At 61.2% G+C, this 55,926-nt stretch carries 52 protein-coding genes, 1 tRNA gene and 3 pseudogenes (1 of these 56 only partly in view); 27 read left to right on the top strand and 29 right to left on the bottom strand.

The window, feature by feature from the left end:
- Both AC1DV9_RS22285 and AC1DV9_RS22280 read right to left on the bottom strand, forming a co-directional pair.
- Positions 1-945 carry the 5' portion of an efflux RND transporter periplasmic adaptor subunit gene (locus tag AC1DV9_RS22285; RefSeq protein ID WP_112518335.1) on the bottom strand. 243 nt of this gene lie to the left of the window's left edge, so 945 of the gene's 1,188 nt are visible here — the first part of the coding sequence; its start codon is at positions 943-945; the stop codon falls past the left edge of the window.
- Between the two features lie 48 nt (positions 946-993).
- Positions 994-1,806, bottom strand: a complete 813-nt coding sequence (locus AC1DV9_RS22280) for an alpha/beta hydrolase fold domain-containing protein (protein ID WP_112390372.1) — start codon at positions 1,804-1,806, stop codon at positions 994-996.
- Between the two features lie 165 nt (positions 1,807-1,971).
- On the opposite strand from AC1DV9_RS22280, the gene AC1DV9_RS22275 reads away from it, so the two are divergent.
- Entirely contained in the window at positions 1,972-2,883 is a 912-nt protein-coding gene (locus AC1DV9_RS22275; RefSeq protein ID WP_112390371.1) for a LysR family transcriptional regulator, read from the top strand.
- A gap of 234 nt (positions 2,884-3,117) precedes the next feature.
- Here AC1DV9_RS22275 and AC1DV9_RS22270 read toward each other — a convergent pair whose 3' ends face one another.
- Together AC1DV9_RS22270 and AC1DV9_RS22265 are read right to left on the bottom strand one after the other, a co-directional pair.
- Positions 3,118-4,020, bottom strand: coding sequence for an SDR family oxidoreductase (locus AC1DV9_RS22270; protein WP_477950079.1), 903 nt, complete (start codon positions 4,018-4,020; stop codon positions 3,118-3,120).
- A 61-nt stretch (positions 4,021-4,081) separates the two neighbouring features.
- Entirely contained in the window at positions 4,082-4,822 is a 741-nt protein-coding gene (locus tag AC1DV9_RS22265; RefSeq protein WP_477950078.1) for an SDR family oxidoreductase, read from the bottom strand.
- A gap of 118 nt (positions 4,823-4,940) precedes the next feature.
- On the opposite strand from AC1DV9_RS22265, the gene AC1DV9_RS22260 reads away from it, so the two are divergent.
- Complete coding sequence (locus AC1DV9_RS22260; RefSeq protein WP_477950077.1) at positions 4,941-5,858, top strand: LysR family transcriptional regulator; 918 nt, start codon at positions 4,941-4,943, stop codon at positions 5,856-5,858.
- 2 nt (positions 5,859-5,860) lie between these two features.
- Positions 5,861-6,442, top strand: coding sequence for a DNA-3-methyladenine glycosylase (locus AC1DV9_RS22255; protein WP_477950165.1), 582 nt, complete (start codon positions 5,861-5,863; stop codon positions 6,440-6,442).
- A 16-nt stretch (positions 6,443-6,458) separates the two neighbouring features.
- On the opposite strand, the gene AC1DV9_RS22250 is transcribed toward AC1DV9_RS22255, so the two are convergent.
- The 3 genes from AC1DV9_RS22250 to AC1DV9_RS22240 are packed head-to-tail and all read right to left on the bottom strand — an operon-like array spanning position 6,459 to position 9,690.
- Positions 6,459-8,003 (bottom strand): DHA2 family efflux MFS transporter permease subunit, encoded by a 1,545-nt coding sequence (locus AC1DV9_RS22250; RefSeq protein ID WP_112390366.1) that lies wholly within the window; start codon positions 8,001-8,003, stop codon positions 6,459-6,461.
- Between the two features lie 12 nt (positions 8,004-8,015).
- A complete protein-coding gene (locus AC1DV9_RS22245; RefSeq protein ID WP_477950076.1) occupies positions 8,016-9,233 on the bottom strand; it encodes an HlyD family secretion protein in 1,218 nt (405 codons plus the stop codon).
- Positions 9,226-9,690: a MarR family winged helix-turn-helix transcriptional regulator gene (locus tag AC1DV9_RS22240; RefSeq protein WP_112390364.1), complete on the bottom strand. Its 465-nt coding sequence runs from the start codon at positions 9,688-9,690 to the stop codon at positions 9,226-9,228. Before AC1DV9_RS22240 ends, AC1DV9_RS22245 begins: the two co-directional genes overlap by 8 nt.
- Before the next feature lie 226 nt (positions 9,691-9,916).
- Here AC1DV9_RS22240 and AC1DV9_RS22235 point away from each other — a divergent pair, with 226 nt between their 5' ends.
- The 3 genes from AC1DV9_RS22235 (at position 9,917) to AC1DV9_RS22225 (ending at position 16,069) form a co-directional block, all read left to right on the top strand.
- Positions 9,917-11,461, top strand: a complete 1,545-nt coding sequence (locus tag AC1DV9_RS22235; RefSeq protein WP_477950075.1) for a cation:proton antiporter — start codon at positions 9,917-9,919, stop codon at positions 11,459-11,461.
- A 244-nt stretch (positions 11,462-11,705) separates the two neighbouring features.
- A complete protein-coding gene (locus AC1DV9_RS22230) occupies positions 11,706-12,887 on the top strand; it encodes an efflux RND transporter periplasmic adaptor subunit (protein ID WP_477950074.1) in 1,182 nt (393 codons plus the stop codon).
- Positions 12,884-16,069 carry an efflux RND transporter permease subunit gene (locus tag AC1DV9_RS22225; protein ID WP_477950073.1) on the top strand — a complete coding sequence of 1,062 codons (3,186 nt, stop codon included), beginning with the start codon at positions 12,884-12,886 and terminating at the stop codon, positions 16,067-16,069. Before AC1DV9_RS22230 ends, AC1DV9_RS22225 begins: the two co-directional genes overlap by 4 nt.
- A gap of 4 nt (positions 16,070-16,073) precedes the next feature.
- Here the strand turns inward: AC1DV9_RS22225 and AC1DV9_RS22220 are convergent, their stop codons facing one another.
- The 4 genes from AC1DV9_RS22220 to AC1DV9_RS22205 all read right to left on the bottom strand — a co-directional run bounded on the left by AC1DV9_RS22220 (position 16,074) and on the right by AC1DV9_RS22205 (position 20,430).
- Positions 16,074-17,081 (bottom strand): acyltransferase family protein, encoded by a 1,008-nt coding sequence (locus AC1DV9_RS22220; RefSeq protein ID WP_477950072.1) that lies wholly within the window; start codon positions 17,079-17,081, stop codon positions 16,074-16,076.
- A 46-nt stretch (positions 17,082-17,127) separates the two neighbouring features.
- The gene (locus AC1DV9_RS22215) at positions 17,128-18,393 is read right to left on the bottom strand and encodes an O-antigen ligase family protein (RefSeq protein WP_112390359.1); all 1,266 of its coding nucleotides are present in this window, start codon (positions 18,391-18,393) and stop codon (positions 17,128-17,130) included.
- A gap of 14 nt (positions 18,394-18,407) precedes the next feature.
- The gene (locus AC1DV9_RS22210) at positions 18,408-19,673 is read right to left on the bottom strand and encodes a polysaccharide biosynthesis/export family protein (protein ID WP_112390358.1); all 1,266 of its coding nucleotides are present in this window, start codon (positions 19,671-19,673) and stop codon (positions 18,408-18,410) included.
- A gap of 76 nt (positions 19,674-19,749) precedes the next feature.
- Complete coding sequence (locus AC1DV9_RS22205) at positions 19,750-20,430, bottom strand: sugar transferase (RefSeq protein ID WP_112390357.1); 681 nt, start codon at positions 20,428-20,430, stop codon at positions 19,750-19,752.
- A gap of 784 nt (positions 20,431-21,214) precedes the next feature.
- On the opposite strand from AC1DV9_RS22205, the gene AC1DV9_RS22200 reads away from it, so the two are divergent.
- Complete coding sequence (locus AC1DV9_RS22200; protein WP_112390356.1) at positions 21,215-21,502, top strand: exopolysaccharide production repressor protein; 288 nt, start codon at positions 21,215-21,217, stop codon at positions 21,500-21,502.
- 113 nt (positions 21,503-21,615) lie between these two features.
- Complete coding sequence (locus tag AC1DV9_RS22195) at positions 21,616-22,614, top strand: glycosyltransferase family 2 protein (RefSeq protein ID WP_477950071.1); 999 nt, start codon at positions 21,616-21,618, stop codon at positions 22,612-22,614.
- 3 nt (positions 22,615-22,617) lie between these two features.
- Here AC1DV9_RS22195 and AC1DV9_RS22190 read toward each other — a convergent pair whose 3' ends face one another.
- Positions 22,618-23,577 carry a glycosyltransferase family 2 protein gene (locus tag AC1DV9_RS22190; protein ID WP_477950070.1) on the bottom strand — a complete coding sequence of 320 codons (960 nt, stop codon included), beginning with the start codon at positions 23,575-23,577 and terminating at the stop codon, positions 22,618-22,620.
- 572 nt (positions 23,578-24,149) lie between these two features.
- Between AC1DV9_RS22190 and AC1DV9_RS22185 the strand changes: the two genes are divergently transcribed.
- The 7 genes and pseudogenes from AC1DV9_RS22185 to AC1DV9_RS22155 all read left to right on the top strand — a co-directional run bounded on the left by AC1DV9_RS22185 (position 24,150) and on the right by AC1DV9_RS22155 (position 32,595).
- Entirely contained in the window at positions 24,150-25,229 is a 1,080-nt protein-coding gene (locus AC1DV9_RS22185) for an acyltransferase family protein (RefSeq protein ID WP_477950069.1), read from the top strand.
- 3 nt (positions 25,230-25,232) lie between these two features.
- A complete protein-coding gene (gene exoK / locus AC1DV9_RS22180) occupies positions 25,233-26,027 on the top strand; it encodes an endo-1,3-1,4-beta-glycanase ExoK (RefSeq protein WP_477950068.1) in 795 nt (264 codons plus the stop codon).
- An 81-nt stretch (positions 26,028-26,108) separates the two neighbouring features.
- Positions 26,109-27,263 (top strand): annotated as a pseudogene (locus tag AC1DV9_RS22175) (glycosyltransferase); the annotation flags it as partial.
- A 45-nt stretch (positions 27,264-27,308) separates the two neighbouring features.
- Positions 27,309-28,304: a glycosyltransferase family 2 protein gene (locus tag AC1DV9_RS22170; protein ID WP_477950164.1), complete on the top strand. Its 996-nt coding sequence runs from the start codon at positions 27,309-27,311 to the stop codon at positions 28,302-28,304.
- On the top strand, positions 28,304-29,230 hold the full coding sequence (locus AC1DV9_RS22165; protein ID WP_477950067.1) for a glycosyltransferase family 2 protein: 927 nt from the start codon (positions 28,304-28,306) through the stop codon (positions 29,228-29,230). The genes AC1DV9_RS22170 and AC1DV9_RS22165 overlap by 1 nt, the downstream gene beginning before the upstream one ends.
- Complete coding sequence (locus AC1DV9_RS22160; protein WP_477950066.1) at positions 29,227-30,231, top strand: glycosyltransferase family 2 protein; 1,005 nt, start codon at positions 29,227-29,229, stop codon at positions 30,229-30,231. The genes AC1DV9_RS22165 and AC1DV9_RS22160 overlap by 4 nt, the downstream gene beginning before the upstream one ends.
- Before the next feature lie 6 nt (positions 30,232-30,237).
- Complete coding sequence (locus tag AC1DV9_RS22155) at positions 30,238-32,595, top strand: polysaccharide biosynthesis tyrosine autokinase (protein WP_477950065.1); 2,358 nt, start codon at positions 30,238-30,240, stop codon at positions 32,593-32,595.
- On the opposite strand, the gene AC1DV9_RS22150 is transcribed toward AC1DV9_RS22155, so the two are convergent.
- Positions 32,596-33,333, bottom strand: a complete 738-nt coding sequence (locus AC1DV9_RS22150; protein ID WP_477950064.1) for a metallophosphoesterase family protein — start codon at positions 33,331-33,333, stop codon at positions 32,596-32,598.
- A gap of 228 nt (positions 33,334-33,561) precedes the next feature.
- Here AC1DV9_RS22150 and AC1DV9_RS22145 point away from each other — a divergent pair, with 228 nt between their 5' ends.
- Entirely contained in the window at positions 33,562-34,647 is a 1,086-nt protein-coding gene (locus AC1DV9_RS22145; protein WP_477950063.1) for an acyl-CoA dehydrogenase family protein, read from the top strand.
- Here the strand turns inward: AC1DV9_RS22145 and AC1DV9_RS22140 are convergent, their stop codons facing one another.
- Positions 34,648-35,118: an RrF2 family transcriptional regulator gene (locus AC1DV9_RS22140; protein ID WP_477950062.1), complete on the bottom strand. Its 471-nt coding sequence runs from the start codon at positions 35,116-35,118 to the stop codon at positions 34,648-34,650.
- Positions 35,119-35,552: 434 nt separating this feature from the next.
- Here AC1DV9_RS22140 and AC1DV9_RS22135 point away from each other — a divergent pair, with 434 nt between their 5' ends.
- Positions 35,553-36,701, top strand: coding sequence for a porin (locus AC1DV9_RS22135; RefSeq protein WP_112518359.1), 1,149 nt, complete (start codon positions 35,553-35,555; stop codon positions 36,699-36,701).
- Positions 36,702-36,806: 105 nt separating this feature from the next.
- Here AC1DV9_RS22135 and AC1DV9_RS22130 read toward each other — a convergent pair whose 3' ends face one another.
- Together AC1DV9_RS22130 and AC1DV9_RS22125 are read right to left on the bottom strand one after the other, a co-directional pair.
- Positions 36,807-37,262, bottom strand: a complete 456-nt coding sequence (locus tag AC1DV9_RS22130; protein ID WP_477950061.1) for an RrF2 family transcriptional regulator — start codon at positions 37,260-37,262, stop codon at positions 36,807-36,809.
- Positions 37,263-37,341: 79 nt separating this feature from the next.
- Positions 37,342-37,758 (bottom strand): hypothetical protein, encoded by a 417-nt coding sequence (locus AC1DV9_RS22125; RefSeq protein WP_477950060.1) that lies wholly within the window; start codon positions 37,756-37,758, stop codon positions 37,342-37,344.
- 43 nt (positions 37,759-37,801) lie between these two features.
- Here AC1DV9_RS22125 and AC1DV9_RS22120 point away from each other — a divergent pair, with 43 nt between their 5' ends.
- Positions 37,802-38,116: a hypothetical protein gene (locus tag AC1DV9_RS22120; protein ID WP_477950059.1), complete on the top strand. Its 315-nt coding sequence runs from the start codon at positions 37,802-37,804 to the stop codon at positions 38,114-38,116.
- 126 nt (positions 38,117-38,242) lie between these two features.
- Here AC1DV9_RS22120 and katG read toward each other — a convergent pair whose 3' ends face one another.
- The gene (gene katG / locus AC1DV9_RS22115) at positions 38,243-40,435 is read right to left on the bottom strand and encodes a catalase/peroxidase HPI (RefSeq protein WP_477950058.1); all 2,193 of its coding nucleotides are present in this window, start codon (positions 40,433-40,435) and stop codon (positions 38,243-38,245) included.
- Positions 40,436-40,589: 154 nt separating this feature from the next.
- Here katG and AC1DV9_RS22110 point away from each other — a divergent pair, with 154 nt between their 5' ends.
- Positions 40,590-41,507 carry a hydrogen peroxide-inducible genes activator gene (locus AC1DV9_RS22110; protein WP_477950057.1) on the top strand — a complete coding sequence of 306 codons (918 nt, stop codon included), beginning with the start codon at positions 40,590-40,592 and terminating at the stop codon, positions 41,505-41,507.
- Between the two features lie 140 nt (positions 41,508-41,647).
- Here the strand turns inward: AC1DV9_RS22110 and AC1DV9_RS22105 are convergent, their stop codons facing one another.
- The 7 genes from AC1DV9_RS22105 to AC1DV9_RS22075 form a co-directional block, all read right to left on the bottom strand.
- Positions 41,648-42,307 carry a peroxiredoxin gene (locus tag AC1DV9_RS22105; protein ID WP_310293862.1) on the bottom strand — a complete coding sequence of 220 codons (660 nt, stop codon included), beginning with the start codon at positions 42,305-42,307 and terminating at the stop codon, positions 41,648-41,650.
- A 77-nt stretch (positions 42,308-42,384) separates the two neighbouring features.
- Positions 42,385-42,981: an RBBP9/YdeN family alpha/beta hydrolase gene (locus AC1DV9_RS22100; protein WP_477950056.1), complete on the bottom strand. Its 597-nt coding sequence runs from the start codon at positions 42,979-42,981 to the stop codon at positions 42,385-42,387.
- A gap of 12 nt (positions 42,982-42,993) precedes the next feature.
- Positions 42,994-43,134, bottom strand: a complete 141-nt coding sequence (locus AC1DV9_RS22095; RefSeq protein ID WP_310293858.1) for a hypothetical protein — start codon at positions 43,132-43,134, stop codon at positions 42,994-42,996.
- 10 nt (positions 43,135-43,144) lie between these two features.
- Positions 43,145-43,300 carry a hypothetical protein gene (locus AC1DV9_RS22090; protein ID WP_162706082.1) on the bottom strand — a complete coding sequence of 52 codons (156 nt, stop codon included), beginning with the start codon at positions 43,298-43,300 and terminating at the stop codon, positions 43,145-43,147.
- Positions 43,301-43,324: 24 nt separating this feature from the next.
- Complete coding sequence (locus AC1DV9_RS22085; protein ID WP_162698748.1) at positions 43,325-43,498, bottom strand: hypothetical protein; 174 nt, start codon at positions 43,496-43,498, stop codon at positions 43,325-43,327.
- Between the two features lie 4 nt (positions 43,499-43,502).
- A complete protein-coding gene (gene msuE, locus AC1DV9_RS22080; protein WP_477950055.1) occupies positions 43,503-44,060 on the bottom strand; it encodes an FMN reductase in 558 nt (185 codons plus the stop codon).
- Positions 44,061-44,234: 174 nt separating this feature from the next.
- A complete protein-coding gene (locus AC1DV9_RS22075) occupies positions 44,235-45,641 on the bottom strand; it encodes an FAD/NAD(P)-binding protein (protein WP_477950054.1) in 1,407 nt (468 codons plus the stop codon).
- Positions 45,642-45,881: 240 nt separating this feature from the next.
- Between AC1DV9_RS22075 and AC1DV9_RS22070 the strand changes: the two genes are divergently transcribed.
- The 3 genes from AC1DV9_RS22070 (at position 45,882) to AC1DV9_RS22060 (ending at position 48,523) form a co-directional block, all read left to right on the top strand.
- Complete coding sequence (locus AC1DV9_RS22070; RefSeq protein WP_112390336.1) at positions 45,882-46,715, top strand: MetQ/NlpA family lipoprotein; 834 nt, start codon at positions 45,882-45,884, stop codon at positions 46,713-46,715.
- 91 nt (positions 46,716-46,806) lie between these two features.
- Positions 46,807-47,889: a methionine ABC transporter ATP-binding protein gene (locus tag AC1DV9_RS22065; RefSeq protein ID WP_477950053.1), complete on the top strand. Its 1,083-nt coding sequence runs from the start codon at positions 46,807-46,809 to the stop codon at positions 47,887-47,889.
- Complete coding sequence (locus AC1DV9_RS22060) at positions 47,870-48,523, top strand: methionine ABC transporter permease (RefSeq protein ID WP_477950052.1); 654 nt, start codon at positions 47,870-47,872, stop codon at positions 48,521-48,523. The genes AC1DV9_RS22065 and AC1DV9_RS22060 overlap by 20 nt, the downstream gene beginning before the upstream one ends.
- 182 nt (positions 48,524-48,705) lie before the next feature.
- Here the strand turns inward: AC1DV9_RS22060 and AC1DV9_RS22055 are convergent, their stop codons facing one another.
- Positions 48,706-49,974, bottom strand: coding sequence for a glycosyltransferase family 4 protein (locus AC1DV9_RS22055; RefSeq protein WP_477950051.1), 1,269 nt, complete (start codon positions 49,972-49,974; stop codon positions 48,706-48,708).
- Positions 49,974-51,323, bottom strand: coding sequence for an O-antigen ligase family protein (locus tag AC1DV9_RS22050; RefSeq protein ID WP_477950050.1), 1,350 nt, complete (start codon positions 51,321-51,323; stop codon positions 49,974-49,976). Before AC1DV9_RS22050 ends, AC1DV9_RS22055 begins: the two co-directional genes overlap by 1 nt.
- Before the next feature lie 718 nt (positions 51,324-52,041).
- On the opposite strand from AC1DV9_RS22050, the gene AC1DV9_RS22045 reads away from it, so the two are divergent.
- The 4 genes from AC1DV9_RS22045 (at position 52,042) to AC1DV9_RS22030 (ending at position 54,508) form a co-directional block, all read left to right on the top strand.
- Positions 52,042-52,392: an HNH endonuclease signature motif containing protein gene (locus tag AC1DV9_RS22045; protein ID WP_477950049.1), complete on the top strand. Its 351-nt coding sequence runs from the start codon at positions 52,042-52,044 to the stop codon at positions 52,390-52,392.
- A gap of 765 nt (positions 52,393-53,157) precedes the next feature.
- Positions 53,158-53,472, top strand: a complete 315-nt coding sequence (locus tag AC1DV9_RS22040) for an ArsR/SmtB family transcription factor (RefSeq protein WP_477950048.1) — start codon at positions 53,158-53,160, stop codon at positions 53,470-53,472.
- Complete coding sequence (locus tag AC1DV9_RS22035) at positions 53,469-53,840, top strand: SRPBCC family protein (RefSeq protein ID WP_477950047.1); 372 nt, start codon at positions 53,469-53,471, stop codon at positions 53,838-53,840. The genes AC1DV9_RS22040 and AC1DV9_RS22035 overlap by 4 nt, the downstream gene beginning before the upstream one ends.
- Before the next feature lie 44 nt (positions 53,841-53,884).
- On the top strand, positions 53,885-54,508 hold the full coding sequence (locus tag AC1DV9_RS22030; protein ID WP_477950046.1) for an ATP-dependent Clp protease proteolytic subunit: 624 nt from the start codon (positions 53,885-53,887) through the stop codon (positions 54,506-54,508).
- Between the two features lie 347 nt (positions 54,509-54,855).
- Here AC1DV9_RS22030 and AC1DV9_RS22025 read toward each other — a convergent pair whose 3' ends face one another.
- Together AC1DV9_RS22025 and AC1DV9_RS22020 are read right to left on the bottom strand one after the other, a co-directional pair.
- Positions 54,856-54,993, bottom strand: a complete 138-nt coding sequence (locus tag AC1DV9_RS22025) for a hypothetical protein (RefSeq protein ID WP_477950045.1) — start codon at positions 54,991-54,993, stop codon at positions 54,856-54,858.
- A gap of 21 nt (positions 54,994-55,014) precedes the next feature.
- Positions 55,015-55,218, bottom strand: a pseudogene (locus AC1DV9_RS22020) (OsmC family protein); the annotation flags it as partial.
- Between AC1DV9_RS22020 and AC1DV9_RS22015 the strand changes: the two are divergent.
- Positions 55,204-55,764: pseudogene (locus AC1DV9_RS22015) on the top strand (acyl-CoA dehydrogenase family protein); the annotation flags it as partial. The pseudogenes AC1DV9_RS22020 and AC1DV9_RS22015 sit on opposite strands and share 15 nt — an antisense overlap.
- A 77-nt stretch (positions 55,765-55,841) precedes the next feature.
- Here the strand turns inward: AC1DV9_RS22015 and AC1DV9_RS22010 are convergent.
- A tRNA-Met gene (locus tag AC1DV9_RS22010) sits at positions 55,842-55,918 on the bottom strand.
- Positions 55,919-55,926: the final 8 nt, after the last annotated feature.

Here is a 55,926-nt window from a genome sequence, read left to right as displayed (position 1 = left end):
CTCGGCCTTCGGCTGGCCCATGCGGACCCGCACGAACTGGCCGGGGATCAGCTTGCCGCCCGGATTGTCGAAGACGGCGCGAACGGCGATCGTGCCGCTTGCGGCATCGACGACGTTGTCAACGAGCTGCAGCTTGCCCTTGATCGGCGTGCCATCATCGGCGAGCGTGCCGACTTCGACCGGGATCTGCTCGACGGCAGGCAAAGCGCCATCCGTTGCCGGAAGCTCGGAGAGGGCCTTGGTGACCATCTCTTCGCTGGCATTGAAGCTGGCATAGATCGGATCGACGGAAACCAGCGTCGTCAGCTCGGGCGATGCCGAACCGGCGGCGACGAGATTGCCGACGGTGACTTCGAACTTGCCGATACGGCCGGAAACCGGAGCCCGCACCTGCGTATAGTCGAGGTCGAGCTGGGCCGACTGCAGGGCTGCCTGAGCCGAACGCAGGCCCGCCTGCGCTTCCGCCAGCGTGCTTTGACGCTGATCGAGATCGCTCTGCGAGATCGTGCGGTTATCGGAAAGCCGATGGCCGCGATCGAGCTCGGTCTGCGCCAGGCTGACCTTGGCATCGGCCGAGGCCACCTGGCCCTGCGCCTGCGCCACGGCTGCCTGGTAAGGTGCCGGATCGATGGTGAAGAGCAGATCGCCGGTCTTCACCAGCGCGCCTTCACGGAAATGCACGGACTGGATCGCACCCGCAACGCGGGGACGGACCTGAACACGATCGACTGCTTCGAGGCGGCCCGAGAAATTCTCCCAGGCGGTGACGTCACGGTTCTGGACCAGGGCGACGGTAACCGGCACAGCGGGAGCCTGTGCGGGTTCCGAAGCGGCGGTCGCGACCGTGCTCATCGGCAGTTCGAAAAAGATGGCAGCGGCTGAAACAGACGCAGCAAGGCCCAAGCCGGCGCCCACGAGGGCCCAGCGCTTCTTTCTGGACGTCATCGGTATCTCTCCTTGCGGCCTCAACGGCCGCTCATTCACAACAAGACTTCAATGCAATTGGGGTTGGACGCTTAACTCGCGGATGAAACTTCCGAACTCACGGCTGATAGTCGCCTGCCAGTCGGACACTCCTTCCGTTTTCCCACCGTAGATTGACGGCCAGCCCTTCCCGGCGGGGAGAACGTGCTGGCGAACCGAAACTTCCGCCTTCTTGAGACGCGCGGCATAGCCAAGCGTCTCGTCGCGAAGGGGATCGTCTTCTGCTGTCATGACCAGTGCCGGCGCGACACCCGAAATCCGCGAACAGAGGCTTGGTGCCGCATAGGGATGGCAGCCGCCGCCGCTGAGATAATGACTCCAGCCTTCGGTCCAGCGCTGCCGCATGCCTGCGACATCGGCCTTTCGGATCGACGACGTTCCCATGAAAGGATCGAGCAGCGGCGAAATCAGGATCTGGCCATTCAGCGCATTGGCGTAATGGTCGCGCGCCTTCAACGCCACACCGGCAGCGATATTGCCACCCGCCTCTTCACCGGCCACCAAGAGCAGCGAGTTGCGGTCGCCAAGACCGGAGGCCCGCTTGTTGGCCATGTAGGAGAAGAGCGAATAGCCAACTTCGAGTGGCTTCGGAAAGACCCCGCCGAGCGGTGCGTTGTAATCGGCAACGACCACGATGGCACCGGCGCTGGCAATGCTTTCGGCTACGGCACTGTCCTGAAGACCAGAGCCCTGAAAAGCGCCGCCATGAAAGAACAAGACGATCGGCGAACCCTTGCCGTATTCGGCGCCCTGATAGACGCGCGTAGAGACGGGGCCGATGGCCACCTTCTCGAACACCATGTCTTTCACCTGCACCGTCATCGGTCTTGTAATCCTGTTAGCCGCATAACACATGACGAAACGCCACGGCTTGCCAAACTTGTAAAAAACATATTGTTATTCAGGCCACGGAATAAGAACCGCCATTCTGATTACACTGTTCCGTATTTCGAATAATATCGCAGTGCAAACTGTGGAGATCCCATCATGGACCAGCTCTCGGCAATGCGCGCCTTCATCCGCGTAGTGGAGACGGGTAACTTTACACGGGCCGCCGACACTCTGTCGATGCCAAAGGCAACCGTGACCAATTTGATCCAGGGCCTCGAGGCCCATCTGCGCACCAAGCTTCTCAACCGTACGACGAGACGCGTCATGGTCACGACCGATGGCGCGCTCTACTATGAACGCGCCTCGCAGATCGTCTCGGAACTGGAAGAACTTGACGGCAGCCTTTCCAATTCGCAAAGCTTGCCGACCGGCCGCTTGCGCGTTGAAATGGCAGGCGCTTTCGCCGATTCCATCGTGGTCCCGGCACTCTGCGATTTCTATCAGAAATACCCCGATATCCGCATCGATCTCGGTGTGGGCGACCGCACCGTCGATTACCTTGCAGAGAATGTCGATTGCGCGCTGCGCGCCGGCACGCCTGCTGATCAGTCGTTGATCGCCAGGCGTGTATCCGAACTCGAAATCGTCACCTGCGCCGCCCCGCTCTATATCCAGAAATTCGGCGAGCCAGAGCGGCCGCAGGACCTCGAAAACGACCACTATACGATCAACTATTTTCGCGCCCAGACGGGCCGCGCGCTGCCCTTCGAATTTGACCGCGACGACGAACATCTTGAGATCACGCCACGCTATATGCTGGCCGTCAACGACGGCAGAACCTTCATAAGCGCGCTGACGACGGGATTGGGAATCGGGCAGACGCTACGTTTCATGGCCCGCGACGCGATCAAGAAAGGCGAGCTGATTGAGGTTTTGCCGCAATGGTCGCGCGAGCCGATCCCGCTTTACATCGTCTATCCGCCGAACCGTCACCTCAGCAACAAGGTGCGCGTCTTCGTCGACTGGATGGTGAAGCTGCTGGCCGATGCCAAGCTGAACGACCCCTGAAAATGAAAACGGCCCGGAAGGGAGGGATACCTTCGACGGGCCGTCAATCATCGACTTTGAATTTGGTGGTCCACCGCGTCACCAGGGGAAATGGCTCGGCGGACCCAGGAGGCGGGCTTCGGAACGGAGACTTTCCGTCGCCCCTTGCCCAATAGATATATGCCCTATTGCGGAGTTTGTAAGGCGTTTGATTCGCATAGCAGTGTTCGCAAAAATGCAACAATCAAGCGCCGATCAGCCGATCACCGAAGGCTTCAGCAGGTCTTCAAGACCGACCCGGTAGAAGAGTTCGGCCCTGACGCGGTCGGCAACGCCGTTGACGATCTCGGCCCCATCCTCAGACGGATCGATATGGACGCGGAACGGGCGCCCGCCGAACGGCTTGCCGACGACATCAACGATCGCGCGGGCAACCTCTTCCGGATCGGCATCGGCAGGCTCCAGCGATGCCAGCCCCTGCAGCGCCTTGTCCGAAACGCCCTTGTAGGGACCGTCGAGATATTCCGCTGCCCGTGCCGTATCCGCCGGCGATCCGGAATGGGCGAAATGATTGGTGCCCTTTGTAAAGGCGCCGGGAACGATGATCGAAGTCTCGATGCCCCAGCGTGTCAGCTCGCTGGCATAGGAAACCGCAAGTGAATCCATCGCGGCCTTGGCGGCGAAATAAGGCGCCAAAAACGGCGGCGTGCCGCCGCGTGTGCTCGACGAGGAGACCCAGACGATCAGACCCCTGCCCTGCTTGCGAAGCTGCGGCAGCGCCGCACGATTCAGCCGCTGCGTCGAGAGAACATTGATGTCGAACAGCTCGGCATATTGCTCCGGCGTGAAGGCTTCGGCCGGGCCGCAGGACATGTGTCCGGCATTGTGGACGATCACATCGAGCCGACCGTTTTCGGCAACGATCTTTGCGACCGCCTGCTCGATCGATGCATCGTCGGTAACGTCGAGCTCGATGCTACGCAGGTCTGCATTATTGTCCCTGGCGAAAGCCGCCGCATCGGCAACGGCCTTGGCGTTACGGGTGGTGGTGGCGCGGATGCCTGCATAGACGGTGTGCCCGGCTTCGGCGAGCGCCCGGGCGCTCATGGCGCCGAAGCCGCTCGATGCACCGGTGACGACGATAACTTGCTTACTCATTGTCCTGCTCCTTTTGCTCTTTGGGGTGAAGGGAGGCGGCGATGCCGCCCCCGCGGATCAATCAGATCAGACCGCCATTGGCGCGCAGCACCTGGCCGTTGATCCAGGCGCCATCGGGGCCGGCGAGGAACGACACGGCAGCGGCTATATCCTCGGGCGTGCCGAGGCGCTCCAGCGGGTTCATCTTCGCCATGCGGGCGACGAGCTCGTCCGACTTGCCGTTGAGGAAGAGATCGGTGGCGGTCGGTCCCGGTGCGACGGCATTGACCGTGATCTCGCGGCCGCGCATTTCCTTGGCCATGATGCCGGTCATGGTTTCGACAGCAGCCTTGGTGCCGGCATAGACGGCGTAGCTTTCGAGCTTCAGGCCGACGACGCTGGTCGAGAAATTAACGATCCGGCCGCCGTTGCGCAGGCGCTTTGCAGCTTCGCGCAGCGTGTTGAACGTGCCCTTGAGGTTGACGGCGATCTGCCTGTCGAAGTTCTCGTCATCGGCTTCGGCGAGCGTCGAGAGCATCATGATGCCGGCATTGTTGACGAGGACATCGACGCCGCCGAAGGCAGCTTCCGCTGCATCGAACATCCGGCGCACGGCCGCGGCATCGCTGACATCGGCCTTCGCCGTCAGCGCCTTGCCGCCGTTCTTCTCGATCTTGGCGGCAAGCTCCTCGGCGAGCGCCGCATTGCCCGAATAGTTGATGACGACGGTGAAGCCGTCCTTGGCGAGGCGTTCGGCGATTGCCGCGCCGATGCCGCGCGAGGCGCCGGTAACCAGAGCGACCTTGTTGTCCTGACTAGCCATCTTCTTTCTCCTTCAGTGATCTGCGCTTCAGCGCGTTTCGATGAGAAGAAGATGGCCCTTTCCCTCTTTCGGATAATCGGGCATTGTTCGGCATTACTATCCGGATAAGCCGAACAAAATGGACAGGTTCGATGCCATGCGGGTCTATTCCCGCGTCGTGGAACGCCGCAGCTTCACCGCTGCCGCCGAAGACACCGGCCTTCCGCGCTCGACGGTGACGGATGCTGTCAAGCAGCTGGAAGCCCGGCTCGGCGTCCAGCTCCTGCAGCGCACCACCCGCCATGTCAGCCCGACGCTCGATGGCGAGGCCTATTACCAGCGCTGTCTGTCGATCCTTGCCGATATCGAGGATGCCGAAGGCGCCTTTGCCGGGGCCAAGCCGAAGGGCATGCTGCGCGTCGATGTGCACGGCACGCTTGCCCGGCATTTCGTGCTGCCGAGCCTGCCTTCATTTCTCGATACCTATCCCGATATCGAATTCTACATGAGCGAGGGCGACCGGCTGGTCGATCTGGTGCGCGAAGGTATCGATTGCGTGCTGCGCGTCGGCATCCCTCAGGATAGCGATATGATCGCAAGGCGCGTCGCCATGCTGGAGGAGATGACGCTCGCCTCGCCCGAATACATCGCCCGCCACGGCATGCCCGAACATCCCGACCGGCTGGACGGCCACCGCATGGTCGGCTTCCGCTCTTCGGCGACAGGCACGCTGATGCCGCTGGAATTCATCGTCGACGGCAAGGTCCGCGAAATCACCATACCCGCGACGATCTCGGTCAATGCCGCCGAAAGCCTGCATGCCGCCGCCCGCTGTGGCCTCGGCATCATCCAGGTGCCGCGCTATCACGCAGAGCGCTACCTTGCCTTGGGTGAACTGATGCAGATCCTGAAAGACTATCCCTTGACGGAAACGCCGGTCTCACTTCTTTATCCGCGCAACCGCCAGCTTTCGCCGCGCGTGCGCGTCTTCATCGACTGGCTGGTGAAGATCTTTGCAGAGCACCGGCGGACGGCCGATAGCGAGGGCATCAGTTGAATATGCAGGGACCGATCGGCGCAGCACCTCTGGAAGGCGGGACGCTTCGCGATTTCTTCGAGCGCGATGCGATCGCCGTGGCCCGGGATCTTCTCGGCTGTCACCTTCTGGTCAACGGCATGGGCGGGCGGATCACCGAGACCGAAGCCTATTTCCCCGATGACGAGGCCTCACACAGTTTTCGCGGCCCGACCAAGCGGAACGGCGCGATGTATGGCCCGCCGGGCAATGTCTATATCTACCGCATCTACGGCATGTACTGGTGCCTGAACTTCGTCTGCACCCCGGGCTCGGCCGTCCTCATCCGCGCCATCGAACCGGAAACCGGCATCGCCGAAATGGCCGAGCGCCGCGGCACGGATCAGCTGACAAGCCTGTGCAGCGGCCCGGGCAAGCTCTGCCAGGCCATGGATATCGGCATCGCCATCAACGACCGGCTGCTCGACCGGGAGCCCTACGCGCTCTTCCCGTCTGCCCTGGTTCCGATCGTTTCGGGCAAGCGGATCGGCATCACGAAAAATGCCGAAGCACCATGGCGCTTCGGCATTCAGGGATCGCGTTATCTCAGCAAGCCGTTCCGGTAATTGCGGCCCGCAGGACCTATTCCATCACGGCTGCATGATCCATCGGCGGCGCGGCCGCCTTCGGCTTGCGCAGCAGGAAGACCAGCGGCATGACGGCGAGCGACATCAGCATCAGCAGCTTGAAATCGTCCATATAGGCAATGATCGTCGATTGCAGCGTGATGACCTCGTTCAGCGACGCCCGCCCGGCGGCCGTCAGCGGGCTCAGGCCCTGAGCCGCTGCCGCATTGAAGGCATGGTTGAACGGCGTCACATAGGCGGCGATCGATTCATGGTTGCTCTGCGTATTCTCGACGATCAGCGCCGACACGATCGAGATACCGACCGACGATCCGATATTGCGCGAGAGATTGTAGAGGCCCGTACCATCGCCGCGCATCTGCGCCGGCAAGGTCGAAAACGCCATCGTCGTCAGCGGCACGAACAGGAAGCCGAGGCCGGCACCCTGGATGAAGCCGGTGGAAACGATTGTCCATTGCGAGACATCAGGCGTCCAGCCGGTCATGTCGTACATCGCCCAGGCGGTCAGCGCGAGACCGAGCGCCAGCAGCCAGCGGGAATCCACCTTGCCGATCAGCCGCCCGACGATGAACATGCAGAGCATGGTTCCAAGACCGCGGGGGCCCATGACGATACCGGCGGTGATGACGGGATAGCCCATCAGCGTCTGCAGATAGGGCGTCATCAGCGCCAGAGAGGCCAGATAGGTGATCCCGACCACGAAGATGAAGATCATGCTGACGGAGAAGTTCTGATCGAGGAACAGCCGCGGATTGACGAAGGATTTCTCCGCCGTCAGCGTGTGCACGACGAGCAGATAGAAGGCTGCGGCACAGACGATCGCCTCGATCATGATCTCGCCCGACGAGAACCAGTCGAGCTGCTCGCCGCGGTCGAGGAAAAGCTGCAACGCGGCGATGAACAGGCTCATCATCCCGAAGCCGAACCAGTCGAGCTTCGCCAGCGCATCCCTCTTGGTTTCCGTCACGAAGATGACGATCCCGGCAAAGGCCAGGGCACCGATCGGCACGTTGATATAGAAGACCCAGCGCCAGCTGATATTGTCGGTCAGCCAGCCGCCGATGACGGGCCCGAGAACCGGGCCGACCATGACTGAGACGCCGAACAGCGCCATGGCCGAACCGCGTTCCTCAGCTGTGTAGATATCGAGCAGGATACCCTGCGACAGCGGCACCAGCGAGGCGCCGAACAGGCCCTGCAAAAGGCGGAAGGCAACGATCTGGTTCAGCGACTGCGCCAGACCACAAAGGACGGAGGCGACGACGAAGCCGACGATCGCCGTCAAAAGCACGTTCTTGCGGCCGAACTTAGCGGCAAGAAAACCTGACGGCGGCGTCATGATCGCGGCGGCGACGATATAGGAGGTCAGAACCCAGTTGATCTGGTCGGCGGAGGCCGAGACGCTACCCTGGATATAGGGCAGCGCAACGTTGGCGATCGTCGTATCCAGCGCCTGCATGATGACGGCCAGGATGACGCAGGCCGTGATCGCGCCGCGGTTGGCAACCGGGGTTGCCGGGGATGCGGGAGCGTTGCTCATGGCAATAACTCTTTACTGGTGGCTCACAGGCCGCCCAAGAAGCTTGTTGACGAAATCAGGCAGGCCGCGGGCATGGCCGGTTTCGACATCGACGACCGTGCTCATGCCGACGCGGAGCGGCGGCTTGCCTGCAGCATCCTCGATGCTGACGCGCATCGGAATACGCTGCACGACCTTCACCCAGTTGCCCGTGGTGTTCTGGGCCGGCAGCAGCGAGAAGCTGGAGCCCGAAGCCGGGCTGATGCTCTCGACCTTGCCCTTCCAGGACACGCCCGGATAGGTATCGACATAGACGGTCGCTTCCTGGCCCGGCTTCACGTAGGTCAGCTCGGTTTCCTTCGGGCTGGCGGCGATCCAGAGATTGTTGGTCGAGACCAGCGAGAATGCCTGCGCAGACGCCTGCAGATAGGAACCGACCTGCAGCGCGTTCACATTGGTGACGACACCATCGAACGGCGCCTTCACGACGCTGTGGTCGAGCTCGCGCTGGGCGTTGTCGACATTCGACTTGGCCTGCAGGAAGAGCGGGTTCTGCTCCACCGGCTGATCGGCATTGCCGCCGAGCTGGGCGAGCGTCGTCGCGGCTTCCGCCTTGGCGACCGAGACCTTCTGCTGGGCGACCTCAAGATTGTGCTTGGCTTCGTCATAGGCAGATTGCGTGGCGCTGCCGTTGTTGACGAGGTTCTGCTGGCGGTCGAACTGATCCTGATAATAGGGCAGATCGGCCTCGGCCTGTGTGATCTCGGCCTGCGACTGCTGGTAGCTGGCCTTCAGGTTGGCGATCTGGTTGCGCTGCACGCCGAGCTGCGCCTTGGCGCCGTCGAGCGCGATCTTGAAGGCGTCGGACTGCAGGCTGAAGAGCACCTGCCCGGCTTTCACCGTTTCGTTCTCATGCACGTTGATCTTGTCGACGATACCAGAGACGTCCGTGGTAATGCCCACCATGTCGGCCTGGATATAGGCGTTGTCCGTCGACATCACCTGGCCGCCGTTCACATAATAATAGCCGCCGACGATGAGGGCCAGGGGCAGCAATGCAAACAGGATCGGGCGCGTGAGGCTGCGCCGGCGGCGGACCGTGGTGCCGCCAGGCGCAGCGACAGCAGTAGCGGGCGCTGAATTGGATGAAGGCGCTTCCGCTACCGTTTCTTGCGTCTTGGGAGCTTCGATTTCTTCGGCAGTCTTTGCGTTGGCATCGGACACAACGCGGAGGGGGATTTTCTTAACCATGGTTCTGCTCTTTTTCAGCGACCGGTGTCCGGCACGCCACTACAAGGTTCGTCTTCATTTCGGATAGGATTGCAAACAGCGCTTCACGCTGCTCCGCTGTGACGCCGGCAAGCGCTTCGGCCCGCGTCACATCGCCGAGCTCGCGCATTTCCGCGAGGATCGGATGCGCGGCTTCGCGCATGTAGAGAAGCCAGATACGCCGGTCGGTCGGGTGCTGGCGCCGCTCGATCAGCCCGCGTTCGGCGAGTTTGTCGAGAATGCGCACCAGCGTGATCGGCTCGATTTCAAGAATTTCAGCCAGCCCGCCCTGATGAATGCCTTCGTTGTTCGACAGGTAGGCAAGCGTCTGCCACTGCGAACGCGTCAGGCCAAGGCACTTCGCGCGCTGCTCGAACCGCTTGCGCAGCAGCCGGGCGACGTCGTGGAGAAGGAAGCCAAGAGTCGGGTTGGAGTTCATGAAATCTGTGCCAGCTATTAATAAGTGTGCTTATAATGTTGGTAGATATATTGAGCATGGCTGACACACAAGATCAGCCACCTCAGATTCAGCAGCTGCGGCTAAAATGCCGCAGTGCACCGTCAAGCGAAGATTGATGCCGTGGCCTCTCCGGCGCTCCCGTCACAGGCATGGCCAAGCGCCGGCAGCGCGCTAGATCATTCCCTACAGGCTGATAGGGGGACCCATGGCATTTTTCGAAAGCATGCTGACGCTGCTGCTCGTTGCCATCGTCTTTCTCCAGGTGTCGCGGAAATTCCTGATCCCCTACCCGACGATGCTGGCGATCGCCGGTCTCGCCGTCGCGTCCGTCCCCTGGGCACCGGAGATCGGCATCGATCCGCAGCTGGCGCTGGCACTGTTCATCGCGCCCGCCCTCTTCGACGCCGCATACGACCTGCCGCCGCGGACACTGCGCCAGAACTGGCTGCCGCTGATCTCGCTCGCGGCCATCGCCGTCATCCTGACGACCGCAGCCGTCGCCACGGTCGGCATCTGGATGGCAGGGCTTCCGATCGCGGCGGCGATCGCGCTGGGCGCCATCGTCGCGCCGCCCGATGCGGTTGCGGCTACTGCCATGCTCGACCGCTTCGATCTCCCCCGGCAAACCTATGTGGTGCTGAAAGGCGAAAGCCTCCTCAACGACGCCGTCTCGCTGCTGATTTTCACCGCCGCGGTCGCCGCCGCCACCAGCCCGGCCTTCTTCGCCAGAACGCTGCCCGAACTGGCGCTGGCGATACCGGGTGGCATGATCATCGGCTATGCCGCCGGGCGGCTCTACATGATCATCGGCACCAGACTGGCAGGCACGCTCGGCGGCACGTTGCTGGAATTCGTCGCCACCTTCGGCACCTGGATCATTGCCGAGCGTCTGCATCTTTCCGCCATCCTGGCGATCGTCGTCTATGCCATGGTGATCGCCCGCTACATGCCCGAGCGGCAAAGCGCCCGCCATCGCATCCATTCCTATTCCGTATGGGAAGCGGCAGTCTTCCTGCTCAATGTCGTCGCCTTCCTGCTGATGGGACTGCAGGCGCGGCAAATCTTCCTCGACATGGAGCCGGGCCGGCGCACCTACGCCCTGACGGTCGCTCTCGCCGTCTTCGTCACCGTCGTCTGCGTCCGCATGCTCTGGGTGCTCGGCTACAATGTGGTGATGACCAGGCGGCGGATGAGACAGACGACAAAGCAGGAGCCGCCGACATTGGCGATGAGTATCGTTGCCGGCTGGTGCGGCATGCGCGGCCTCGTTACGCTCGCCGCAGCACTTGCCCTGCCCTTCGACTTTCCAGAGCGCGACGTAATCCTGCTGAGCGCCCTCGGCGTCGTCCTCGGCACCCTGATCATCCAGGGATTGACGCTCGGTCCGCTGATCCGTTTCCTGCGCTTCGCGCCTGACACCTCCTGGGAGAAGGGATTGTCGGATGCTCGCGCCGATCTGCTGGAATCCGCTCTCGCGGAACTCGAGGGCAAGGAAAGCAAGGCGGCAGCGATCCTGCGGCATGTCTATACCTCCGAACGCGAAATCGTCCGCAAGGGTGAACATCCGCGCGAAGTCAGCGAAATGGACGAACTGCGCCGCAGTATCATCTCCGCGAAACGCCAGAAGCTCGCGGAGATGCGGCGAACCGACGAAATCGACGACGACATCTTCCATATTCTCGAGCAGGAGCTCGACTGGGCCGAGCTTGCGGCATCGTCTCCCGGGCAGGAACAGATCGTCGAAGGATAGTCACCGCATTGCCTGAGCACTGCAACCTATTGTCGTTTGCAATTTCTGCGGAGTGACGCTTATAGTGCCGTTTCATACGGTTAGCGCGGCAAAACCACGCAGCCCGGACGATTGGCAATGCGCCCTCGGGTGCTCGAGTTGGAAGTTGCAGACGCGGCCGCCCGCGTTTGAAGCAGTGGATATGATACGCATCATTTCAGCATGAGATTGGCGGCATAACGGCCGCCCAGAATGGGGGATCGCTATGCCTTACTCTCTTCGTGCCGCTATTGCATTCGGCTTTGTCTCGGCTCTTCTGCCGCTCGCCGCTGAGGCCCAGCAAGCCGCCGCACCACCTCCCCCGCCCGTCACCGTCGCCAAACCCGTCGTCCGCGAGGTCGTCGACAACGACGAATTCATCGGCCGCTTCGAAGCCGTCGACCAGGTTTCGATCCGCGCCCGCGTCGGCGGATATCTGCAGGAAGTGCATTTCACTGACGGCGCGCTCGTCAAGAAGGGCGACCTGCTGTTCGTCATCGACCAGCGCCCCTTCATCACCGCCGTCAACGAGGCGAACGCCGCGCTGGAAGTCGCCAAGTCGACCCAGGAATATGCCGAGACTCAGTTTAAACGGGCGGAATCGCTCGCCAATAATGGCAGCCAGTCGGTCTCGACACTCGACGACCGCCGCCGCGACTGGGTCTCCGCCCAGGCGAATGTTCGCGGCGCCCAGGCAACCGCCGACCGCGCCGCACTCGATCTCGAATATACCAAGATCACCGCGCCGATCAGCGGCCGCATTGACCGCCGCCTGATCTCCGCCGGCAACCTCGTGCAGGCCGACCAGTCGGTGCTGACGACCATCGTCTCGCTCGATCCGATCGACTTCTATTTCGACGTCGATGAGCGCCGCCTGCTGAACTTCGCCGATACCGCCCGCACCCGCGGCAGCGATCTGCAGCAGGGCGGTGGTGGCGTACCGGTCCAGGTGCGGATCTCCGATTCCACCCAGAGACCGTTCAGCGGCAAGCTGGATTTCGCCGAAAACCGGGTCGACAACGAGTCCGGCACGATGCGCATCCGCGCCCGCTTCGACAATCCCAATCTCGTGCTCCAGCCCGGGCTCTTCGGCCGTGTGCAGGTGGAAGCCTCGAACACCTACAAGGCGATCCTGGTTCCCGACGAAGCCGTCGGCTCCGACCAGAACCAGCGCGTCGTCTATATCGTCGGCGCTGACGGCACCGTTTCGACCAAGCCGGTCCGGCCGGGACCGCGGCTCTATGGCTACAGGGCCATCCGCGAAGGCATGGACGGCACCGAAACCATCGTCGTCAACGGCCTGATGCGCGCCCGCCCCGGCTCGAAGATCACGCCGCAGCTGATCGAACTGCCCCAGAGCCGTGATGACATCCCGCCGGAAGCTGCAGGCATGGAGCTCGCCCAATGAGGTTCGCCCATTTCTTTGTCGACCGGCCGATCTTCGCGTCGGTGCTCTCGATCGTTCTGCTCATCGTCGGCGGGCTCGCCTATTTCCAGCTGCCGGTGGCGCAGTATCCGGAAATCGCCCCGCCGACCATCGTCGTGCGCACCGCCTATCCGGGCGCCGACGCCGAAACCATCGCCAATACGGTGGCAACGCCGATCGAGCAAGAAATCAACGGCGTCGAGGACATGCTCTACATGTCCTCCTATTCGACCGCCGACGGCTCGATGGCGCTGACCATCACTTTCAAGCTCGGCACCGATCTCGACAAGGCGCAGGTCCTCGTCCAGAACCGCGTCGGCATCGCCGAGCCGCGGCTTCCCGAAGAGGTCCGCCGCATCGGCATCACCACCGCCAAGAGTTCGCCCGACCTGATGATGGTCGTGCATCTGCTGTCGCCGAACTCGCGCTATGACCAGCTCTACGTATCCAACTATGCGCGCAGCCGCATCCGCGACACGCTCGTCCGTCTCGATGGTGTCGGCGACGTCATCATCTTCGGGGAACGCGAATATTCGCTGCGCATCTGGCTGGATCCCGAAAAGCTCTCGGCATACGGGATGACATCGAGCGACGTCGTGCAATCGCTGCGCGATCAGAACGTCCAGGTCTCCGGCGGTTCGATCGGCGGTCCGCCGACCTCCGGCACTAACGCCTTCCAATACACGGTAACGACGGAAGGCCGCTTCTCGGATGCCCGCCAGTTCCGCTATGTCATCGTAAAGGCGACGGCCAGCGGCCGTCTGGTGCAGTTGCAGGACATCGCCCGCATCGAACTCGGCGCCAAGGACTATGTCACCAACAGCTATCTGAACGGCAAGCCGGCAGTCGCGCTCGGCATCTTCTCCCGCCCCGGCACCAACGCGCTGGCCGCCGCCGCCTCGATCAAGCAGGCGATGCAGACCGCGCAGCAGGATTTCCCCGACGGCCTTTCCTACGACATCGTCTACAACCCGACCGAGTTCATCTCGGAATCGATCGACGAGGTCTACAAGACCATCGCCGAAGCGGCGATCCTCGTGGCGCTCGTCGTCCTCGTCTTCCTGCAATCCTGGCGAACGGCGATCATCCCGATCGTCGCCATTCCGGTGTCGCTGATCGGTACCTTCGCCTTCCTGCTCGCCTTCGGCTTCTCGCTGAACATGCTGACGCTGTTCGGTCTGGTGCTGGCGATCGGCATCGTTGTCGACGACGCGATCGTCGTCGTCGAGAATGTCGAGCGAAATCTCGCCAAAGGAATGACACCGCGCGAGGCGGCGCATGTGACGATGAACGAGGTCGGCACCGCCGTTCTCGCCATCTCGCTGGTGCTGATCGCCGTCTTCGTGCCGACGGCCTTCATCCCTGGCATATCAGGCCAGTTCTACCGCCAGTTCGCGGTGACCATTTCGGTCGCCACGGCAATCTCGGCGCTGAATTCGTTGACGCTGTCACCGGCGCTCGCCGCCATCGTGCTGAAACCGCATGACGCGCATCACAAGCCGAAAAACCCGATCTCGCGTTTCGGCAATGCGCTGGCAAACGGCTTCAACAATGGCTTCGACCGGCTGAGCTCGGGCTATTCCTGGGTCGTGCGCCATACGGTGCAGACCTGGGCGGCGCTCGGCGTCGCACTGCTCGTCTTCGTGGGCTTGCTCGGCCTTACTTATTATATGACCAGCATCGTGCCGCGCGGCTTCGTGCCCGTGATGGACCAGGGCTACGCGATCGTCGTCGTGCAATTGCCGGATGGCGCCTCGCTGGCGCGAACCGATGCCGTCATCCAGCGCGCCTCTGAGATCATCCGCAACACGCCGGGCGTCAAGAACGCCGTTGCCTTCTCCGGCTTCAGCGGAGCGACCTTCACCAACGCCTCGAATGCCGGCGTCGTCTTCGCCGCCTTCGATACGTTCGAAAACCGGCTGGAGCACCACCAGAATGCCGGGCAGATCATCGGCCAGCTTTATGGCAGCCTGCAGAGTATCCAGGAAGCCTTCATCATCGCCATCCCGCCGCCGCCGATTTCAGGCATCGGCAATGCCGGCGGCTTCAAGATGCAGGTGATGGACCGCGAAAGCTCCGACATGCGCCGCGTGCTGGCGGCCGCCTATCAGATCATGGGCAAGGCCAACCAGACACCCGGCCTCACCGGCGTCTTCACCACCTTCTCGGCCTCCAGCCCGCAGTTTTTCCTGGAGATCGACCGCGACAAGGCGCGTGCGCTGAACGTGCCGATCCCCAATATCTTCGATACGCTGTCGATCAATCTCGGCACGTCCTACGTCAACGACTTCAACGCCTTCGGCCGCGTCTACCAGGTGCGCGCGCAGGCTGACCAGCAATACCGCGTCGAGCGCGACGATATCCTGGCGCTCAAGGTCCGCTCGGCCACCGGCGCGCTGGTGCCATTGGGCACGCTGGTCGAGATCAAGGACACGGCGGGTCCCTCGCTCGTCCAGCATTATAATATGTATGTCTCCGTTCCCCTGCAGGGGAACGCCGCACCGGGGATTTCGACCGGCAGCGCGCTGAATACGATGGAGGGCGTTGCCGCAAGCATCCTGCCGGCCGGCACGACCTTCGAATGGACGGAAATCGCCTATCAGGAAAAGAACACCGGCAACACGGCGATCTATATCTTCGCGCTCTCGGTAATCTTCGTCTTCCTGGCGCTGTCGGCCCAGTATGAAAGCTGGGTCCTGCCGCTGGCGATCATCCTGATCGTGCCCTTGGCGATCCTTGCCGCCCTGATCGGCGTGCATCTGCGCGGGATGGACAACAATATCCTGACGCAGATCGGCCTGATCGTGCTGATCGGCCTTGCGGCCAAGAACGCGATCCTGATCGTCGAGTTCGCGAGACAGGCGGAAGAAGAAGGAAAGACGGCGATCGAGGCTGCCATCGAGGCCAGCCACCTGCGTCTGCGGCCGATCCTGATGACCGCCTTCGCCTTCATCTTCGGCGTCGTGCCGCTGATGATCGCGACCGGCCCTGGCGCGGAAATGCGCCAGTCGCTCGGCACGGCGGTGTTCTCCGGGATGCTCGGCGTGACGATCTTCGGACTGTTCCTGACGCCGGTCTTCTATGTGGTGCTGCGCGCCCGCTACCGTCGCAAGCCGGCAGTCACCGCCCCGCCACCGGCGCAGGCCGAAGAAGCAGCACAGTAAGGGATCAGGAGGGGCGCCGCTGCAACCCGCGGCGCTTCAGCCCTTCGCCGGAAAACAGCCTGCGCAGCGGCTTTTCGACCAGCTCGTAAGCTCCGACGCCGACGATCGTGCCGCCGGCGATGGCGCCGAGCAGCGTCAGCCCGCCGCCGATGCCGAGAATCTCGGCGGCCTTGACGGCGACCGAAATCGCCAGCGTGTGCCAGAGATAGATCGAATAGGAGGCATCGCCGAGATAGGTCAGCACGGGCACCCGGCCGATGCTGCCGCCGGTTTCCAGCGACACCATGCCGAAGACCAGCGCCATGGCCAGCGGCCCGCAGATGGACTCATCGAACTCCGCACCCATCAGATAGATCGCTGCAAAGCCGCAGAGTGCTGCGCCGATACAGGCAAGCCCGAGGCTCGTTCCCGCCACCTTCCGCCGGATCCACAATTCGGCGATGAAGACGCCGCCGAGGAATTCGAGAATGATCGGGCGCGTGTAGGTCGCAAGTGCGGCCGAAGACGGATCGGCGAGCAACCCGGCAACGAAAAACAGACCGAAGACGGTGGTGAGGAAGACCAGCCGCCACTGACGCGGCAGGAACAGCGCGCCGGCAAACAGCACATAGAAGAACATCTCGAAATTCAGCGTCCAGCCCTGCACCAGCACCGGCCAGATTTCACCACTGCTCGGCGAACGCACCGGAATGAAGAACAGCGATCCGAGCAGATGTCCGGCGCTGAGCTGCAGGTTCGGGAACAGCCCGGCGAGCGCGCCCGCCACCATGATCCCGGTCACCAGCCAATAGGAGGGCGCGATGCGCTTGATACGGTCGAGCAGGAAACGCTGCGGCGTGACCGGACGCCGGTCGCTGATCACCCACATGATGAAGCCTGAAATGACGAAGAACACGTCGACCCCAGCCGCACCGATGGCGAAATGGCCGCCGGTCCGTTCGGCCGCGTGGAACACCACGACGGCAAGCGCTGCAAAGGCACGCAAATACTGGATCCCGTAGAGGGTCTTCATGCAGTTTCCTCAAGATGCCGCGAGAAGCGGCGGGCAATGAAATGGATCAGGAATGGGCGGCAGGCATGGTTTCGTAGCGCCGCAGTTCGGCCATCGCCGAGCGCTGCCGCGCGCCGACCAGTTTTCCGGCACAGAAATAAAGAAGGAAGGTGCCGACATTATAAGGTGTGAGCACATCGATCTCGACGAAGGAGCGCACCGTCAGCAGCACCGCAAGCCCGAGCAGCAGATAGGACTCGTCGTTGCGCACGTCCTCGATCAGCCGCCGCAGGTGCCCCCAGAGCATCGCGAGCATCGTCGCCGCCAGGATGAGCACCCCGGTCAGCCCGAGTTCGACGGCCGTCTCGATATAGGTGTTGTGGAAATGGAAGCCGCTGCGCGAGCCGATGAAGAACTCTTCCCAGAGACGTTCCGGTTCCGAGAAGCCCTGGACCCAATAGGCCTGATAGCCGATGCCGAAGGCCGGGTGCTGCGTCCAGGCCTCGATCCCCTGCTGCCAAAGATAGGTACGCCCCGTCAGCGTCGAATCCTTGCCGAACAGGCCGAGGACCAGATCGACCACGCCGAGATAGACGCTGGCCACCGCGAGGATGATCGCCGCCACGCCGCCGCCGATCACCAGCAGCTTGCGCTGCTGCGGCGACAGCATCAGCACGATGCGGATGCCGACGAGCAACGCGACGATGACGGCCGTCGTCAGCACCGAGGTGGCGGATTGCGAGGCAAGCAGGCAGTAGGCGGCCATCAGACCGGCAGCGGCAGAGACCATCGCCCAGATCCGCCGCTCGCCATAGATAAAGACGGCGGCAAAGGCGAAGATGATGCCGAGCGAAGCATAGAAGCCGAGCTGGTTCTTCGACGCGAAGGCGCCAACGAAGCTGTAGGTGCCGTCGAGCGGATCATATTCGTAATAGCCGAACAGGATCGAATAGAGCAGAACGACCGCCGCCCCGGCAACGCCGCCGAGCGTCAGCGTCCTGACATCGATGGTGCGAACCGCGATCAGCGCGCAGAGCACCTGCGTCAGATACTGAATGCTGGCCCGCATCGAGACGCTCGGCACCTGCGACCAGAACACCGAGAGAAAGGCGAAGACGGCGAAGGCATAGAGCCAGACGAACTTGCTGTGACTGCCGAGCACCTTCTTGTAGTCGACGGCGATCAGCGGCAGCCAGAGCGCATAGTAAAGCAGGATCGCCGCCTGCCCGAAACGGATCGAATAGGCAAAGCAGAACATCGAGAGCGCGACCGCCGGGATGGCATAGGCCGCGTTCACGCCTGGAATGATCAGTGCCGATTTGGCGATCCGCATTGCGGTCTCCGCTTCTATCGCATCGCGACCCCGGCCGTGACCTTGATCAGGTCGCCCGGCTCGAGGGCCATGTTCTCCTGCACCGGAATTTCCTTCGACTGCCCGCCGACATCGCGGACGATCGAATAGTTGATGTTGGCGGCGTTTTCAGGGTCGAAGCGCGCGGCGTCGCTCGACTGCGACAGCGCCTCCGACATCAGCGCATCGCTGGTGGAAAGCTTGAGGTTCAGCGTATCCAGCTCGGATTCGGTATCCTGCAGCTCCTGGGCCAGCTTGGCGTCCCAGTCGTTGCGCAGCGTGATCTCGTCCTGATTGGCCTTGCTGATATCCTGCTTGGCCTTCAGCGAATTGGTGTCGATATCGAGAAGTGTCGCCTCGATATCGGCGGCGCGCTGTTCGGCGGTCAGCTTGCGTGCACTGAGAGCCAGCCCCTTTTCGGCCAGGTTTTCGATCTTGTCGCGATCTTCCTTGGCGAGTTCGAGCTGACGCGTCTGCGTCTCGGTCTTCTTGGCCAGAGATTCGATTTCGGCCTGCAGCAGCGCCTTCAGGTCGTCGAGCGCCTGGAGCTGCAGCGTCAGCCGCTTCTTGCGCGTATCCTTCAAGGCCACTTCGCTGGCCATCAACGCCTTGCCATCCGGCAAATCCTTGAGTTCCGGCGGCATGTCGATGGCATCGCTGTTCTGCGTCTCGGCCTGAAGCCGGGCGCGCCGCGCGATGAGGCGGTTCTTTTCCGAAGTGTAGACGACGGCATCGCCCTTGGCGTTGATGAAATCACGCGCAAAGCGCTGGCCGGCGTCGGCACGGCGAAGTCCGCCCGCAAGGCTCACGGCTTTGACCACCGTGAGATTGGGCGCGAACGGATATTCGCCGGGCTTTTCGACATCGCCGGTGAGAAAGACAGGGCGGAACTCGGCCAGTTCGACGGATGCCGAGGGCCGGTCCTTGAGGCCGAACTGCTTCTGCAGCGCCAGCCCGATTTCCTGCGCGATCGCGTCCGTCGTCTTTCCAGAGGCTGGGAGGTCGCCAATGAACGGCAGCGACAGGCTGCCCGATGGACCGATCGAGTAATCACCGCTGACCACGGACCAATCGCGGATCGCGCCTTCCGCCGTCTGCCATTCGGCAACGCGGATGCGCAGCTTGTCCATCGTGCCGAGTTGATAATCGGCGGCGCTGGCAAGCCCCGATGAGCCGATCAAAACACCAAGGCCCGCAACGATTGCGAGACCTGAAGCAATGGACCGGCGCGCCGTGAGGCGGTGAAAAAGGAATTCTTTCATTCAGTCTTCCTCGTGAATTTGCACGGCAAGCCATAGGGGCAGCACCGTGCGAACGTGTCGAGTTGTGGGAGCGGCGTTAGTAGCTGCCGCGCTGCATGCAGACGGCAGGAATCGTCCGGGCGATGATCATGACGTCACGCGTCAGAGACCAGTTTTCGACATAGTGGGTGTCGAAGGCGACACGCGTGGCATAGGAGACGTCGTTGCGTCCGCTGATCTGCCACAGGCCGGTGAGGCCAGGACGTGCCTGAAGATAGAAGACGGCCGAAGACTCATAGAGCTCCAGTTCGTCACGCACGACGGGACGCGGCCCGACGACGCTCATTTCGCCGCGAATGATATTGATGAGCTGCGGCAGCTCATCGAGGCTGAGCTTGCGAAGCACGCTGCCGACCGCGGTAACACGCGGATCGTCCTGCAGCTTGCGGGTCGCACGCCACTCTTCCATTGCCTTCGGATTGTTACGCAGATGTTCCTGCAGCAACCGGTCGCCGTCGACCGCCATGGTGCGGAACTTCAGGCAACGGAATTCCTGTCCATTATGACCGATGCGGCGATGACCATAGAAGGCCGGGCCCTTGTCGGTTAGTTTGACGAGCAGCATCACCATCAAGAAGATCGGGCTCAGAAACACGAGCCCCAGTGATGCAGCGGTGACATCGAATGCGCGCTTCATGATCCCGCCGGTCGGCGGAAACACGTTTGCATGAACCACGCCAAAGAATGGCGTACTGTCCGATCTCGTCGCAGACTTCATAGAGTTAACTCCACTTATGTTTGCCGTTTGGTCGGTAGTCTCAGCCGCTGAGGTAGCGCTGACAGGTTCGGAGTGTATGGGTGGATTTTGTTTTTTTAAGCCACAATTTGAAGACGGGTCTGTAACAGGGCCCTTTTGGAAATCGTGTTCACTTTTTCCGTCCGTTAGGATTAGCTCAAATGGATATGCAGAGCATGCAATGTTTCCGACTAACTCGGATGCACTGCACTAAAGAGGGAAGAGTTTGCTTTGCATTGCAACAAGATTGAAGAACAAGTCCTTTTCGGGAATGCAGTCAGCATTAGCGAAAAGGGTGCGGCCACTATCGCGAGTACCGTATTGTTATTTGCGCGCAGCCCAATTTATTGCAGCGCACCATTAGTTTCGCACCGCACACTCAAATCGTTTTAGATGAAATCTTTGTAATAAAAGTTGAACGCATAAGCGCCTCAGGCGTTGTTCCGGAGATGCAAATGTGGCGCGAGTTGGGGCGTGCAATGTCTCATTCAAGGCAACCTTGAGTAAATTTCACCCCGCCCGTGCCGCCCGGACTGCAAATCACATGGTTACCGCCCAATCGGCGTTTTTAGGCAAAGCGAGGAGGAAACCTTAAGCCGCATACTGTAGAAAACCTGCAACGCCGGACAAAAGATTAGCGGTACTAATGCTTTCGTTCTGTTGAAACTCAGAGCCTGCTAAAATATATCGAGTAAAGGGACCTTAGGAGGCGCCCGAGTTCAATGACTGTTCATTGGACCAACCCTCCTAAAGGGAGGCAAACGTCATGTATGCACCTCGCGTTTTCGTTAGCATGATCGGCGCGCTCGCCGTCTTTGCCGTGGCAACCTATGTGTTGAACGGTTCTCTGACGACGACGCTCATACAAACGGCGATCTGTGCGGTTCTCCTGCAGCTCGGCTACTTCGGTGGCGTGATCTTCATGGTCTGGAAGGAAGCCAAGGCCCGCAACGCCTCTTCCGCAGGCATTGCACCGTCCATGGCGCCGGCGCGCGACGACAAGGACAAGCTGCCCGTCAGCCCCTTCAACAATTCCGAGCCGTTCAACCGCTGAACGGACAGGCCGGCAAGTGCTGCCGGACCGCGCGTAACATCTTTTGAAGACCTCCTGCATTGCCCCCGCCGCCGCGGCGTCCTAACTGTTGCGCCAACAACGGAGGGCACGACGTGGTTGCAAGCGTATGCGTGATCATCGCCGCGAAGAATGCGGCCGATACGATCGGAATGGCCGTCAGCTCGGCTTTGCGCGAGAAGGAAGTGGCCGAAGTCGTCGTCATCGACGACGGCTCCAGCGACGGTACGGCCGATGCGGCGCGCGCCGCCGGTGATGCAAGCGGACGGCTGAACGTCGTCTCCTTCGAAAAGAATCGCGGGCCCTCTGCCGCCCGCAATCATGCGATCGAAATCTCCACGGCACCGCTGATCGCCATCCTCGATGCCGACGACTTCTTCTTCGAGGGCCGCTTCAGCCGCATGCTGGCGGAAGACGACTGGGACTTCGTGGCCGACAACATCGCCTTCGTCGATTCGGAAACGGTGATGCTGGCGCCGGAGCGGCTGGACAGCTTCCCTGATCGCCCGCTCTTTCTCGATCTCGTCGCCTTCATCGACGGCAACATCTCCAAGCGCGGCGTCCGCCGCGGCGAGATCGGCTTTCTGAAGCCGGTGATGCGCCGGTCTTTCCTCGATGCCCACAAGCTGCGCTACCGCGAGGAGATGCGGCTCGGCGAGGATTACGAGCTCTATGTCCGCGCACTCGCCAATGGCGCCCGCTACAAGGTGATCCATTCCTGTGGTTACGGTGCGGTCGTGCGCGGCAATTCGCTGAGCGGCAGCCACCGCACCGACGACATCCGCAAGCTCTACGAAGCCGATCGCGCGATCCTTGCGAGTTGCAAGCTGACATCAGAGGGCGAAGCAGCGGTGCGCCGCCACGAAAGCCACGTGCGCGGCAAATATGAGCTCCGCCACTTCCTCGACGTCAAGAAGCAAGCTGGCCCCGGTGCCGCACTCGGCTATGCGCTGGCAAACCCTGCAGCCATTCCGGCGATCGCCTGCGGCATCTTCATGGACAAGACTGAGCGCTTCCGCAGCCCCGGTGGCGCCGAGATCGCCACGAAGGGTGCCGGCGGCCTGCGCTACCTGCTTCCCTCGCCCGCCGACTGACGGCTATTTCGAGAATTTTCCACCCGCGAGCTGGAAGGCGCTGGCAAGCAGCGCCGGGTCGCGGCGCGCCCAGTGCAGTAGCAGGCGAAAGTCCGGCATGCGCGCCTTGCGCACCCGCTTCGCCTGGCTCCACAGCGCCTGTTTGCGCGCCCGCGTCTTGTAATCCTTGATCGTCTGGATTTCCTTCGGCCGCGCCGCAAAGCGCGCTTCCAGTCGGTCGAGCGCCATCCAGGTGATGAACTGCTGCTTCAGAAACTGCGGCGAGTCGTTGTCGACGCCGTGGAAGATGTTGATCCCCTCGCCGCGCAACGCACCGGCTTCGCCGCAGAGCAGCACCTGACGGGCGGCCAGCATGCAGTCGCAGAAGAACAGCACGTCCTCGGCGGCAAGCCTGAGTGCCGCATCGAAGCGCACGGTCTCGATCAGCGGCCGGCCGATCACCATGCAGGACATGTGCAGGAAGGCCCAGTTCTTCAGCATCACGCCGGCAATATCCGGCAACTCGATGATCAGCGGCGCATCCGAAAGCCGGTGCGCACCCTCCCTGACCTCCAGATCGGCGATGCCAAAGTGATAATCGAATTCCTCGCCGCCATGGATCGAGGCCCAATAGCAGTCGCCGTCGAAACGCTGCATCGCCGCATAGGCGTTCTGCAGATGATCCGGCGTCCAGATATCGTCCGAATCGAGAAAGGCGGCGTAACGGCTGGCCGAAGGAACATTGTCGAGCCCGGTGTTGCGCGCCCCGCCCGGCCCGGCATTCTCCTGGCGGATCACGGTGATTTTCGCCCGCTCTTCCGCCCCCAGCGGCTTCAGCTCATCCTCGGCCGAATAGGGCGAATGGTCATCGACGACAAGGACATCGAAATCCCGGTAGCTCTGCGCGAAGACAGAGGCCAGCGCCCGGCGCAGGATGCCGTCCTCGCGCTGGTAAAACGGGATGATGATCGTGAAGGTCGCCATTCTTTCTCCTGACAGGCCGAAGCGGTGAGTGCGAATCTAGCGCCCGTCACCCGCACGGCAAGTTGTTGCGCCGCAGCATGATGAAGCGCATTCCGGCCGAAATTTGTCAAAGGCGGAATATCGGAGCACCAGTGCTGGCTGTGCCGAATAGACCCATTTGGGGGTGACGAAGACACATTTCGGCCTCAATCGGAGGCCGCGTTTTGTAACAAACCACAGAATGTCCTTCACCAAATGAGAAAAACTTTTCCATGCGGATCACGCTTCGCAACAGGCGCAAACGTTTTATGATCATTTTCGGAAATACATTGGCGCAAAGGGCGCTCAAGCGTTTCTGCAACTGATTTCCGGGTCCGCGACACGCCATGGTAGCCACAATTTCGCACCGTTACAAAACGGGACCGGCGATCACTTTTGCTGCAGTGCCATATTTTCTTCCGCCAAAACGCTCTAGCTTTTCGTCTGCGGGCCAGAGTCTGCTCTTTGAAACGGCTGCAAGGGGAGGTGCAGCTCCAACAGGGGTGACAGATAAAGTGAACGTAGACGCCAACGTATCCTCGCGGATCAATCTGATGCGCATCGTGCTCATTTCGGGCATTGTGTTCGTCCATATACCATTCGACCCTGCGAATACGCCGTTCAACGGAAACTACGGTTTCTTCGACTGGCTGCGGGTGTTCCTGAGCGAAGCGCTCTTCCGTGTCGGGGTCCCGTGCCTCAGCGCCATTTCCGGCTATCTGCTGTTTCGCGGCGGGATGGAAGGCTTCAATTACACCAAGACGGTTCGCACCAAGGCGCAGACCGTGTTCCTGCCGTTCCTGATCTGGAACACGCTGTTTTTCGCGGCTGTCCTGGCGATCCTGGCGATCGGCATCGGCGACGGCTATGTCATCAGCCCCTATGAATCGACCTTCCGCGAGCTGCTGAGCCAGCTGTTTGCTGCCGAAACCTTTCCGGCGAATATCCCGCTCTACTTCCTGCGCGACCTCTTCGTCTGCATCCTGATCTCACCGATCCTTGCCTGGCTGGTGCGCCGTATCCCGCTGATCACGCTGTCGTCGCTGCTGCTGCTGGCGCTGATTCCGGAGCTGCCGCTCTACATCGTCATCAAGCGCTCGATCCTCTTCAGCTTCACCTTCGGCATCTATGCCAGCCTCTACAAGCTCGACATCAAGGCACTCGACCGCTTCGCACCGCTGGGCGTAGCACTGCTGCTCGGCGCCTCGGCGCTGCTGGCGACGGCGATCTACGCGACCGGCCCGTCGATGCCCGACTGGGTGGAGCTGTCGCGCAATGCCTTGGCGATCGGCGGCGCTGCCGGCTTCTGGATGCTCTCGGCCCTCTTGATCAAGACCCCGCTCGGCCAGCGGTTATCGAAGACCGGCAGCCTCAGCTTCTGGATCTTCTGCGCCCATTATCCGCTGCTGGTCTTCCTCTTCATGGTCTGGGGCAAGACCGGCGTCGATTTCTACCCATTGTTCTTCGGCGGCTGCCTGCTGGTGCTTTTCCCGCTGCTCGTTCTCACGAACGGCTTCGTGCGCAGCAACGCCCCGAAATCCTATGCCGTCCTGACCGGCGGCCGGACCAAAAAGGGTCCGCAAACCCCATCCCGCCGGGATATCCCGGCTGATTTCGTTCCACAGCGAAGGTGACACATGACGACGAAAATCGCCCATGCTCGACGGCTTTGCCTGAGTTTTACAATTATCGGTGCCGGCATCGCCGGCGCCCTTCCCGCGTCTGCCCAGCAGGCTGCAGGCACATCCTTCGTCGATGAGTTCGACAAGATCGACCGCAGCGTCTGGTACATTTCCGACGGCTGGAACAACGGCCCGCATCAGAACTGCACCTGGTCGAAGGATCAGGTGAAGATCGATGACGGCAAGCTCGAACTCGGTTTTGCCCAGGGCAAGTCGAAGGACCGCAACTACCAGTGCGGCGAGATCCAGACCAAGAAGCGCTTCAGCTACGGCACCTATGAGGCTCGCATCAAGACGGCGACCGGCTCCGGCCTGAACTCGGCCTTCTTCACCTACATTGGCCCGGCCGACAAGCAGCAGCACGACGAGATCGATTTCGAAGTGCTCGGCAAGGACAGCTCGACCGTTCAGGTAAACCAGTACATCAAGGCCAAGGGCGGCAACGAGAAGCTGGTGCCGGTCGGCAAATCCGCCGATCAGGACTTCAACGACTACGCCTTCGTCTGGGAGCCGAACCGGCTGCGCTACTACCTGAACGGCAAGCTGGTGCAGGACGTCACCGACCCCAGCAAGATCCCGCAAAGCCCGCAGAAGATCTTCTTCAGCCTGTGGGGCACGGACACGCTTGCCGGCTGGATGGGCAAGTTCGCCTACACCCAGCCGACCACGATGCAGATCGACCGGCTCGCCTATACGGCGCCCGGCGACAAATGCCAGTTCCCGGAATCGATCGCCTGCACGCTCAACTGAGCAGGCAGGCTGCCTGAGACTTGCCTGCCTCACCCCCGGAAACGGACTCCGGCCAATGCCGGTCTACGCACAGGAGCCTTGATGCTGAAAGTCCTTTACCTGGTGCATGATCTGGCCGATCCGGCCGTGCGCCGCCGCGTGCTGATGCTGACCGAGGGCGGCGCTGCCGTCACCCTCGCCGGCTTTCGCCGCGGCGACAATGCACTGGCCGAGGTCAGCGGCGTGACACCGATCGAATTGGGCAAAACGGCCGACGGCAGGTTCGGTCAACGCATCGGCGCGGTCTTCAATGCAGCAATCCGTCTGCGCGGACTGTTGAAGGGTGTCGAGCGTCCAGATGTCATCATCGGCCGCAATCTGGAAGCGCTGGCCGTTGCCGATCGCGCCAGCGCGCTCTTCGGCGGCGTCCCGGTTGTTTATGAATGCCTCGATATCCACCGGCTTCTGTCGAATGACGGCACGCCGGGCAAGATGCTGCGCCGGGCGGAGGCGCATTTCGGCCGCAAGGCCAAGCTGCTGATCACCAGCTCGCCGGCCTTCATCGCCAATTACTTCGCCACCAAATCAGCCATCAAGGCGCCGGTCATGCTGCTGGAAAACAAGGTTCTGGCGCTGGACGGCATGCCGCAGGCAGCCTCGCTGCGCCTGCCGCCCGCAGATGGAGAGCCCTGGAAGATCGGCTGGTTCGGCGCGCTCCGCTGCCGCAAGTCTCTGGAACTGCTCGCCGATTTCACCCGACGCATGGAAGGCCGGGTCGAAGTCATCCTGCGCGGCCGCCCCGCCTATTCCGAATTCGAGGATTTCGATGGCTTCATTGCCAACGAGCCCTACCTGAGCTTCCGCGGCCCCTACAAGAACCCGGAGGATCTCGCCAGCATCTACGGCGAGGTGCATTTCTCCTGGGCGATCGATTTCTTTGAGGAAGGCCTGAATTCCAGCTGGCTGCTGCCGAACCGGCTCTATGAGGGCTGCCTTTACGGCAGCGTGCCGCTCAGCATCGCCGGAACGGAAACCAACCGCTTCCTAGCAGACAAGCAGCTCGGCCTGTCGCTGAACGAACCGACAGCCAATGCGCTGCAGGCGATGTTCGAAGGCTTGACGGCTGAGCGCTACGGCGCGCTGTCATCGGCAGTCGCCGATACCGGCAGGCACACATGGATGGCCGATCGCGGCGATTGCCGCGCGCTTATCGAAACAGTTGCCAATCTCGTTCCGGCTGCCGCTGAGGGGCGCGCCGGTTCCGTTCCCAAAGCTCCCGCAGCTCAAGAAGGGTTGACTGCCATGAAGACTGATGTCCGTACCAGCGTCTCCAGCCTCATCATCATTCCCTGCCTGAATGAAGCCAAGCATATCGAGCCGCTGATCGAGAAGCTCGATCCGGCGCTCGACGATCTCAATGCCCGCATCGTCGTCGCCGATGGCGGCAGCACCGATGGCACCCGCGAGATCGTCGCCCGCATCAGCGAGACGGATCACCGCGTCATCCTGCTCGACAATCCGCGCCGCCTGCAAAGTGCCGCGATCAATCTCGCCGTCAGCACCTTCGGCCGCGACTACGAGTATTTCATCCGCATCGACGCCCATGGCGATTATCCGGACGACTACTGCCAGCGTCTCGTCGAGGAAGCCGAGGAGACGGAAGCCGATTCGGTCGTCGTCGCCATGGAAACGGTCGGTTTCGGTATCTTCCAGAAGGCGACTGCCTTTGCCCAGAACTCCAAGCTCGGCAATGGCGGCTCCAAGCATCGTGAGGGTGCCGAGGGCCATTGGACCGATCACGGCCATCACGCGCTGATGCGCGTCAACGCCTTCGAGACCGTCGGCGGCTACGACGAGACATTCAGCCATAATGAGGACGCGGAATTGGACTACCGTCTGAAAAAGGCGGGGTTCGGCATCTGGATGACCGACAAGACGCGGATGATCTATTATCCGCGTTCGAGCGTGAAAACGCTCTTCCGGCAATATCTCGGCTACGGCCGGGGACGCGCCAAGAACATCCTGAAGCATGGCAATATGCCGAAGCTTCGCCAGATGCTGCCGCTTGCAGTCGTGCCGGTCTTCATCGGTGCATTTCTTGCCGTGCTGAATTGGATCGCCGTGATCCCCTTCAGCCTCTGGGCAATCGCCTGCGTCGGCTACGGCTTCTGGATGGCCGTCGGCCAGCGCAATCCTTATGGGCCGCTCGCGGCCCTCTCGGCCATGGTGATGCATTTCGCCTGGTCGGCCGGTTTCTGGATGGAGCTACTGAGCTTCCGCAACCGGAAGGTCTCCTGATGAAGGATCAGACCATGCAGATCGACATTGGTGTTTGCACATACCGGCGCGCTTCGCTGGACGAGGCCCTGCTTTCGCTGGCCATGCTCGCCGTGCCCGAGAATGTGAAACTGCGCATTATCGTTGCCGACAATGACCAGACGCGCAGCGCCGAAGGCCGGGTCGAAGCCCTGCGCTCGACCATTCCGCACCCGATCGCCTATGTGCATTGCCCGGCCTCGAACATCTCGATCGCCCGCAACGCCTGCCTCGAAAACGCCACCGGCGACTACCTCGCCTTCATCGATGACGACGAGGACGCCTCGGAAAACTGGCTGGTCGAGCTGCTGCGTACCGCTGAAAAGACCAGGGCCGACGCCGTGCTCGGCCCGGTCCGCAGCGTCTATGCGCAGACAGCACCCGCCTGGATGCGCGAGGGCGATTTTCATTCCACCCTGCCCGTCTGGGTCGATGGCGAAATCCGCACCGGTTATACCTGCAACGTGCTGCTGCGCCTTTCCTCCCGCTATGTCGAGGGCCGCCGCTTCAATCTCGCGCTCGGCAAGACCGGCGGCGAGGATACGGAATTCTTCAGCTACCTGCATCGGGAAGGCGGCAAGATCGCCTTTGCCCCTGAAGCGCATGTCTACGAGCCGGTGCCGGAAAACCGCGCTGACCTCTCCTGGCTGGCAAAGCGTCGCTTCCGCTTCGGCCAGACGCATGGCCGCCTGCTGCAGGAAAACAGCAAGGGTCTCAGCCGCGTGAAGGCCATCGGCATTGCCGCAGCCAAGGCCAGCTACTGCCTGGGCGTTGCCGCACTCTGCATCCTCGTGCCGGTCCCGCGCTACCGCTATGCGCTGCGCGGCACGATGCATATCGGCGTGGTCAGCGGCCTGCTCGGCGTGCGCGAAATCCGCCAATATGGCGCTGTCGAGGGGGCTGCATGAGCGAAAAGCTGCCCGATATCAGCTTTATCATTGCAGCCTACAATGCTGCCGAAACGCTGGACAAGGCGATCGGCAGCGCATTGGCGCAGGTGGGTGTCGGCGTCGAAGTCATCGTCGCCGACGACTGCTCGACGGATGCGACCCGGGCCGTCGCCGCTGCTTACGGCGGCAACGTCCGCCTGATCGCGCTCGAGAGGAACGGTGGCCCCTCCGCCGCCCGCAACGCGGCGATCAGCGCAGCCCGCGGGCGCTGGCTTGCGACACTCGATGCCGACGACACGATCGAACCGGATCGCCTGCTGCGCATGATCACCCGCGCCGAAGCTGCGGGTGCTCAGATCGCCGTGGACAACATGCGGGTGATCCGCGCCGACGGAACGCTGCCCGAAACCATGTTTTCACCGGCCGCTCTGGCGGCAACGCCGATGCTGACGCTGCCGGCATTCATCCGCTCCAACGCGCTGTTTCGCAGCGAGCACAATTTCGGCTACCTGAAGCCCGTCTTCGAGCGCGCCTTCATCGAGCGTCATCATCTGCGCTTCGACGAAAATCTACGGATCGGCGAAGACTATCTCTTCCTCGCGTCCGCCATGGCGCTCGGCGCCGCCTGCGTCATCGAACCCGAGCCGGGCTACAACTACCACATCCGCGAAGGATCGATTTCGCGGGTTCTCGATCTCAGGCATATCGAGGCAATGATGGAAGGCGACCGCCGGTTTCTATCGCGCCACAGCCTCGATGCCGCAGCCACGGCCGCCCAGACATTCCGCGCCCGCAGCCTCCGGCAGGCGCATGCCTTTCTTGAACTCGTCGATGGCATCAAGCAGCGCTCCCTCTCCCGGGCGCTTCGTGCCGCCTGGCGCGATCCGCTGGCCATCGCCCATCTCAGAATGCCAATCGCAATCCGTTTGAACCGCATGGCGGCAGCCCTTCGCGGCGCTGCTATCCGGAATTCGGAAGCCACAGTCACAGGCGGCGCTTCGCGCTCGCGCAAAGGATAAGAGCCCATGAACCAACGAAACCTGACCCTGCACAGCACAGTCCCGAAGGCCCCTGACGATAGCGACAGCTTTATCGACATCGATCGCCTGATCGCCATTGTGATCCGCCGGGCTGGTTCGATTGCGCTCTGCGTTGCGGCGCTGGTGGCACTCGCCAGCGTCTACCTGCTATTCGCCACGCCGCAATATACCTCGATGACGCAGATCCTGCTGGATGACAGCATGACGAAATATGCCGAGGATCAGGCGCCGGCCGCCAGCTCCCAGCAGGTGGACATGCAGATCGCCAGCGCCGTCGAAATCCTGAAATCGACCGAGCTGGCGCTGCGCGTCGTCGATGCGCAGAACCTGTCGGAGAATCAGACGATCCTCGACACCGGCCAGGGGCCCGTCGATCTCGTGAAATCCGGCCTCAAGGTCGTCGTCAGCGCATTGACGCCCGGTGGCCCGCCGGTTTCGGACGATGATGCCAAGGAAGGCCGCCGCCAGAAGGCCGCCGCCATGCTGCAGCAGGCGCTGAACGTGTCCCGCGTCACCCGCAGCTCGGTGATCGCCGTCTCGTTCCGCTCGACGGACAGGATGCTCGCCGCCCGGATTACCAAGGCCTATGCCGACGCCTATCTCAACGACACGCTGAACGCCAATTTCGATGCCACCGAGCGCGCCTCTGTCTGGCTGCAGGAGCGCCTTGCCGACCTGCGCAACCGCTCGCAGGTGGCCGCCCTCGAAGTCGCCAAGTTCAAGACCGAGAACGGGCTCACCTCCGCCAACGGCGAACTGATGTCCGAGCAGCAGCTGGCCGACCTCAACAAGCAGCTGATCGTCTCGCAGGCCGATACCGCCAGCGCTTCGGCCCGCTACAACCAGTTCAAGTCGATCGTCGATCAGGGTCCAGATGGCGCCGTCAACAACGCCGCCATTTCCTCCGGCCAGACCGACAATTCGGTCATCCAGGATCTACGCACGCGCTATATCTCGGTCAGCCGCCGCGAAGCCGAGATCACCACCAATTTCGGCGCCGACCATCCGCAGGCTGTCCAGCTGCGCACCGAAAAGGCCGATCTCACGCGCCAGATCTTTCAGGAATTGCAGCAGCTGACCTCCAGCTACCGCAACGAATTCGAAGTCGCCCGCACACGCGAGGCGTCGCTGCGCCAGAACATCGAGCACCTGACCGGCAAGAATTCGGAGTCCAACAAGTCGATCGTTCAGCTGAACGATCTGGAACAGCGCGCAACGGCGCTGAAGACGCTCTACGAATCCTATCTCGCCCGTTACGAACAGGCCTCGCAGCAGCAGTCCTTCCCGATCGCCAAAGCACGCGTGATCTCGGAAGCCGGTGTCCCGGCCTCGCCTTCCAGCCCGAAGAAGACCATGACGCTCGGTCTCGCCATCGTGCTTGGCCTGATGGCCGGCGGCGCGCTGACGGCGTTCCAGGAATTCCGCGAACGCTTCTTCCGCGTCGAAGGCGATGTACGCACCATTCTCGGCCTGAAATTCTTGGGCTACCTGCCGTTGGTAGGCAAGCCGCCGAAGGAGCGCAAGGTATTCAAGCCGCGCAAGGAGCCCCTGCCGCAGCCGGTCGAGACGGTGGCCGACGATGGAGCCAGCTTCGAGCGCATCATGCGCATCGTTCTGGAAGCGCCGCGCTCGGTCTTTGCCGAAACGCTGCGCAACGCCAAGCTCGCCAGCGACGTCATGTTCCAGGGCAAGTCCGACCGCGTCATCGGCGTCGTCTCGGCCCTTCCCGGCGAAGGCAAGTCGACCACTGCTGCCAACTTTGCAGCATTGCTCGCCTCCAGCGGCAAGCGCACGCTGCTGATCGACGCCGACCTTCGCAACCCCGGCCTGACACGCATGCTGAAGCAGCCGCCGCAGAAGGGCCTCGTCGAGGCCGTGCTCGGCGAAATCCCCTGGGCCAGCGCTGTCAAGGTCGACAACCGCACCAAGCTCGCCATCCTGCCGGTCGTGTCCAACGACAACCTGATGCATACGAGCGAGTTGCTCGCGTCGCAGGGCATGTTCAACCTGATGGAAAACGCCCGCAAGATGTTCGACTACGTCGTCGTCGATCTGGCGCCGCTTGGTCCTGTCATCGACGCCAAGGCCTTTGCGCCGCAGGTGGATGGCTTCCTCTTCGTCACCGAATGGGGCCAGACACCGACGACGGTGGTGCGCGACATCCTGAATGCCGAGCCACAGATCAAGCAGAAGATCCTCGGCGTCATCCTCAACAAGACGGATATGTCGGAGCTCAGCAAATTCAGCAATTTCGGCGGCACCGAACGCTACCGCCAGAAATATGTGAGCTATTACACCGACGAGATCCCGAAGAAGCAGGAACCGGCCGAAACGACCGCCTGATCAGGTGGAAAAAAGGTGGACCTGACCGCGCCAGAACCGGGCGACGGTCAGTCTGCCTGTCTTGAAAGCCCGCGTATCGAGATTGAGGCGCATTGCCTCGATCTCCGGCTCCTCGACCGGCGTGTGGCCGTGGACGACAAGCTTCGGCAGCGGCTTCATGGCCTGGAAAAAGCGCTCGCGGATGAAGACCAGATCTTCGTCGCTTTGCCGCTCCAGCGGCAGTGTCGGATCGATGCCGGCGTGGACGAAGATAATATCCGGCGTATCGGCATAGATCGGCATTTCCCGCAGGAAATCGATATGCGGCTTCGGCAGCGACTGGCGGATGAAGGTATCCAGCTTCGAGGCCGTCGGAAAAATCAGCGGCAGATGCTCGGGATCAAGACCGTAGGAGCGCAGCAGCGCATCGGCGCCCATCCGCATCCATTCGGCATAGGAAATCTTGCCGTCTATATAGTCGAGCATCATGATCTCGTGATTGCCGGTCAGGCAGATCCGGTCGAAATTCTCCGGCGGCGGCATCATAAGATGCGAGATCACCTGGGCAGAGGACGGGCCCCGGTCGATATAATCCCCAAGCGTGATGAGTAGTTTGCGGCCCGGAAGACGCGCCGCATCCCTGACGATCGTGTGCTCTGCCATCTCCAGCAGGTCGTGGCGGCCGTGGATATCCCCGATCGCATAGATCGGCATATCGCCGGGGTCGAACTGGAGGCGCTGCCGGGATGGCGATGACATGGTCCTAACCTCACGGTCGTCGTCTGCGAATGAATGAGCCATAGTCGATCCCGCGCTGTGCTGGAAGCCGTGAAGTGCGAATTGTGAGCTTTACGAAATAGTTAGGCAAAAGGCTGCGGCTGGCAAGCTGGTAGAAAAATTCAAACCGTACCGATTTTGTAGAAAATGCGGCCTTATCAACAAGGATGGGATCGATCACTCATACGGACATCAGGAAGAGAATGACCGATGGGAACAGTATCGCAATTGCACGACCGGCTGAGACCGGCCGCACACCGGATCGGAAGCGAGGAAGAAGCGGTGGCCGCGGCGCGCCGCCTTGCCGCCGATTTCAGGCGCCAGTCGAGCGAACGCGACATCAATCGCATCCTTCCCCATTCCGAGCTCGACTCGCTGTCGCTCTCGGGACTGACGGCGATCACCGTGCCTCCCGAATATGAAGGTCTTGACGTCAGCAACGCGCTGCTGGCGGAGATCGTCGCGATCATCGCCGAGGGAGATGCCTCGATCGGCGAATGCTTGGCAGTCCATTTCGCGGCTTTGGAGGGTTTGCGGCAGCACGCTGGCGACGATCTCAAGCGCCCGCTGTTCACTCGCGCCTTGGCGGGAGACCGCTTTGCCGAAGCAAGCTTCGACACCGATGCTGTGACCGCCCTTCCCCTCGGCCACCGCATCAATGGCCGCAGCCGGCAGGCAACAGCCGTGCTCTTCGCCGACTGGTTGGCGATCTCGACGCCCGGTAGCAACCTTCTGCTTTATCTTGCCCGTAGCAGCGAAGGCCTGCAGGTGGTCGACAGCTGGGACGGCTTCGGCCAACGCACCAACGGTACCGCGGCTTTGATCGCAGAGAATGTTCAGACCAATGCAGATGCGGCTGTCAGCCAGGAGGCACCGGCCGTTGCGATCGCCTCGCTGCTGCATGCCGGCGTTGATCTCGGCATCGCCCGCGCCGTTCTGTCGGAATTGCAGGAAGCCGAAATCATGCCGCCTGCCGCAGGCGGGCTGATTGTCGGCATCGAAGCCGCGGCAGCCCTCCTGGAGCGGGCAGGACACCGGCTCGATATCGCCCAGATCAATTCAGGGACGGCGATCACCGAAGCGGAGTTTTCCGCCACCGCCGCGCAGGCGCATTCAAGCGAACTGGCATTACGCACCGCCGCCGCCATTTTCGAGATCGCCAAGGGTGACGTGGGCGGCATCGGCCGTAACCTCGACAGGCACTGGCGCAATGCCCGCATCCGGGCGCTCGGCGGCAAGCTCGCAGGCTTGCATGCGAAAGCAGTCGCCTATTATGGCCCTAACTGGGAAATCTGATCAGCCGGCCGCCGAAACCGGCAGAACCTCGGCGGCGTCGGCATCGCCGAGCTTGCCATCCTTGGCGACGAACTGTTCCAGCGTCATGTTGTCGAGGATGTCGGCGATTGCGTCACGAACCTCGGTCATCGACCGGCGGACATGGCAGGTCTCGGGATCCGAACAGTCGTCGCAGGCTTCATAAGCCGTGCGGCTGGCGCAGCGGATCGGTGCCAGCGGACCGTCGAGCGTACGGATGACATGGCCAATTCGAATTTCCGATGCCGGACGCGACAGCGAGTAACCGCCGCCCGGTCCCTTCTTCGAGCGCAGGATGCCGACATTGCGAAGCTCGAGCAGGATCGTATCGAGGAACTTCTTCGGGATGTTGTTGCGCGCCGCGACGTCGTTGATGAACGCCGTCTCTCCGGGCGCCAGCCTGGCCAGATCGACCAGCGCCTTCAGCCCGTATTTTCCCTTTTTCGTCAGCATCTTCGATAGCCCTGCAGTATTCGCGCCATTATGCCTTCTTCTATTGTCAAATAACGCCGAAACCATGGGCGCGCAATGAAATAGCCAGCTTTTATATAGGTTACATCGGATTCCTGCGCAGAGTGCCGCCTTTTTCGCACAGGCGACGGCAGGATCCAGCCGTTTCTGTTTTATTTTCAATATCAAAGGCCTTGCTTCGCAGCTGCAGCATGCCCATATCTGCGTTTTCAGATCATCAATTTGTGTCGTTTTGGCAACAGGGGTCCGCAACAGCGTGATCTAACCGTATCTCACCTTGATACGGTTAGGCTGATGTGCGATCCAATACTCGCGGGTTGCCGCTTTCCCCTGAGGGGATTCGACAAAACTGGGATGGGTTTTTGACGCTGGTTTCTCGGCGCGATCTCCTGCGCCCGATTGAAAAAGGAACTGCTATGAACATTCGTTCTATTCTCATTGGTTCGGCGGCTGCGCTGAGCTCGGTGTCCGGCGCATACGCGGCCGACGCCATTGTTGCAGCTGAGCCGGAAGCTGTTGAATACGTTCGCGTTTGCGACGCTTACGGCACTGGCTACTTCTACATTCCGGGCACCGAAACCTGCCTCAAGATCGGTGGCTACCTCCGCTTCGACGTCGGCTTCGGCTTCGGCGATGCTTACAAGAACAACTCGAACGAAGACTGGTCTTCCCGTACCCGCGCTCACGTCGCCTTCGACGCCAAGAGCGACACGGAATACGGCACACTGACGAGCCGCATCGTTCTCGAAGCCAACAACCGTCCGGTTGCTACAGGTGCAAGCGGCATCACCGCAGAAAGCTCGACGACCCTCGGTGGCGTTTCCACCGGCACGATCATCGACCAGGCCTACATCGATATCGCTGGCCTGCGCGTTGGTAAGTTCACCAGCTGGTGGGACGACGACTTCTCGGGCGAAACCGATGCAATGGCGAACGTGACGAACACGAACGCTGTTCGCTATCAGTATGACGCTGGTGATTTCTACGCAGGCGTAGCGCTCGAAGAACTCGGCGGCAACGACGGCACCTTCACCCGCAGCTCGTCCTTCGTTGGCGGCACGGACGAGCGTGGCAACACCCTCGGCGTTGACGCTTCGGTCGGCGGCAAGTTCTCGAACTTCACCTGGGCTGTCTACGGCGGCTATGACGCTGGCAACCAGGAAGGCGCCGTCACGGCTCGTATCGGTGCAGACGTTGGCCCAGGCAAGGCTGAAGTTGCAGTCATCTGGTCGAGCGGTCTCGGCGATGCCGGCAACGGCGGCAACGCTTACTACGCAAACGGCGAATGGACGGTCGTTGCTCAGTACGCTCTGAAGGCAACCGACAAGTTCACCATCACCCCGGCAGCTCAGTACACCAACAACATCGTAACCGATGCTGACGGCAGCTGGGATGACGGCAGCATGTGGCGCGCCGGCGTGACCCTCGACTACCAGGTCGTTGAAAACCTGAATGCCAAGTTGACCGCGACCTACGTCAAGGAAGACTACGGCAATCAGACGGTTGACGGTAAGGGCGATGCCGACTGGGTTGAAGGCTTCTTCCGCCTGCAGCGCGACTTCTAATGAATTGACGTGCGGTTAGAGACGCACGTCAAGTGATCTGGTTGACCTCCGATCACAGTGAAGAAGCCCGGATTTCCCTCCGGGCTTCTTTTTTATTTGGAGTTTTTAGGAGTGGGTTGCGGCGCTAAGATCGCTGCGATCGAGTGCGCTGATCTGCTCGATGCAATCCTGCACGGTGACACCTTTCAGCACGCCTGCGACGGCGCTGTCGGCCTGCGCACTCAGCTGATCCGATACAGCGCCGATATTGCGGGTGACCGAGCAGATCGAGGGAATGCCTCCCCTTGCCGACCAGGCCTTCTGCTCCGGCAGCACGCTGCCATGAATGTCGAGAAGCTTGATGTCAGGTGCCGGCCTTGCAAGGCGTATCCCACCGCTGACCCCGTCGCTGGAGACGAGGATGCCGGATTTCGACAGAGTCGAGACGATTTTTCTGACAAAACTGGGGTTCGTGTCGAGACTGACGGCCAATAACGGGCTCGTCGTGCGAACGCCCGCGGTCTCGTTGACCGCGACCGTCACTACGATTTGCAGCGCTGTCGGAAACCGTGTGTCACTCATCAATTGTGACATACCGCCGAAACAGCAAAAAATCTAGAACCACTATCGCCGATTGCTGTGAATCGGCGAGTTGCAGTTGCTAGTGGCCGCGGTCGGCCACTTCAAAACTCGTGCCTTGCCCGGTCCCAAGCAGATCGGCGAGCGTCGAAGAGAGATCAATGCCATCGAGGTCGGCAATGGCTGCCGTGCGGGCCTTGTCGATCAGAGCATCATAGAGATAATCGAAGCTTGTCTTCGGCAGCTTGCGGGCCGGCGTGACGGCGGCATAAATTTCGGCAAGCGAGACCATGCGCGGCGACCGGGCAAGCCGGTAACCTTCATCATCGCCGCTGACAATATCTGCGAACTTCAAAAGGGCGAGGATCGCATCGGCGTCATGCTCGGCTATGCCGCCAATCCGGCAAATCTTGCGGTGCGGCGTCGTGCGCGACTGCGCCTGATTATAGGCAATAGCCAGAACGATGCGCAGCGCCGTCCTGAAAGTTTGGCTCGGCATCAAGTCGCTTTCCTCCGTCTCCCGCGTATCGGGATAGGAGGCGATGCCGAAGAGGGTTTTAAACAACTCGGGGCAAGGTGTGGTCATGGTGTGTATCGGCTGTAATTTCTTGGGAGGAATTATCAAAGCAGGATCGCCGCGTATGCGCCTGGGAGAAATTGGCGCCGCGGAGGATGAAATGGAGAGGGTTATCCGTATTGTTGTCAGGATCGACGGCCGTGCGTTCGCCGTACGGTCGTCTCGTCGCTCGCACGGCGCAATCGGCCAGTCGCGATATATCACGACGCTATCTGTAACGGCTGTTCCGGAGATTTTCCATCCCCGTAACTGGAACACACTGTCCAAAAAATGTGATTAATCCAGGCGTAAATTAGTCAGCGCAAATGGGTGCAAGGTATAATTCCACGAGATTCCGGCGACTTGTGGAATAAGAGCGCCAGATGTCTGGACGCGGCCTCTACCGCGTCCAGACGGATCTTATCGATCAGACGAGATCGAAACGGTCGGCGTTCATCACCTTGTTCCAGGCGGCAACGAAGTCCTTGACGAACTTCGCCTTGGCGTCTGCCTGGCCATAGACTTCGGCGATGGCACGCAGCTGCGAATGCGAGCCGAAGATCAGGTCGACGCGGGTACCGGTCCACTTGAATTCGCCGGTCTTGCGGTCGCGGCCTTCATAAACGCCGTCCTTGCCGGGAGCCGGAGCCCACTGCGTGCCCATATCGAGCAGGTTGACGAAGAAGTCGTTGGAGAGCGTTTCCGGGCGCGACGTGAAGACGCCATGCTCGGGAGCACCAGCCTTCAGCACACGCAGACCACCGAGGAGGACGGTCATCTCAGGCGCCGTCAGCGTCAGCAGCTGGGCACGGTCGACGAGTGCTTCCTCGGCCTTGAGGAACTGACTGCGCTTCCCGTTGACATAGTTCCGGAACGCGTCAGCGCGTGGCTCCAGCGCTGCGAAGGAAGCAGCGTCGGTCTGTGCATCGGACGCATCGGTGCGGCCCGGCGTGAACGGCACGTTGACGGACTGGCCGCCGGCCTTTGCCGCCTTTTCCACACCGGCAGCACCGGCCAGCACGATAAGGTCAGCCAGCGAGAGCTTCTTGCCGCTGTTCTGGGCGGCGTTGAACTCCTTCTGGATGCCTTCGAGAACGCCGAGAACCTTGGCGAGTTGGACCGGCTGGTTGGCTTCCCAATCCTTCTGCGGGGCAAGACGGACGCGCGCGCCATTGGCACCGCCGCGCTTGTCGGAACCGCGGAAGCTCGAGGCGGACGCCCAGGCGGTGGAGACCAGCTCCTGCACGGAAAGACCGGTCGAGAGAACCTTCTCCTTCAGCGCCGCGATGTCCGCATCGTCGATCAACTTGTGATCGACGGCCGGAACGACATCCTGCCAGATCAGATCTTCCGCGGGAACATCCGGACCGAGATAGCGGGCTTTCGGGCCCATGTCGCGGTGCGTCAGCTTGAACCAGGCGCGCGCGAACGCGTCGGCGAACTCGGCCGGGTTTTCCAGGAAGCGGCGCGAGATCTTTTCGTAGATCGGGTCGAAACGCAGCGCCAGGTCACTGGTCAGCATCGTGGGGCGATGCTTCTTCGACGCGTCGAAAGCATCAGGAACCGAAGCTTCGGCGGTCTTCGCCACCCACTGCTTGGCGCCTGCCGGGCTGGTGGTCAGCTCCCATTCGAAGCCGAAGAGGTTTTCGAAGAAAAAGTTGCTCCACTGCGTCGGCGTCTGCGTCCAGGTGACTTCGAGACCGCTGCCGATCGTGTCGCCTGCCCGGCCAGTGCCGAACTTGCTGTTCCAGCCAAGCCCCTGATCTTCGATCGCGCCGCCTTCCGGCTCGACACCGACGAGCGACGGATCACCCGCGCCGTGAGTCTTGCCGAAGGTGTGGCCGCCAGCGATCAGCGCCACGGTTTCTTCGTCATTCATCGCCATGCGGGCGAAAGTGTCGCGAATGTCGCGTGCCGACGCGAGCGGATCCGGATTGCCGTTCGGGCCTTCCGGGTTGACGTAGATGAGGCCCATCTGTACGGCGCCGAGCGGCTCTGCCAGCTCGCGTTCGCCGCTGTAGCGTTCGTCGCCGAGCCATGTGCCTTCAGGGCCCCAATAGAGTTCTTCAGGCTCCCATACGTCGGCACGGCCACCGGCAAAGCCGAAGGTTTTGAAACCCATCGACTCAAGCGCGACGTTGCCGGTCAGGATCAGTAGGTCGGCCCAGGAAATGCTGTTGCCGTATTTCTGCTTGATCGGCCACAGGAGACGGCGGGCCTTGTCGAGGTTGACGTTATCCGGCCAGCTGTTCAGCGGGGCAAAGCGCTGCTGCCCCTGACCGGCGCCGCCGCGGCCGTCGGTGATGCGGTAGGTACCGGCGCTGTGCCAGGCCATGCGGATGAACAGGCCGCCATAGTGACCGAAGTCGGCCGGCCACCATTCCTGCGAATCGGTCATCAGCGCGTGCAGGTCCTGCTTCAGCGCTTCGAGATCGAGCTTCTTGAACTCTTCGGCATAGTTGAAGTCCTCACCCATCGGGTCGGAGCGGACGGAATGGCCGTGCAGCATCTGCACGTTGAGCTGGTTCGGCCACCATTCGCGATTGCCTCTGGCGCGCGGCGTGTTACCGCCGTGCGGGACGGGACATTTGCCTGCGCTGTCGGGTTTCTGGTCGTCCATGACGTTCTCCTTGAATTATTCGATGATCTGCCGTCGACAGGCCGTGCCATCTGGCCGGCTGAGCGCCTCGGCGCCTCCTCCCTTACCCTCTTCTTATCGGAAGCATGTGATAAATTTAAGTTGGATTTACTGATTGCTGCGATAAGATAAAGTTATGAAGAACCTGACATTGAAACAGCTGCGCTATTTCGAGGCGCTCGCCCGCCACGGCCGTTTCCGCCTTGCCGCGGATGCCTGCGCCATCTCGCAGCCGGCGCTATCGATGCAGATCAAGGAGCTCGAAGAGGAACTGGGAAACGATCTCTTCGAACGCAGCGCCCGCGAGGTGAAGCTCACCGCCTTCGGCCAGATGTTCGCCTCCCGCGCTCATGACATTTTACGTGCCGTCGATGAGCTCGGCGATCTCGCCCGCGCATCGCGCGATCCGTTTCTGGCACGTTTGAGGATTGGCATTATCCCGACCGTTGCGCCCTATCTGCTTCCGGCAATCATAAACGATCTGAACGCCACATTCGACGGGATTCAGATCGACGTGCGCGAGACACAGACCGCAAAGCTCGTGCAGGAGCTGTCACGAGGCGATCTCGATCTGGCGATCGTCGCCCTCCCGGTCTCGGAACCGTCGTTGGCCGAACTGAAACTGTTCGACGAGGAATTCGTGCTCGTCCGCCGTCTGGAAGATGAAGGCCGCCCGGTTCCCGACCGCGACATGCTGCGCGAAATGCGGCTGCTGCTGCTCGAGGAAGGCCATTGCTTCCGCGAACAGGCACTGTCCTTCTGCCGCATCGGCCAGGCGCGGCCGCGGGAAATCATGGAAGGCAGCTCGCTCTCCACGCTGGTCCAGATGGTCGGCGCCGGCATCGGGGTCACGCTGATCCCGGAAATGGCCGTCCCAATCGAAACCCGCTCGGCGCAAGTCTCGATCGCCCGCTTCCAGTCGCCCCGGCCATCACGCACCATCGGCATGATCTGGCGCAACTCGACCCCGCTGGTCAGGCAACTGATGGAAATCGGCGAGGTGATCAGGAGGTCTGCGGGGAGTGCGCAGAGGCAGCATCACGCCGAGGCGTGAAGGCGCTTCGCTTGGAAGCGACGCTCCCGCCCGGAGCCCCGAAGGGTTGGATGAGGGGGCCACGAGCACGGCATTTCCCTCGTCTATTTGACGAGCATAGCAATGAGGGAGAGTTCAACGAACCCTCCCCTTAATCGACCTCAAGCAGCAGGCTGCTTCGTCTTGCGCAGATACGGCAGCACGGTATCGAACGAACCAAACCGCGCGATCGCATCCTCGTTGGAAACGGCGGCCGTGATGATCACGTCGTCGCCCTGCTGCCAGTTGGCAGGCGTCGCGACCTGATGCTTGGCGGTCAGCTGGATGGAATCGATGGCGCGCAGGATCTCCGCGAAGTTGCGGCCTGTCGTCATCGGATAGGTGAGAACAAGCTTGATCTTCTTGTCCGGGCCGATCACGAACACCGAGCGCACAGTCGCGTTATCCGCGGGCGTGCGGCCTTCCGAGCTCTCGCCGGCGCCGGCCGGCAGCATATCGTAGAGCTTGGCAACCTTCAGATCCTTGTCGCCGATCAGCGGATACTCGACCTCGAAGCCGGTCGCCGTCTTGATGTCGCCCTTCCACTTGGCGTGGCTTTCGACCGGATCGACCGAAATGCCGATGATCTTGACGCCGCGCTGACGGAATTCGCCCTCGAGCCCGGCCATGGCGCCGAGTTCCGTGGTGCAGACAGGCGTGAAGTTCTTCGGATGCGAGAACAGCACCGCCCAGCCATTGCCGATCCAGTCATGAAACTGGATAGGACCCTGGCTGGTGTCAGCACTGAAATCCGGGGCGACGTCATTGATGCGCAGGCTCATGGAATGGGACCTTTATGAAGATGGTGACAGCCAGGGGCTGGGAATGCCTCATGCCTGACCGGGTGAAATGTCCGCCGCTACGCTAGAGGAACTTCCCGCTCCAGTGAATGCCTTTTCGGCGGGATTTTGCTGAGATGCCGCGTCTTTGTTTTCAGCGTTTCGAACAGCCGGTAGCCGCCCGGCCAGCGGCCGTATCCGCTGGCGACATTGATGTGCCCGGCGAGCCCGGCATTGCGCAGATCGCTGCCCCAGAGCCTGGAGAACAGCGTCAGCCGCTCAAGCGACATGTAATGATCGTTGAGGCTGCCGACCAGCATGCTTGGAAACGGCAGCCATTCCGTCGGCATGGTGCCGAAGCCGATCTGGCCGGGATGCAGCTTGTCGGTAACCTTGAGATCACAAGGGGCGACCAGCAGCGCGCCCTTGACGCGCCGGGCCGCCGGCCGTCCGGCCAGACGGGCTGCCAGCAGGCAACCGAGGCTGTGGGCGACGATGAAGGCCTCGCCCGCCCGCTCCAGCTCCGTTTCCAGAGCTTCCAGCCATGGGGTGACGCGCGGATGATCCCAGTCTTCCTGCTGAACCAGACGGCTCTCGGGGTGATCCTTGAGCCAGGCGCTCTGCCAATGCGCCTCTTCCGATCCGAAAAGTCCGGGAACGATAAGTACCGGCGTCATGTCGTCTCCGATCTAGAGAATGCCGAACGTGATGGCAAAAAGCAGAGCAAAGGAGAGTGCCGCGGCAGCCGGTGCGGCTAGATCGGCGCTGCTGCGCAGGATCCGGCCGGACGGTGAAAGCGGCGCCGGGCGGCGGTCGTCGAAAACGGCCATGGCAGCCTCCTCAATACCAGGGCCCGGAAGCCGGGGTCCAATAGTAGAATTCATAGTCGCGGGCGCTAGGCTCCCGGTCGCCTTCGGAAAGCAGCGCCGCATCGAGCGGCTGCGGATGGCTGAGCGCCTGCCGCAGGATCGACAGGATTTCGAATACAAGCCTCATAACCCGGTTCTCCTCATGAGATCGTCAGATCGACTGGTTGCGTCTTGCATTGGCAAGCAGGTCTTCGGCACGGGCCACCGGGCCGAAAAGCATCAGCAGGCGGTTCTGTTCACGGACCGGAAGCCGGTAGCGGCGGGAAAAATCGAAGACGTTCCAGAGCTCGTCCGCCATCCGCAAACCCAAGCCAGCGCCGCCCATGACGTTACTCCGCGGCTTGAAGGTTGCGGCGCGAGGCCGGGAAGAAGGCCGCCAGTTCATCGACAACGGCGCCGATCCGGCCGGACAACGGTTCCGACGAGACCTTGTAGTCGGTGAAATCACGATCCGAAGCGTAGACGGCCGTCGGCAGCGTGTGGGCCATGAAAAAACCGAACAGCGGGCGCAGCTGATGCTCGACCATCAGCGCATGCCGGTCACCGCCACCGGTCGCAGTGATGATCACAGGCTTGGAGCGCAGCTCATGCGGCTCGATCAGATCGATCAGATGCTTGAAATGGCCAGGATAGGAGCCCTTGTAGGTCGGCGAGCCGACCACCAGCACGTCGGCATTGACGATATCGTCGATGACGGCGGCAGCCTGCGCGTCAAGCTCCTTACGCCACAGCGACGAACCAAGCGACGGACCGACGTCGTGCAGGTCGTAGACCTTCGTCGAGAAACCATAGCTTTCAGCCGCCAAACCGGCGATATGGTCGACGAGCGCGTAGGTCTTGGACGGGCGGTTGAAGCTGCCGGCGATTCCCACGAGGCGAAGGGGCATGTCTCTCTCCTTTAATCTTGCGCTAAATATTCTCTATAAATTTAGTGCACTAAAGGAATGGAATTCCTTTCTGGAGAGCGGCAGGGAAATTCGATCCCTCAGGTTGAGCTTTGTCCGGGATGGCAATGAGCCGCAGGCGAACAAGCGCCAAAACGGTGTGAAAAGGCGCCTCTGTCAGTCAGCCTGCAGCAGCTTGCGCTGCAACTCGGCTGCGACGAAGACCGAATGCTCGGTCACCTGCGGCAGGCCCATCAGTTCGCCGAAGGTACCACGCGCCAGCGGCCCGCCGATCAGCAGCGACGGTTCGGCGTCGCCTGCCCGGCCGATCGCCTCGCAACGATCGTTGCAGGCGATGCCCAGCCCCGTCGGATCGAGCTCCAGCCTGCCTGCCTCGGCCAGCTCGCTAAGCCAGAGCTGGCTCTGCAGGATGCCACCATGCGCCGGCCCCGTGGTCACCACCACGGCGTCGAAGGTCTTCGCCAGCGTGCTGCCGTTGCGAAGCCTCAGCGTGACGCCGATCTCCTCGCCATCACGTTCTGCATCGCGCACTGACGCGGCCAGCACCGAAAGCCGCCCCTCGCCGATTGCCTGATCGAGCGCCTCCTCCACCTGCGGAGCGATCCGGAAGCGATGCACATCCCAGAACGGACGCAGATGTCGGGCGATGCGCTGCCGCTCGGCAAGCGCAAGCCCCTGCCAGATCTGCCGTCCATGGCCGCGCACCTCGTCGATGACGGCGTGCCAGCTGACACCGGCCCTGTCCGCCTCGGCAATCGCCCGGCGAATGCTCTTCAGCAGCTGCGAAGCGGTCTTCGCGGGTTGCGCCGTGGAATCACCGAACGGCTCCTGCGCCACCGCGGCATGGCCGCGTGACCGCAAGCCGCGCCGGGAAGCGGAGACGATCTCGCCGTGATGACCAGCAAGCGACAGCGACGCGACGATATCGGCCGCTGTCAAACCATTGCCGACGATCAGCACACGGTCATCGGGGCGGATCGCATCGAGCGCGCCTGCAGCCGTCGGATCGGCAACATATCGCGGATGACCGGCGAGTGCGGCCTGCAGCCCGCGGGGTGCGGACGGTGCGGGATGCGTCGTGGCGATCACCAGATAGTCGGCGCGGGTCTCCGCACCGGCACTGTCGGAAATAACCCACTTATCCGATGTTTTCTCGACACCGGTCACCAACGCGCGCCTGTGGATGATCCTGCCCTCGTCAACGAGCGGCTGCACACGGGCGGCAATATAGGCGCCGAAAAGGCTGCGCCTCGGAAAGAGGCTGCCATCGGCGCGAACAGCCCGCGGATCGCCGACAACGCCATCGGTGGCGGCGATCCAGTCGAGAAAATCTTCCGGCCTATCGGGAAACAGGCTCATGCGGGCGGCGGGCACATTGATGCGGTGCGCCGCATCCGTCGTGTCGTAGGCGAGCCCGCGGCCAAGCTCCTCGCGCGGTTCGAAGACGATGATATCGGCCTGCCCAGGTGCAAGCGCTTGTGCAAGATGATAGGCGGCACCGGCGCCGGATACGCCCCCGCCAATAATTGCCACGACCTTGGAAAGACCGCCACCGCTGTTCATCACGTTATCGTACCTGGATCATTCACTGCTGCAATCCGCAATAAGGCGGATCGTCATTCCGCACAACCAATATACTCTATAAAAAATGTGGAATTTTATTCGGCGAGCTCCGCAGCTTTCGCAAGAGTTTTTCCGGCCTGCATTCGAGAAGAGACACCCGTGCTTCGAAGGCGCGCCCGTGATCTGACATGCTTTTGGCTGTTTAGAGATCAATTCTCATCATCAAGACGGGACAATAATATGAACAAGACTTTCTCCACGCTCGCCCTGACGCGCCGCGCAAGCCTCGCAGCGCTCGCCGTTTCGGCCGTCGCGCTGGCAACCTTTGCCGCACCGCTTCCTTCGGTCGCAGCCGACAAATCCATCAAGGTCGGCATCATGAGCGGCGAGGACGAAGACGTCTGGCGCGTCGTGACCGCCGAAGCCGCCAAGAAGGGTCTCAAGATCGAGACCATCGCCTTCAACGACTACACCCAGCCGAACGAAGCGCTGGAACGCGGCGAAGTCGATGCCAACGCCTTCCAGCATCAGCCCTACCTCGACAACCAGATCAAGACGCATGGCTACCATATCGTTCGGGTCGGCTATACCGGCGTCTGGCCGATCGGCCTCTACACCAAGAAGTACAAGACGGTCGCCGAGATCCCCGAGGGCGCCATTATCGGCGTGCCGAACGACCCCTCGAACGAAGGCCGTGCGCTGCGCGTGCTGCAGAATGAGGGCCTGATCAAGCTCAAGGACGGCACCGGCATTCTCGCCACCCTCGCCGATGTCACCGAGAACCCGAAGAAGCTCGAGATCAAGGAACTCGACGCCGGCATCGTCGGCCGCTCGATCGACGATCTCGACGGCGCCGTCGTCAATACCGACTGGGCGCTGAAGAGCGGTCTGTCTCCGAAGGAGCGCATCGCGCAGGAACCGATCGCCGACAACCCCTACCGCAACTTCATCGCCGTCAAGGAAGACAACAAGGACGCCGATTGGGTGAAGACGCTGGTTTCGGCCTATCAGAACGACACCGTCAAGGCCGAGTTCGACAAGGTCTACAAGGGCACGGGCCTGAGCGCCTACTAAGTCAAAATTCGCGCTGGGGGAAAGGCGCGAATCCAAGGCGGTCCGGACGTCAGTCGTCCGGACCGCCTTGGGCATTTCTGAAGGAAAGACAATGAATTCATACGTGTCCGCCCCGGCAATCGGGGCGAAGCAGGATGCCGCGGCCGATGTCGTCCGACTGGTTGACGTCAAGCGCCGCTTCGGCGAGACGCCCGCCCTCGACGGCATTTCGCTGACGGTCAGGAAAGGCGAAATCTTCGGCATCATCGGCCGCAGCGGCGCCGGCAAATCGACGCTGATCCGCTGCCTGAATGGTTTGGAGCGGGCCGATAGCGGCGAAATCCATATCGAGGGCCGCGATATCACCGGCCTTCCGGAAAGCGCGCTTCAGCCGCTGCGCCGCCGGATTGGCATGATCTTCCAGCATTTCAATCTGCTGTCGTCGAAGACAGTCGAGGAAAACATCGCCCTGCCGCTGAAGATCGAAGGCGTTGCGAAGGCCGAACGCCTGAAGCGGGCACGCGAACTGCTCGATCTCGTCGGTCTCGCAGACAAGGCGAAGGCCTATCCCTCATCGCTGTCAGGCGGCCAGAAGCAGCGCGTCGGCATCGCCCGTGCGCTGGCAGCCCGCCCGGCCCTGCTTCTCTCCGACGAAGCGACATCCGCACTCGATCCGGAAACCACCCGCTCGATCCTAGCGCTGCTGAAGGACATCAACCGCAAGCTCGACCTGACGGTGGTGCTGATCACCCACGAGATGGAAGTGATCCGCGGCATTGCCGATCGCGTCGCCGTCATCGATGCGGGCAGGATCGTCGAGGAAGGCCAGGTCTGGTCGGTCTTCGGCAATCCGCAGAGCACGATCACGAAGAGCCTGCTCGGCAGCATCCGCCCGCAGCTTCCGGAGCATATCGCCGCCAGGCTTTCGCCCGAGACCGGGACCGAAGCGATCCTCAGCGTCGATCTCGCCGGACCGGAGGCGCAGGGCGCGCTGTTTGCCGATCTTTCGGCAGCACTCCCGCATTCCTTCCGCCTCGTCCATGGCGGCATCGATCACATCCAGAACCAACCGGTGGCACGTTTCTTCATCGCCGTCCCGGCCCGCGATCCCGGCCTCAAGGGTAAGGTCGAACAATTTCTGACGGCCCGCTCGGCGCGGGTGGAGGTACTCGGCTATGACACCGATCATGCTTGACTTGCTGCTGCGGTCGCTCTGGGAAACCATCCTGATGACCGCCGCATCCGGCATCATCTCGCTGGTCGCCGGTCTGCCGCTCGGCCTAGCCCTGGTGCTGACGGCCCGCGGCGGCATTGCCGAAAACCGCTGGATCAATAGCGTCGTCGGCGCCGTCATCAACGGTTTCCGCTCGGTGCCCTTCATCATCCTTCTGGTGGCGCTGATCCCGCTGACGCGGCTGATCGTCGGCACCGCTCTCGGCACCTGGGCAGCGATCGTGCCGCTGGCCATCGCCGCGACACCCTATTACGCCCGCATCGCCGAAGTGTCGCTACGCGAAGTCGACCGCGGTCTGATCGATGCCGTCCGCGCCATGGGCGGCAATCGCTGGACGATCATCCGCGAGGTGCTGGTGCCCGAAGCCCTGCCCGGCATCGTCGCGGGCTTCACGGTAACGCTGGTGACCCTGATCGGCGCCTCGGCAATGGCCGGTGCGATCGGTGCCGGCGGCCTCGGCGATCTGGCGATCCGCTACGGCTACCAGCGCTTCGAGACATCGGTAATGATCGCCGTCGTCGTCGTCCTCATCGTACTGGTCTGCGGCATCCAGTGGCTCGGCGACCGTCTGGTGGAGCGGCTGGATCACCGCTGAGACTTCGCCAAATGTCAGATGGCGCGCCGGGCAGCCGGCGCGCCATCTCATCATTATGCTCATGCGACTGGCCGCCGATGCCGCCGCTGCGTTCGCATAGTTCCAGCATCTGTTGCCCGAGATGGCAGGCCTCGCAACCACGAGGCAGAGCAGCGCTACTCTGGCGTCAAAAATTGAACAACCTAACGCTTTATCGCGCGAAGAGCGGCCAAGACTTCCCCTGCGACAGTCTTCCAGGTGCGCAGCCGGGGCTTGGCCTCCGCTATCTGCTGCCGCAGGCTTTCGCGGTACGCTGTATCCTGCATCAACTTGTCGACCAGCGCTGCAAGCGCATCCGGATCATCCGGATCGAAATAGAGACCCAGGTCACCGCAAACTTCGCGCAGGACCGGGGCGGTCGAGCAGATCGCCGGCGTTCCGCACCACAGTGCTTCACCGGCGGGCAGCCCCCAGCCTTCTATGCGGCTCGGAACCACTACCGCGAGGGCATTGGTATACAGACGGACGAGATCGGTCTGACTGGGGTTCTTGGCAAAAATAATATGATCGCGAATTGGGCGCAACGCGGCCTGCTCCGCGTAGCGCTTAAGTCTCTTCCGGGGAGCACCGGCAAGAACAAGATTGGGAACTTCACGGCCTGCCGCCTTCATCCGCAGCAGTGCATTAAACACCACCTCGATATTCTTTCGGCCAAGATTAACCCCCACGGAAAGCAGGTAAGGTGCCGCAGGCAGGCTGATTTCCGGAGCCTCGACACCATCAGGACAATGGTGAACCAGCGGTACGACCGCGACCGGCCCCGGTTTCGGCAGCATTCTTGCCGCAGCAAAGCGTCCGAGTTCATCCCTTGTGAATTCGGAATTGGCGAGGATCAGTTTCGACCGCTCGATAACGAAGCGGTTGTCCCGCAGGAAATTGCGGTCGAAACGACGGAACCGCTTTGTGGCACCATTATGCAGTGGCATAAAATCATGAAGCAGCGGCACGACGTCCGCCTTGGATCCCGCAGTCTTCAATGCCTTGATCATATCGACGATCAACTTCGGCCGCCCCGCCGAAACGAATAACCCATCCTGGATATCGATCTTCGAAAGGCTACTTGCGTTCTTCTCCCAGAGCCGTTTGTTGCGCCTCGATGCCATCGAGATATTGAGCAGATGCGCAATGCCCGACAGCAGAAACGCTCCGCCGTAATATGTCCGAAACCAGCGCTGCCCGACATTCTCCGGCAAATCAAATACCACCGTGCCATCGGCGGCTCTGTGCCATTTCACTTCGTAGAAGCATCGCGTGCCAAAAGAAAAAACAACGAAGCGGATATTCTCATCAAGTGGAGCGGCCTCTTTGCCGACCTCGACAACCGTGCGCGCGATGCCATAATTTTGGATGCGCCGAGCCGAAGCAGACAGCAGAGCTTCTGTGATATCAAAGAAAACGGTATCTTGCGGCATCAGGTGCGCTCGTTCTGCGGGCGTTTTGCTCGAACCATATCGCTTGTCAGAGCGAACAAGAAGCCGAGCAGCAAACTGAAATAATGCAGGTAAAAATCGAGACTTAGAAAAGAATCGAAGACCATCGCTATGCCCCAAAGCCCGGTGACAGACAACGTCAAAACTGCCCGGTTAGCGGGTGGAAGGCCATAGGAGAGCAGATAGGGCGTGAACAAGAACAGCAAGCCAAAACATAAGAAAACGATCCCCCCGGTCACCAGCCACGACAGATACTGATTATGGTTATGCTCGAAACCAAACCGATCTTGAATGATCGTCCGAAGTGACAGTGCACCGTGACCAAAGAAAGGCGCTTCACGAATAGCATTCGCTGATACCGCCCACATATCCAGGCGTAGCGTTATCGAGGGATTACCAGACCGTCGAGCTGCATCGCGCTCGGCTTCAGCGCGTAATGCATCTCCTTTACCCTCACTGCCTTCAGTTTGAGTTGCAGCGCCAGATCCGGTCGCGCGCATTGAAGTGCCAACATCATCCGCATACGCATTGCGCACCATGTCGAAGAGAGCGGGTAGTCTGCCAAAATTATTGCATCCAGTTACCGCTTGCACTGGGAAACAGAGCAACACTCCGATGGCGGCACATGCCAAAAGCTCAGTCGCGGTGGGCAGACCAGCCTGAAACTTGTGCGACAACCGCAGCAGAATAAATGCCGCAAGCACAGCAAACTGTCCAACGCCGACACCGCGTGCGCCGGTATAGCCGAGCACGACAACGACGCTGAGAGAGACCAGCGCAAGCCGCAAAAAACGCGCGCGCTTCGACAACCGCTCCCAGTCAAGGAGCAACAGGAAAGACAACGTCGCAAAAATAACGGCCGGAATGAACGGCCAAGCAGCTTCCGCACGCACGCGACAGTCGTCTTGGATGCGGAGGAACATGTAGCCGCTCAGTACGGCGAATGCGGCAACAAGCGACCAAGGAGCGATTGCATGAAATCGCGCATGGAGATTCTTGATCTGTTGGCCGCGGAAAAAGCCGATGCCCGCCATCACGGCAGCGATTGCATAAAGCTCGATGTCCGGATTTCTTGGCGGCTTCTCGCCCGGCTGAAGACCTGGGTAGAAGATTAGCAGCAAAAAGCAGAAAGCAAGATAGCCGACCACCGGAAGCGCAAACCGTAGAATTGCTCCACGCGACTTTGCATAATCCGATTTCGTCCAGAACAGGAAGATCGGCAGCACACCGACGACGGCCAAATAGGGGACGATCTTGCCTGCCAGGAAAAGCGCGAATACCAATCCCACGATGAACCCATCGTCCAGAACCGCCCGCGCCTTGGAAAACATAGCCGCCTCACACATTATTCAAGAGCCGGAAATGCACCATCCAGCATCAGCTTCGCTGCAAATAAGCCTCATCGCCGCGGCGTGGCAAGCATTGTTTTCAAAAACGGGACGGCAACCCGAAGTACATGTTTGACGAGTAAAATAAGGCCTTCATCGGCAATACACAGACACAATCTCGATAGTGGAAAATCGCCCAATCAAGACCACAGCCTATGATTGCCGCCCATGGTGCAGCGTATGCCACTTCAGCCCTGCCAATAGCTTTTGGCGGCCGGTGAAGCTCGCCCTTCCCAGGAAAGGGTGCCCACGTTGATGGTCCTCTCTTCCGCACAGCATGCCGATCCCGACCATGGCGGCCGCGCAAAGCGCCTTCCACAAACTGTTCGTTGTTCTTACTCCTAGTTCTTGTTCCCATCATCGATGAAGCCCCCGCGAAGTCGCGTCGGCCTCACAGATGCCGTGCAGGTGATCGCGGCCTCGGAGCAGAGAATCGAGTGACCACCACGATCCAACTCCGATCGCAGCCGTGGCATACGTTTTCAGGTGTTATCGTCCGCGCCGTCCTTAGTAGCATTGACGCTTGAGGGGGTAGCGGGACATATAATCCGCATGCCAGCAAAGTTGATCCGGTTACATGAACCCAATATCTGAAATGCAGACTGGGATCGCCAAGAATTCGCTTCAAGCGAGCGTCAGATAAAGATTCGATTGAGGGCAAATGGCGCGCAAGAACCGAGATGAAATCGACCCATGGCATGTTGAGCCAGAACCAACGACTTGCCCGCTTTGTGAGCGCGTTATTCCTGACGATCAGCTAGAACACCACCATCTTGTCCCGAAGAGCAAGGGTGGCAAGGTGACTATAGCTTTGCACCGTGTTTGTCATCGCCAGATTCATGCGATCTTCACCGATGGACAACTGGCTAAAAGCTTTTCGACCGTCGTGACCCTACGCGAATACCCGGCGATCAAAAAGTTCGTGGGGTGGATAAAGACCAAGCCACCCGGATTTTCCGATGCCGCGAAGGAATCGAAAAGCGCTTCTGGCCGAAATCGAAGGCTCTCGTGATTCCGGGAATTGCACGCGAATAATTCGCCTGAGAGATACAGGATGCGCTTTCCTTACCCCGATCAGGCGCATCAGTGTCGCAGTTGACGTGCCAGTGTGATCACCCAAATAGACTCAATCCCGAAGAACAAGAGTGACAAAGTCTCCGGACCGATCAAGACTTGAACGCTGCCGCCGGCCGCAACGCTCGGACCGTCTGTGCGGGTCAAAGGCATCGTCCAGGAAATAAGGTCTCGCCTCCCCTAGACTATCCGCAAATCGCGCTTGACATCATCGCGGGTGAACTCACCCGCTTATGCGGAAGTTTCGAGCCGCTTCGACAGTACCACGGCCCTGAACGACGCCGACAGGCTGCCGATCATCCCCCGGGAAATACAGGACATCCGGACGATATCAGTGCCCGAGAGGCATCGATGGGTTGCGGACGGGCGCCCGCCGCCGGGCGACGGCAAGCAGGTTGTGCAGCTGAGCTGCCAGCGCCGGACAGCCTTTTAGAGTTCAAGCAACGCCTGTCAAACAACGATGCTCGGAAGTCGACCCCGCGTAAGAGCGAATGTCACGCCGGCCACTAAGCCGCCTCCGCTTTTTTCCCAAGTGCTGCCGGTGATGCGCCACGGGCTGACTGTTGCCATTGGCGCTATTGCTCCGGGCCTTCGCAATCGCATCCTCATCAAGCCGCAGGTAAGGGTTGCGTCGGATTAGCGATCACGAAACTCCGCTCCAGGTAGGCTTGCGAATCGCATAAGTGTGTGCTTATGTGTCTTTATGATCGAACACGATATTTTCCGCGCTCTGGCGGATCCCACCCGTCGCGCGATATTCGAAAAGCTGGCCAACGGCAGCATGAATGCCAGCACACTTCGCCAGGGCATGGATATCAGCCAGCCGGCGATGTCCCAGCATCTCGCCGTATTGCGAGCGGCAAAGCTGGTGCGCGAGCAAAAGGAGGGCCGCTTCGTGAACTATGAAGTTGATCCGGACGGGCTGGCCCTTATCGCAGAGTGGTTGGCGAAATACCGCGCTTACTGGCCCGCGCGAATCGATGCTCTCAAGCTCTTGCTGAAGGATATGGATCAATGAAGGACGTTAAGACCGAGATGCAGCCGACGATGCAGGAAAGCGCTTTCGAGCAAAGATACGAACTGGACGCGTCGCCGGATAAGGTCTGGCGGGCGATCAGTATCGCAGAATTCCGGGAGAGGTGGTTACCGAGTGAGGCGCTTGCCAATCCGCAGTCGCTCTCCGAAACGCCGGGCAAGGAAATCCGCTACAAAATGCGCGACGACCACCCACCCCATCTCGAAAGCACCGTCACCTTCACGATCGCCCCGAACAGCTCGGGCGGAACCAGCCTGCGGATCGTCCACGAGCTGACCGGCGCAACCTTCGAGCGGCTGACGAAGACAGTCGCCAACGGTAACAGTCCGCCCCTTATGCTCGCCGCCTGACGCGGCAAGCCTTCCCTAAAATCTCGAATGATTGGAGTTCGCCAATGCGCGAAGCGATGCAACTCGTCCCTATGGTCGTCGAACAATCCAGCAGGGGAGAGCGGTCTTTCGACATCTATTCCCGCCTGCTTCGTGAAAGGATCATCTTCCTCAACGGGGAGGTCAACGACACGGTCTCGGCCCTTGTCTGCGCACAGTTGCTTTTTCTGGAAGCAGAAAATCCAAAAAGGCCGATCAATCTCTATATCAATTCACCAGGCGGCGTCGTGACCAGCGGCCTCGCGATGTATGATACGATGCGTTATATTCACGCCCCGGTGCATACGCTCTGCATGGGAACCGCCCGCTCGATGGGCTCGTTCCTCTTGATGTCCGGCCAACCGGGCGAACGCACTGCACTTCCCAATGCCAGCATCCATATTCACCAGCCGTTGGGTGGTTTCCAAGGACAGGCTTCGGACATGCTGATCCATGCCGAGGAAATGCAGAAGACCAAGCATCGCATGACACGGCTCTACGCTGAGCATTGCGGCCGCACCTACGAAGACTTCGAGCAGGCGATGGACCGCGACCGCTTCATGACAGCCGAAGAAGCATTGGAATGGGGCCTTATCGACCGAATTCTAAATATTAGGGAAGGTGCCGCCGACGAGATCGGCGCGACATAGACAACCCTAGCGCAAACCGGAAACCGCATCCGCCGGGCGTTTCTACTTAGCGCGTTCTTCGCCAATTGCTACGTGTGGAGCGGCGAGACGGCATCCCCACACATTTGAGTTGCGCACGGCGCACCCTTTGTAACACCGGGCGCGAGATCGCGGCGGTGGTGTATTTCAACAGGCGGCGTTTGACGACGACTATGTCCTTGGAGTGGTCGACAAGGCCAGCAACGTAAATTCAAACCAAAAAGCCGCCGTGTTAAACAGCGGCTTTCTTTTCATGAAGGATTCTCGCGGACGGCTATTCGTTTCAAGTTCCGATGGACTACCTGTCCGCGCCGCGACCGGCATGCTGGTTACCAGTGGGATTGACCAGCAACCGTTACGACCGCAACAAGACCAGCCAACGGCGAAGGCTCTTGCGAGAAGATGTCATAGGCGCAGGGTGCGGCAAAGATGACCGCCGCCAATGCGCCCAGCAGGATATGTTTCATCAATATCTCCTCGGTGTCGGCTCAAACGACTGTCAGAGTAACGTTGATGTTGCCGCGTGTTGCCTTGGAATAGGGGCAGGTCTGATGAGCTTCATCGACGATCGACCGAGCGAGCTCCGGCTCCAGACCCGGCAGACTGATATTGAGGCGGGCCTGCAAAAAGTAAGCATCGCCCGTCATGCCGAGATCGACTTCCGCATCGACGACGGTATCGGCGGGAAGCTGTCTTTGCGCGCCTCGATCACCGGCGAGATCGTGCCGGACAGCGTCGAAGTGGGCGAAGACGCGATCCTTCCCGGCGTCTCGGGTCTCAAAGGCCCCTTCGGCTGCCTCAACCGCGCCCGCTACGGCATTTCCTGGGGTGTCATGGGTGCGGCCGAAGACTGCTGGTTCCGCGCCCGACAATACGGCCACGACCGCAAGCAGTTCGGCAAGCCGCTCGCCGGCATGCAGCTCTATCAGAAGAAGCTCGCCGACATGCAGACGGAGATCACCCTTGGCCTGCAGGGATCTCTGCGCGTCGGCCAGCTGATGGACCAGCACAAGATGGCGCCGGAGATGATCTCTATCGTCAAGCGCAACAATTGCGGCAAGGCGCTGGATATCACCCGCCAGGCCCGCGAAATGCACGGCGGCAACGGCATCCAGATCGAGTTCCACGTCATGCGCCATTCGCAGAACCTGGAAACGGTCAACACCTACGAAGGCACGCACGACGTCCACGCGCTGATCCTGGACCGTGCCCAGACCGGCATTCAGGCGTTCTTCTAGAGAATAGAGTTAAAACGCAAAAAGCCCGCTTAACGCGGGTTCTGTCTATTCTGTTGTACGTATCCATGAAGAGGATTTGGTTGCGGGGGCAGGATTTGAACCTGCGGCCTTCAGGTTATGAGCCTGACGAGCTACCGGGCTGCTCCACCCCGCGTCCAGCGT

The sequence above is a fragment of the Rhizobium sp. 01L410 genome (genome assembly GCF_056400165.1).
This window is presented reverse-complemented; position numbering and strand designations above follow the sequence as displayed.

Bases quoted from the DNA above. Each gene is read 5' to 3' on its own strand.
- AC1DV9_RS22215 (WP_112390359.1), bottom strand. From the start codon at position 18,393: ATGCGGATCGCCAAATCGGCACTGATCATTCCAGGCGTGAACGCGGCC.
- AC1DV9_RS22030 (WP_477950046.1), top strand. From the start codon at position 53,885: ATGCGCGAAGCGATGCAACTCGTCCCTATGGTCGTCGAACAATCCAGC.
- AC1DV9_RS22275 (WP_112390371.1), top strand. From the start codon at position 1,972: ATGGACCAGCTCTCGGCAATGCGCGCCTTCATCCGCGTAGTGGAGACG.
- AC1DV9_RS22040 (WP_477950048.1), top strand. From the start codon at position 53,158: ATGATCGAACACGATATTTTCCGCGCTCTGGCGGATCCCACCCGTCGC.
- AC1DV9_RS22225 (WP_477950073.1), top strand. From the start codon at position 12,884: ATGAGGTTCGCCCATTTCTTTGTCGACCGGCCGATCTTCGCGTCGGTG.
- msuE (WP_477950055.1), bottom strand. From the start codon at position 44,060: ATGCCCCTTCGCCTCGTGGGAATCGCCGGCAGCTTCAACCGCCCGTCC.
- AC1DV9_RS22050 (WP_477950050.1), bottom strand. From the start codon at position 51,323: ATGTTTTCCAAGGCGCGGGCGGTTCTGGACGATGGGTTCATCGTGGGA.
- exoK (WP_477950068.1), top strand. From the start codon at position 25,233: ATGACGACGAAAATCGCCCATGCTCGACGGCTTTGCCTGAGTTTTACA.
- AC1DV9_RS22155 (WP_477950065.1), top strand. From the start codon at position 30,238: ATGAACCAACGAAACCTGACCCTGCACAGCACAGTCCCGAAGGCCCCT.
- AC1DV9_RS22280 (WP_112390372.1), bottom strand. From the start codon at position 1,806: ATGACGGTGCAGGTGAAAGACATGGTGTTCGAGAAGGTGGCCATCGGC.
- AC1DV9_RS22125 (WP_477950060.1), bottom strand. From the start codon at position 37,758: ATGCCGAGCCAAACTTTCAGGACGGCGCTGCGCATCGTTCTGGCTATT.
- AC1DV9_RS22160 (WP_477950066.1), top strand. From the start codon at position 29,227: ATGAGCGAAAAGCTGCCCGATATCAGCTTTATCATTGCAGCCTACAAT.
- AC1DV9_RS22170 (WP_477950164.1), top strand. From the start codon at position 27,309: ATGAAGACTGATGTCCGTACCAGCGTCTCCAGCCTCATCATCATTCCC.
- AC1DV9_RS22025 (WP_477950045.1), bottom strand. From the start codon at position 54,993: ATGAAACATATCCTGCTGGGCGCATTGGCGGCGGTCATCTTTGCCGCA.
- katG (WP_477950058.1), bottom strand. From the start codon at position 40,435: ATGGACGACCAGAAACCCGACAGCGCAGGCAAATGTCCCGTCCCGCAC.
- AC1DV9_RS22070 (WP_112390336.1), top strand. From the start codon at position 45,882: ATGAACAAGACTTTCTCCACGCTCGCCCTGACGCGCCGCGCAAGCCTC.
- AC1DV9_RS22190 (WP_477950070.1), bottom strand. From the start codon at position 23,577: ATGGCGACCTTCACGATCATCATCCCGTTTTACCAGCGCGAGGACGGC.
- AC1DV9_RS22220 (WP_477950072.1), bottom strand. From the start codon at position 17,081: ATGAAGACCCTCTACGGGATCCAGTATTTGCGTGCCTTTGCAGCGCTT.
- AC1DV9_RS22255 (WP_477950165.1), top strand. From the start codon at position 5,861: ATGCAGGGACCGATCGGCGCAGCACCTCTGGAAGGCGGGACGCTTCGC.
- AC1DV9_RS22145 (WP_477950063.1), top strand. From the start codon at position 33,562: ATGGGAACAGTATCGCAATTGCACGACCGGCTGAGACCGGCCGCACAC.
- AC1DV9_RS22085 (WP_162698748.1), bottom strand. From the start codon at position 43,498: ATGGGCGGCGCTGGCTTGGGTTTGCGGATGGCGGACGAGCTCTGGAAC.
- AC1DV9_RS22205 (WP_112390357.1), bottom strand. From the start codon at position 20,430: ATGAAGTCTGCGACGAGATCGGACAGTACGCCATTCTTTGGCGTGGTT.
- AC1DV9_RS22235 (WP_477950075.1), top strand. From the start codon at position 9,917: ATGGCATTTTTCGAAAGCATGCTGACGCTGCTGCTCGTTGCCATCGTC.
- AC1DV9_RS22250 (WP_112390366.1), bottom strand. From the start codon at position 8,003: ATGAGCAACGCTCCCGCATCCCCGGCAACCCCGGTTGCCAACCGCGGC.
- AC1DV9_RS22090 (WP_162706082.1), bottom strand. From the start codon at position 43,300: ATGAGGCTTGTATTCGAAATCCTGTCGATCCTGCGGCAGGCGCTCAGC.
- AC1DV9_RS22055 (WP_477950051.1), bottom strand. From the start codon at position 49,974: ATGCCGCAAGATACCGTTTTCTTTGATATCACAGAAGCTCTGCTGTCT.
- AC1DV9_RS22210 (WP_112390358.1), bottom strand. From the start codon at position 19,673: ATGAAAGAATTCCTTTTTCACCGCCTCACGGCGCGCCGGTCCATTGCT.
- AC1DV9_RS22165 (WP_477950067.1), top strand. From the start codon at position 28,304: ATGAAGGATCAGACCATGCAGATCGACATTGGTGTTTGCACATACCGG.
- AC1DV9_RS22035 (WP_477950047.1), top strand. From the start codon at position 53,469: ATGAAGGACGTTAAGACCGAGATGCAGCCGACGATGCAGGAAAGCGCT.
- AC1DV9_RS22120 (WP_477950059.1), top strand. From the start codon at position 37,802: ATGCCGAAGAGGGTTTTAAACAACTCGGGGCAAGGTGTGGTCATGGTG.
- AC1DV9_RS22150 (WP_477950064.1), bottom strand. From the start codon at position 33,333: ATGTCATCGCCATCCCGGCAGCGCCTCCAGTTCGACCCCGGCGATATG.
- AC1DV9_RS22105 (WP_310293862.1), bottom strand. From the start codon at position 42,307: ATGAGCCTGCGCATCAATGACGTCGCCCCGGATTTCAGTGCTGACACC.
- AC1DV9_RS22095 (WP_310293858.1), bottom strand. From the start codon at position 43,134: ATGGCCGTTTTCGACGACCGCCGCCCGGCGCCGCTTTCACCGTCCGGC.
- AC1DV9_RS22230 (WP_477950074.1), top strand. From the start codon at position 11,706: ATGCCTTACTCTCTTCGTGCCGCTATTGCATTCGGCTTTGTCTCGGCT.
- AC1DV9_RS22245 (WP_477950076.1), bottom strand. From the start codon at position 9,233: ATGGTTAAGAAAATCCCCCTCCGCGTTGTGTCCGATGCCAACGCAAAG.
- AC1DV9_RS22270 (WP_477950079.1), bottom strand. From the start codon at position 4,020: ATGAGTAAGCAAGTTATCGTCGTCACCGGTGCATCGAGCGGCTTCGGC.
- AC1DV9_RS22135 (WP_112518359.1), top strand. From the start codon at position 35,553: ATGAACATTCGTTCTATTCTCATTGGTTCGGCGGCTGCGCTGAGCTCG.
- AC1DV9_RS22060 (WP_477950052.1), top strand. From the start codon at position 47,870: ATGACACCGATCATGCTTGACTTGCTGCTGCGGTCGCTCTGGGAAACC.
- AC1DV9_RS22200 (WP_112390356.1), top strand. From the start codon at position 21,215: ATGTATGCACCTCGCGTTTTCGTTAGCATGATCGGCGCGCTCGCCGTC.
- AC1DV9_RS22130 (WP_477950061.1), bottom strand. From the start codon at position 37,262: ATGAGTGACACACGGTTTCCGACAGCGCTGCAAATCGTAGTGACGGTC.
- AC1DV9_RS22185 (WP_477950069.1), top strand. From the start codon at position 24,150: ATGCGCATCGTGCTCATTTCGGGCATTGTGTTCGTCCATATACCATTC.
- AC1DV9_RS22100 (WP_477950056.1), bottom strand. From the start codon at position 42,981: ATGACGCCGGTACTTATCGTTCCCGGACTTTTCGGATCGGAAGAGGCG.
- AC1DV9_RS22240 (WP_112390364.1), bottom strand. From the start codon at position 9,690: ATGAACTCCAACCCGACTCTTGGCTTCCTTCTCCACGACGTCGCCCGG.
- AC1DV9_RS22045 (WP_477950049.1), top strand. From the start codon at position 52,042: ATGGCGCGCAAGAACCGAGATGAAATCGACCCATGGCATGTTGAGCCA.
- AC1DV9_RS22260 (WP_477950077.1), top strand. From the start codon at position 4,941: ATGGACAGGTTCGATGCCATGCGGGTCTATTCCCGCGTCGTGGAACGC.
- AC1DV9_RS22110 (WP_477950057.1), top strand. From the start codon at position 40,590: ATGAAGAACCTGACATTGAAACAGCTGCGCTATTTCGAGGCGCTCGCC.
- AC1DV9_RS22075 (WP_477950054.1), bottom strand. From the start codon at position 45,641: ATGAACAGCGGTGGCGGTCTTTCCAAGGTCGTGGCAATTATTGGCGGG.
- AC1DV9_RS22265 (WP_477950078.1), bottom strand. From the start codon at position 4,822: ATGGCTAGTCAGGACAACAAGGTCGCTCTGGTTACCGGCGCCTCGCGC.
- AC1DV9_RS22140 (WP_477950062.1), bottom strand. From the start codon at position 35,118: ATGCTGACGAAAAAGGGAAAATACGGGCTGAAGGCGCTGGTCGATCTG.
- AC1DV9_RS22065 (WP_477950053.1), top strand. From the start codon at position 46,807: ATGAATTCATACGTGTCCGCCCCGGCAATCGGGGCGAAGCAGGATGCC.